The 57671-nt window shown below is 58.5% G+C and carries 49 protein-coding genes and 1 tRNA gene (1 of these 50 running past the window's edge); 22 read left to right on the top strand and 28 right to left on the bottom strand.

Annotated elements, in window-relative coordinates:
- The 13 genes from FAZ21_RS02850 to FAZ21_RS02790 all read left to right on the top strand — a co-directional run.
- Positions 1-1026 carry the 3' portion of an SDR family oxidoreductase gene (locus FAZ21_RS02850; RefSeq protein WP_136771776.1) on the top strand. It extends 9 nt beyond the left edge of the window, so only the last 1026 of its 1035 coding nucleotides appear in the window; the start codon falls outside the window, past its left edge; the stop codon is at positions 1024-1026.
- Positions 1027-1175: 149 nt separating this feature from the next.
- The gene (gene pseB, locus FAZ21_RS02845; protein ID WP_136771775.1) at positions 1176-2174 is read left to right on the top strand and encodes a UDP-N-acetylglucosamine 4,6-dehydratase (inverting); all 999 of its coding nucleotides are present in this window, start codon (positions 1176-1178) and stop codon (positions 2172-2174) included.
- Between the two features lies 1 nt (position 2175).
- Positions 2176-3321, top strand: coding sequence for a UDP-4-amino-4,6-dideoxy-N-acetyl-beta-L-altrosamine transaminase (pseC, locus tag FAZ21_RS02840; RefSeq protein ID WP_136771774.1), 1146 nt, complete (start codon positions 2176-2178; stop codon positions 3319-3321).
- A complete protein-coding gene (gene pseF / locus FAZ21_RS02835) occupies positions 3318-4028 on the top strand; it encodes a pseudaminic acid cytidylyltransferase (protein WP_136771773.1) in 711 nt (236 codons plus the stop codon). The genes pseC and pseF overlap by 4 nt, the downstream gene beginning before the upstream one ends.
- A 1-nt stretch (position 4029) precedes the next feature.
- The gene (locus tag FAZ21_RS02830; RefSeq protein WP_136771772.1) at positions 4030-4983 is read left to right on the top strand and encodes a glycosyltransferase; all 954 of its coding nucleotides are present in this window, start codon (positions 4030-4032) and stop codon (positions 4981-4983) included.
- Positions 4980-5528 (top strand): UDP-4-amino-4,6-dideoxy-N-acetyl-beta-L-altrosamine N-acetyltransferase, encoded by a 549-nt coding sequence (gene pseH / locus FAZ21_RS02825; protein WP_136771771.1) that lies wholly within the window; start codon positions 4980-4982, stop codon positions 5526-5528. Before FAZ21_RS02830 ends, pseH begins: the two co-directional genes overlap by 4 nt.
- Positions 5525-6553 (top strand): pseudaminic acid synthase, encoded by a 1029-nt coding sequence (pseI, locus tag FAZ21_RS02820; protein ID WP_136771770.1) that lies wholly within the window; start codon positions 5525-5527, stop codon positions 6551-6553. Before pseH ends, pseI begins: the two co-directional genes overlap by 4 nt.
- Before the next feature lie 7 nt (positions 6554-6560).
- A complete protein-coding gene (locus FAZ21_RS02815) occupies positions 6561-7856 on the top strand; it encodes a lipopolysaccharide biosynthesis protein (protein WP_136771769.1) in 1296 nt (431 codons plus the stop codon).
- Positions 7853-8851, top strand: coding sequence for a hypothetical protein (locus tag FAZ21_RS02810; RefSeq protein ID WP_136771768.1), 999 nt, complete (start codon positions 7853-7855; stop codon positions 8849-8851). The genes FAZ21_RS02815 and FAZ21_RS02810 overlap by 4 nt, the downstream gene beginning before the upstream one ends.
- Positions 8848-9615, top strand: a complete 768-nt coding sequence (locus tag FAZ21_RS02805) for a glycosyltransferase family A protein (protein WP_136771767.1) — start codon at positions 8848-8850, stop codon at positions 9613-9615. The genes FAZ21_RS02810 and FAZ21_RS02805 overlap by 4 nt, the downstream gene beginning before the upstream one ends.
- Positions 9608-10384 (top strand): glycosyltransferase family 2 protein, encoded by a 777-nt coding sequence (locus FAZ21_RS02800; protein ID WP_136771766.1) that lies wholly within the window; start codon positions 9608-9610, stop codon positions 10382-10384. The genes FAZ21_RS02805 and FAZ21_RS02800 overlap by 8 nt, the downstream gene beginning before the upstream one ends.
- A 39-nt stretch (positions 10385-10423) precedes the next feature.
- Positions 10424-11551 carry an MraY family glycosyltransferase gene (locus tag FAZ21_RS02795; protein ID WP_136771765.1) on the top strand — a complete coding sequence of 376 codons (1128 nt, stop codon included), beginning with the start codon at positions 10424-10426 and terminating at the stop codon, positions 11549-11551.
- Between the two features lie 144 nt (positions 11552-11695).
- Positions 11696-12667: a glycosyltransferase family 2 protein gene (locus FAZ21_RS02790; protein ID WP_136771764.1), complete on the top strand. Its 972-nt coding sequence runs from the start codon at positions 11696-11698 to the stop codon at positions 12665-12667.
- Positions 12668-12798: 131 nt separating this feature from the next.
- Here FAZ21_RS02790 and FAZ21_RS02785 read toward each other — a convergent pair whose 3' ends face one another.
- The 23 genes from FAZ21_RS02785 to FAZ21_RS02675 form a co-directional block, all read right to left on the bottom strand.
- Positions 12799-13341, bottom strand: a complete 543-nt coding sequence (locus FAZ21_RS02785) for a D-glycero-alpha-D-manno-heptose-1,7-bisphosphate 7-phosphatase (RefSeq protein WP_136771763.1) — start codon at positions 13339-13341, stop codon at positions 12799-12801.
- Positions 13338-14027, bottom strand: a complete 690-nt coding sequence (locus FAZ21_RS02780; protein WP_136771762.1) for a nucleotidyltransferase family protein — start codon at positions 14025-14027, stop codon at positions 13338-13340. Before FAZ21_RS02780 ends, FAZ21_RS02785 begins: the two co-directional genes overlap by 4 nt.
- Complete coding sequence (locus FAZ21_RS02775) at positions 14027-14611, bottom strand: D-sedoheptulose 7-phosphate isomerase (protein WP_211243345.1); 585 nt, start codon at positions 14609-14611, stop codon at positions 14027-14029. Before FAZ21_RS02775 ends, FAZ21_RS02780 begins: the two co-directional genes overlap by 1 nt.
- Positions 14612-14651: 40 nt before the next feature.
- Positions 14652-15677 carry a GHMP family kinase ATP-binding protein gene (locus tag FAZ21_RS02770; protein ID WP_136771761.1) on the bottom strand — a complete coding sequence of 342 codons (1026 nt, stop codon included), beginning with the start codon at positions 15675-15677 and terminating at the stop codon, positions 14652-14654.
- Positions 15678-15717: 40 nt separating this feature from the next.
- On the bottom strand, positions 15718-16749 hold the full coding sequence (locus FAZ21_RS02765; protein WP_136771760.1) for a GDP-mannose 4,6-dehydratase: 1032 nt from the start codon (positions 16747-16749) through the stop codon (positions 15718-15720).
- Positions 16750-16807: 58 nt separating this feature from the next.
- Positions 16808-17998 (bottom strand): glycosyltransferase family 4 protein, encoded by a 1191-nt coding sequence (locus tag FAZ21_RS02760; protein WP_136771759.1) that lies wholly within the window; start codon positions 17996-17998, stop codon positions 16808-16810.
- Positions 17973-19136, bottom strand: a complete 1164-nt coding sequence (locus tag FAZ21_RS02755) for an acyltransferase family protein (RefSeq protein ID WP_136771758.1) — start codon at positions 19134-19136, stop codon at positions 17973-17975. Before FAZ21_RS02755 ends, FAZ21_RS02760 begins: the two co-directional genes overlap by 26 nt.
- The gene (locus tag FAZ21_RS02750) at positions 19133-21115 is read right to left on the bottom strand and encodes a glycosyltransferase family protein (protein WP_136771757.1); all 1983 of its coding nucleotides are present in this window, start codon (positions 21113-21115) and stop codon (positions 19133-19135) included. The genes FAZ21_RS02755 and FAZ21_RS02750 overlap by 4 nt, the downstream gene beginning before the upstream one ends.
- 23 nt (positions 21116-21138) lie before the next feature.
- Positions 21139-22074 carry a GDP-L-fucose synthase family protein gene (locus tag FAZ21_RS02745; protein ID WP_136771756.1) on the bottom strand — a complete coding sequence of 312 codons (936 nt, stop codon included), beginning with the start codon at positions 22072-22074 and terminating at the stop codon, positions 21139-21141.
- A 120-nt stretch (positions 22075-22194) separates the two neighbouring features.
- Positions 22195-25389: a methyltransferase domain-containing protein gene (locus tag FAZ21_RS02740; protein WP_136771755.1), complete on the bottom strand. Its 3195-nt coding sequence runs from the start codon at positions 25387-25389 to the stop codon at positions 22195-22197.
- On the bottom strand, positions 25377-26771 hold the full coding sequence (locus FAZ21_RS02735) for an ABC transporter ATP-binding protein (RefSeq protein WP_136771754.1): 1395 nt from the start codon (positions 26769-26771) through the stop codon (positions 25377-25379). Before FAZ21_RS02735 ends, FAZ21_RS02740 begins: the two co-directional genes overlap by 13 nt.
- Positions 26761-27579, bottom strand: coding sequence for an ABC transporter permease (locus tag FAZ21_RS02730; RefSeq protein ID WP_136771753.1), 819 nt, complete (start codon positions 27577-27579; stop codon positions 26761-26763). The genes FAZ21_RS02735 and FAZ21_RS02730 overlap by 11 nt, the downstream gene beginning before the upstream one ends.
- 118 nt (positions 27580-27697) lie before the next feature.
- The gene (rfbC, locus tag FAZ21_RS02725) at positions 27698-28240 is read right to left on the bottom strand and encodes a dTDP-4-dehydrorhamnose 3,5-epimerase (RefSeq protein WP_136771752.1); all 543 of its coding nucleotides are present in this window, start codon (positions 28238-28240) and stop codon (positions 27698-27700) included.
- A 28-nt stretch (positions 28241-28268) separates the two neighbouring features.
- The gene (rfbA, locus tag FAZ21_RS02720) at positions 28269-29156 is read right to left on the bottom strand and encodes a glucose-1-phosphate thymidylyltransferase RfbA (RefSeq protein WP_136771751.1); all 888 of its coding nucleotides are present in this window, start codon (positions 29154-29156) and stop codon (positions 28269-28271) included.
- Complete coding sequence (gene rfbD / locus FAZ21_RS02715) at positions 29153-30067, bottom strand: dTDP-4-dehydrorhamnose reductase (protein WP_136771750.1); 915 nt, start codon at positions 30065-30067, stop codon at positions 29153-29155. Before rfbD ends, rfbA begins: the two co-directional genes overlap by 4 nt.
- Complete coding sequence (gene rfbB / locus FAZ21_RS02710) at positions 30064-31128, bottom strand: dTDP-glucose 4,6-dehydratase (RefSeq protein WP_136771749.1); 1065 nt, start codon at positions 31126-31128, stop codon at positions 30064-30066. The genes rfbD and rfbB overlap by 4 nt, the downstream gene beginning before the upstream one ends.
- On the bottom strand, positions 31129-32253 hold the full coding sequence (locus tag FAZ21_RS02705) for a glycosyltransferase family 4 protein (protein ID WP_136771748.1): 1125 nt from the start codon (positions 32251-32253) through the stop codon (positions 31129-31131).
- Positions 32254-32329: 76 nt separating this feature from the next.
- A complete protein-coding gene (locus tag FAZ21_RS02700) occupies positions 32330-33103 on the bottom strand; it encodes a glycosyltransferase (RefSeq protein WP_136771747.1) in 774 nt (257 codons plus the stop codon).
- Between the two features lie 121 nt (positions 33104-33224).
- Positions 33225-34676 (bottom strand): ribonuclease G, encoded by a 1452-nt coding sequence (gene rng / locus FAZ21_RS02695; RefSeq protein WP_136771746.1) that lies wholly within the window; start codon positions 34674-34676, stop codon positions 33225-33227.
- A 75-nt stretch (positions 34677-34751) separates the two neighbouring features.
- The gene (holA, locus tag FAZ21_RS02690; RefSeq protein WP_136771745.1) at positions 34752-35768 is read right to left on the bottom strand and encodes a DNA polymerase III subunit delta; all 1017 of its coding nucleotides are present in this window, start codon (positions 35766-35768) and stop codon (positions 34752-34754) included.
- Positions 35758-36324, bottom strand: a complete 567-nt coding sequence (locus FAZ21_RS02685; protein WP_136771744.1) for an LPS-assembly lipoprotein LptE — start codon at positions 36322-36324, stop codon at positions 35758-35760. The genes holA and FAZ21_RS02685 overlap by 11 nt, the downstream gene beginning before the upstream one ends.
- A 13-nt stretch (positions 36325-36337) precedes the next feature.
- Positions 36338-38962: a leucine--tRNA ligase gene (leuS, locus tag FAZ21_RS02680; protein WP_136771743.1), complete on the bottom strand. Its 2625-nt coding sequence runs from the start codon at positions 38960-38962 to the stop codon at positions 36338-36340.
- A gap of 184 nt (positions 38963-39146) precedes the next feature.
- Positions 39147-39464 (bottom strand): hypothetical protein, encoded by a 318-nt coding sequence (locus FAZ21_RS02675; protein WP_136771742.1) that lies wholly within the window; start codon positions 39462-39464, stop codon positions 39147-39149.
- Positions 39465-39567: 103 nt separating this feature from the next.
- Between FAZ21_RS02675 and FAZ21_RS02670 the strand changes: the two genes are divergently transcribed.
- Positions 39568-42732: an AAA family ATPase gene (locus tag FAZ21_RS02670; RefSeq protein ID WP_136771741.1), complete on the top strand. Its 3165-nt coding sequence runs from the start codon at positions 39568-39570 to the stop codon at positions 42730-42732.
- 32 nt (positions 42733-42764) lie between these two features.
- On the opposite strand, the gene FAZ21_RS02665 is transcribed toward FAZ21_RS02670, so the two are convergent.
- The 4 genes from FAZ21_RS02665 to FAZ21_RS02650 form a co-directional block, all read right to left on the bottom strand.
- Positions 42765-43502 carry a dienelactone hydrolase family protein gene (locus tag FAZ21_RS02665; protein WP_136771740.1) on the bottom strand — a complete coding sequence of 246 codons (738 nt, stop codon included), beginning with the start codon at positions 43500-43502 and terminating at the stop codon, positions 42765-42767.
- A 22-nt stretch (positions 43503-43524) separates the two neighbouring features.
- Complete coding sequence (locus tag FAZ21_RS02660; RefSeq protein ID WP_136771739.1) at positions 43525-44838, bottom strand: beta/alpha barrel domain-containing protein; 1314 nt, start codon at positions 44836-44838, stop codon at positions 43525-43527.
- A gap of 93 nt (positions 44839-44931) precedes the next feature.
- Positions 44932-45008, bottom strand: a tRNA-Pro gene (locus FAZ21_RS02655).
- A gap of 41 nt (positions 45009-45049) precedes the next feature.
- Positions 45050-46018, bottom strand: a complete 969-nt coding sequence (locus tag FAZ21_RS02650) for a polyprenyl synthetase family protein (RefSeq protein ID WP_136771738.1) — start codon at positions 46016-46018, stop codon at positions 45050-45052.
- A gap of 266 nt (positions 46019-46284) precedes the next feature.
- On the opposite strand from FAZ21_RS02650, the gene rplU reads away from it, so the two are divergent.
- The 6 genes from rplU (at position 46285) to FAZ21_RS02620 (ending at position 53062) form a co-directional block, all read left to right on the top strand.
- Positions 46285-46596, top strand: coding sequence for a 50S ribosomal protein L21 (gene rplU / locus FAZ21_RS02645; RefSeq protein ID WP_026262726.1), 312 nt, complete (start codon positions 46285-46287; stop codon positions 46594-46596).
- 20 nt (positions 46597-46616) lie between these two features.
- Complete coding sequence (gene rpmA, locus FAZ21_RS02640) at positions 46617-46889, top strand: 50S ribosomal protein L27 (RefSeq protein WP_018746533.1); 273 nt, start codon at positions 46617-46619, stop codon at positions 46887-46889.
- A 105-nt stretch (positions 46890-46994) separates the two neighbouring features.
- A complete protein-coding gene (gene obgE / locus FAZ21_RS02635) occupies positions 46995-48146 on the top strand; it encodes a GTPase ObgE (RefSeq protein ID WP_136771737.1) in 1152 nt (383 codons plus the stop codon).
- Positions 48147-48200: 54 nt separating this feature from the next.
- Positions 48201-49469, top strand: a complete 1269-nt coding sequence (locus FAZ21_RS02630) for a hypothetical protein (RefSeq protein ID WP_246038458.1) — start codon at positions 48201-48203, stop codon at positions 49467-49469.
- Positions 49470-49503: 34 nt separating this feature from the next.
- Positions 49504-50193: a hypothetical protein gene (locus tag FAZ21_RS02625; RefSeq protein WP_136771736.1), complete on the top strand. Its 690-nt coding sequence runs from the start codon at positions 49504-49506 to the stop codon at positions 50191-50193.
- A gap of 67 nt (positions 50194-50260) precedes the next feature.
- Positions 50261-53062 carry an AAA family ATPase gene (locus FAZ21_RS02620; RefSeq protein ID WP_136771735.1) on the top strand — a complete coding sequence of 934 codons (2802 nt, stop codon included), beginning with the start codon at positions 50261-50263 and terminating at the stop codon, positions 53060-53062.
- A 131-nt stretch (positions 53063-53193) separates the two neighbouring features.
- Here FAZ21_RS02620 and FAZ21_RS20510 read toward each other — a convergent pair whose 3' ends face one another.
- Positions 53194-55005 (bottom strand): hypothetical protein, encoded by a 1812-nt coding sequence (locus tag FAZ21_RS20510; protein ID WP_136771734.1) that lies wholly within the window; start codon positions 55003-55005, stop codon positions 53194-53196.
- A 536-nt stretch (positions 55006-55541) separates the two neighbouring features.
- Here FAZ21_RS20510 and FAZ21_RS02610 point away from each other — a divergent pair.
- Both FAZ21_RS02610 and FAZ21_RS02605 read left to right on the top strand, forming a co-directional pair.
- Positions 55542-55889 carry an MmcQ/YjbR family DNA-binding protein gene (locus tag FAZ21_RS02610; protein ID WP_136771733.1) on the top strand — a complete coding sequence of 116 codons (348 nt, stop codon included), beginning with the start codon at positions 55542-55544 and terminating at the stop codon, positions 55887-55889.
- A 302-nt stretch (positions 55890-56191) separates the two neighbouring features.
- Positions 56192-57394 (top strand): THUMP domain-containing class I SAM-dependent RNA methyltransferase, encoded by a 1203-nt coding sequence (locus tag FAZ21_RS02605; protein WP_136771732.1) that lies wholly within the window; start codon positions 56192-56194, stop codon positions 57392-57394.
- Positions 57395-57671: the final 277 nt, after the last annotated feature.

The raw sequence follows: 57671 nt of genomic DNA, 5'->3' as shown, positions 1-57671 counted from the left end.
TTTCAGCAATTGCTCGCTACCCTGCCCACTCAGCCCAAGACCTGGCTGGTGACCGGTGTGGCGGGCTTCATCGGCTCCAACCTGCTGGAAGCACTGCTCAAGCTGGACCAGTGCGTGGTGGGGCTGGACAACTTCGCCACCGGGCATCAGCGCAATCTCGATGAGGTGGCCACAACGGTTTCGGCTGAACAATGGGCGCGTTTCCGCTTTATCGAAGGCGACATCCGCGACCCGGTGGCCTGCCGGGCTGCCGTGGCAGGGGCCGACTACGTGTTGCATCAGGCGGCACTCGGTTCGGTGCCGCGCTCGCTCGACAACCCGCTGACGTCGCATGACGTCAATGTCACCGGCTTTCTCAACATGCTGATCGCGGCGCGCGATGCGGGCGTCAAACGCGTTGTCTACGCCGCCAGCAGCTCCACCTACGGCGACCATCCCGGCCTGCCCAAGGTGGAGGATCGTATTGGCCGGCCGTTGTCGCCCTACGCCGTGACCAAGTACGCCAATGAGTTGTACGCGGACGTGTTTGCCGGCAGCTACGGGCTGGAGTCGGTCGGGCTGCGTTATTTCAATGTATTCGGCCCGCGCCAGGATCCGGACGGTGCCTACGCGGCGGTGATTCCGCGCTGGGTCGCCGCCATGCTCGACCGCCAGCCGGTGTTCATCAACGGCGATGGTGAGACCAGCCGCGATTTCACGTTCATCGCCAACGTGATCCAGGCCAACCTGCTGGCCGCGACCACCGACGACGCCGAGGGCAAGCACCGGGTGTACAACGTCGCGGTGGGTGAGCGAACCACACTGAACCAGCTCTACGACGATTTGCGCCAGTCCTTGCTGCCCCAGGCGCCCTGGCTGGCTGAGGCGGCGCCCGGCTACCGCGATTTCCGGGCCGGTGACGTGCGCCATTCGCTGGCGGACGTTTCCAAAGCCGAAACCCAGCTCGGCTATGTGCCGACGCATCGCCTGCGCGACGGCATAGCGGTGGCGATGCCCTGGTATGTCCGGCACGCCGCACGATGCTAAAGGTTGCGTTGAGTCGGTAGGCGCACCGAACGTTACGTTGCATCCGGGCCGGCCGCAGCAGAATACGCGGTTGGCCATTTTTATTTGGTGGCGCCGTGCCGCCCTGGGTTCATGCCGGGGCGAGACGGTGCCTATAGCGAGGACGACTCATGCTCCATGACAGCACCATCCTGGTGACCGGCGGAACCGGCTCATTCGGCAATACCTTCGTGCCGATGACCCTGGCCCGCTATAACCCCCGCAAGATCATCATTTACTCGCGCGATGAGATGAAGCAGTGGGAGATGGCCAAGCTGTTCCAGGGCGACGATCGCGTGCGCTTCTTCATCGGCGATGTGCGCGACAAGGATCGGCTCTATCGCGCGCTGGATGGCGTCGATTATGTGGTGCATGCCGCCGCGACCAAGATCGTGCCGACTGCCGAGTACAACCCGTTCGAGTGCATCAAGACCAATATCGACGGCGCGATGAACCTGATCGATGCCTGTATCGACAAGGGTGTGAAGCGCGTGGTGGCGCTCTCGACCGACAAGGCAAGTAGCCCGGTCAATCTGTACGGCGCGACCAAGTTGGCGTCGGACAAGCTGTTTGTCGCCGGCAACTCCTATGCCGGAGGGCGAGACAGCCGCTTTGCCGTGGTGCGCTACGGCAACGTCATGGGCTCGCGCGGCTCGGTGATCCCGTTCTTCCTGTCCATCGCCGATCAGGGCGTGCTGCCGATCACCGATGCGCGCATGACGCGCTTCATGATCACGCTGGAGCAGGGCGTGGAACTGGTGTGGCATGCGTTCGAGGATATGGAAGGTGGCGAGATCTACGTGAAGAAGATTCCGTCGATGAAGGTCACCGACGTCGCCACTGCCGTATCGCCCCAGGCGCAACAGGATGTGGTAGGCATCCGCCCCGGCGAGAAGCTGCATGAGCAGATGATCGGCGCCGAGGATGCGTTCTACACCTACGAGTACCCCGAGCATTTCAAGATTCTGCCGGCCATCCACAACTGGCACACCGACTACAAGCGCATCAAGGATGGCAAGCGCGTGCCCGAGGGCTTTGTCTACGCCAGCGATAACAACAGCGAATGGATGGAGATCGACACCTTGCGCGCCTGGATCGACGCCAACCGCGCCAAGGTGGGGAAGATCTGAGATGGCGATCCCCTATGGTCGCCAATGGCTGGACGAAGAAGACGAGCGCGCGGTACTCGATACCCTGCGTTCGGATTATCTGACCCAGGGCCCCAAAATCGCGGAATTCGAGCGCGCGCTGTGCGATTACACCGGTGCCCGGTATTGCGTCGTCGCGGCAAGCGGTACCGCCGCGCTGCACCTGGCGGTGGCGGCGCTGGAACTGCCACCCGGCAGTGAAGGGATCACCAGCGCCAATACCTTTACCGCATCGGCCAACAGCATGGCCTACTGCGGTGTCAAACCGGTGTTCGCCGATATCGATCCGGTGAGCTACAACATCGACCCAGCCTCCATTGCCATGCGAATCACCCCGGCCACCCGGTTGCTGACGCCGGTGCATTTCGCCGGGCAGCCGGCGGAGATGGAAGCGATATCCACCTTGGCGCGGGAGCGCGGTCTGAAGGTGATCGAGGATGCCGCGCACGCCATCGGCTCGCGCTATCGCGACGGCGGCCTGGTGGGCAACTGTCGTTATGCCGATGCCACGGTCTTTTCCTTCCATCCAGTGAAGACGTTGACCACCGGCGAAGGCGGCGCGGTGATGACCAACGACGAAGCCTTGTATCGCCGGATGGTGCTGCTGCGTACCCATGGTATTACCAAGGAACCGGCGCTACTCACGCAGAATCCGGGGCCGTGGTACTACGAAATGCACGCGCTGGGCTGGCACTACCGCATGACCGACATGCAGGCGGCGCTGGGTGTGAGCCAGTTGAAGAAGCTGGATCGCTTTGCCGCACGCCGTCGCGAAATCGTCGCGCGCTATAACGCGCTGCTGGCCGACCTGCCGTGGCTGCGCACACCGGTGGAGGCGGATGGCGTGGCGTCGTGCTTCCACCTGTATGTGCCACGCATCGATTTCGCCGCATTGGGCAAGACCCGCGTGCAGGTCATGCGCGAGCTGCTCGATCTCGGTGTCGGCACACAGGTGCACTACATCCCTGTCCACACTCAGCCCTGGTACCGTGAAACGTACGGCTATGGCCCCGGCGATTGCCCGGTGGCGGAGGCTTACTATGAGCAGTGCCTGTCGTTGCCGTTGTACGCGGCGCTGACCGATGAAGAAGTCGCCACTGTGGTGGCGGCCGTACGGAGCCTGGCATGACCCCCGTCCCGTTGCCGGAGCGCCTGGCGCTGATCCCCGCGCGCGGTGGCAGCAAGCGCATCCCGCACAAGAATATCCGCGATTTCTGCGGCAAGCCGATCCTGGCGTATTCCATCGCCGCTGCTTTCGAGTCGGGCCTGTTCACCGAAGTGATGGTGTCCACCGACGACGAACGGATCGCGCAACTGGCACGTGAGCATGGCGCGCTGGTGCCGTTCATGCGCAGCCGCGAAAACGCCAACGACTTCGCCGGATTGATGGATGTGCTGCGAGAGGTGCTGGGCGCCTATCGCGCACAGGGCCGCGAGTTCCGGGAGGTCTGCTGTCTGCTGCCCACTGCGCCATTGGTCACGCCGCTGCGCTTGCGCGAGGCGCACGAGGTGTTCCAGCGCGAGGATTTCGATGCCGTGTTCCCGGCCGTGCGTTTCGGTTATCCGATCGAGCGCGCGTTGCGGTGCGGTGGCGACGGCCGGGTGCACATGCTCCAGCCCGAGCATTACGCCAGCCGCTCTCAGGATCTGCCGCCGGCACTGCACGACGCCGGGCAGTTCTACTGGCTGCACCCCGAGCGCTGCCTGGCGGCGGGGCGCATCTTTACCGAGAACAGCGGTGCCGTCGAAATCCCGGAGTTGGAAGCGCAGGACATCGATACCGAAACCGACTGGGCGCTGGCTGAGCTGAAATACCGCCTGCGGCGCGGCGGTTGACATGACATTGTGGCTGTACAGCGAAGGCGACGCCGCTCGCGGCATGGGGCATCTGTCGCGTTGCCTCGCCTACGCCCAGGTCTGGCGCCAGAGCGGTGGTGACGTGCGCTGGGTGGTCGATGGCGACGCGGCCGCGCGCGGCATGCTGGGCGGCGAATGTGTGGCGTGGCACGCGTGGCAGCAAATGCCGCCGTTGCCGGACTGCGGGGAGGATGTCGCCATCGTCGATTCCTACAGCGCCACCCTCGATACCCTGCGGCAGATATCCGGCCATGCCGGGCGCACGATGTTTCTCGACGATACGGAACGGCTGGCGTATCCCGATGGCCTGGTGGTCCACGCCGCGCCAGGCGTGGGCGTGGATCGGGGCGAAGCGCGCTGGGCGCGTGGGCCAGCGTGGCAGCCATTGCGGCCGGCATTCGCCGAGGTGCCGCGACGGTCCGACGTGGTGTCAGCGATCACTCGCTTGCTGGTGCTGATGGGCGGAACCGATCCACGGGGTCTGACGTCCCGAATGGTGGCACTGGCGCGGCAGGCTTATCCTCGGGCCGACATCCATGTGGTGCTCGGCAGCGCCGAAGTACCGGAACCGGCTGGCTGTACTGTGCACTGCCGGCTGGATGCGATGGCGATGCGGGATCAGATGCTAGCGGCCGATCTGGCGATTTCCGCCGCGGGGCAGACGGTGTGCGAACTGGCGCGCTGCGGCACACCGGCCATCCTGATCGGCGTGGCCGACAATCAGCAAAAGCAACTGCGCGAATGGCCGATACTGGGCACGGCCGTGGCCGCTGGCTGGTGGCACGATGCGCAACTGGACGAGCAGGTGCTGGCCGCACTGGCCGCCGTGACCGCGCCCGAAACACGGTACGCCATGGCGCAGGCTGGGCAGGATGCCGTGGATGGCCAGGGCGTGGCCCGCGCGCTGGCCTGGTTGAAAGGAGAAACCTCATGACGCTGGATCTGCATCAATCCTTTACCTTCGGTACGACCGAACTGCTGCCGTTCTCCGGCCTGGACGAAGCGCAGCAGCAGGAAGTCTGGCGCATGCGCACCCATCCCGATATCGCGCAATGGATGGGCAGCGGCGGCGAGATTCCGCTCGAGGCACACCTTGCCTTCATGGCGCGGCAGCGCGAGCGGACGCACGATTTCAGTTTTCTGGGGCGCGACGCGGGCGGCACGCTGGGCGTGGTGTCGCTGCATCGGTTGGATCTGCGCAACGGCGTAGCCTGGCTGGGCATTTATCGCAATCCGTTCCGCGAGGAACTGGGCCTGGGCCGGCGCCTGCTGCAAGCCATTGCCCAACTGGGTTTCGACCGGCTTGGCCTGCACACGCTGAAGCTGGAAGTGGTGGTGGACAATCTGATTGCCATCGCGGCTTACCGCCGCTTCGGCTTTCGCGAGGAAGGGCGCTGGCGCGAGGCCATCCTGCGCGACGAGCGTCGCCACGATCTACTGCTAATGGGTCTGCTGGCCCGGGAATGGAACAACCGATGAGCCGTTTTGCCTACCCCGATCACACCTTCGTGATCGCCGAACTATCCGCCAACCACGGGCACGATATCGAAAACGCGCTGGCCACCGTGCGCGCGGCCAAAGCATGCGGCGCCGACGCGATCAAGATCCAGACCTATACCGCTGACACCATCACCCTCGATTGTGACAACGAATACTTCCAGATCAAGTCTGGCACGATCTGGGACGGCACTACCCTGTACAAGCTGTACCAGCAGGCCTACACCCCCTGGGAGTGGCATGCCGCAATCCAGGCCGAGGCCGCGCGCGAAGGGCTGGTGTTCTTCTCGTCGCCGTTCGATTTCACCGCGGTCGATTTTCTCGAAGCGCTGGACGTGCCGCTCTACAAGATCGCCTCATTCGAAATCAACGATATTCCGTTGATCGAATACGCTGCCGCCAAGGGCAAGCCGATGATCATCTCCACCGGCATCGCCCGGCTGGCCGACATCGAAGAGGCGGTGGCCGCCTGCCGCCGTGTCGGCAACGACGACATCACACTGCTCAAATGCACGTCGGCCTACCCGGCGCAAGCCAGCGAGGCCAACCTGCTGACCATTCCGCATCTGCGGGATACCTTCAAGGTGAAGGTCGGTCTATCCGACCACACCATGGGCCACGTGGTGCCGATCGCGGCGGTGGCGCTGGGCGCGCGCGTGATCGAAAAGCACTTCATCCTCGACCGGGCCATTGGCGGCCCGGATGCCTCATTCTCGATGACGCCGGATGAGTTCAAGCTGATGGTCGATGGGGTGCGCGTCGCCGAACAGGCGTTGGGCGCGGTCAGCTACGAGCTCACGCCCAAGGTGGCGGCCAGCCGCAAGTTCGCCCGCTCGCTGTTCGTCACCGCGCCGATTCGCGCGGGCGAGGCGTTCACTGCGCAGAATGTGCGCTCGGTACGCCCTTCCGATGGCTTGCACCCGCGTCACTATGGCGAGGTGCTGGGCCGGCACGCGCGTACCGACCTGGCACCGGGTACGCCGCTGGCGTGGGAACTGATCGATTGAAACCGGCGTGGCGTTCGTTGATCTTTCCCCGCGCGGTATCGCGCCGCCAGCCGTGATCGGGCGGTTGTGGCGCAACGGTGCGCTGGGTGGCTTCGTGCTGCGCGGTGCCGGACTGGTCAGCAAGTTCGCGCTGATGGTCTATCTGGCGCGCGTGCTGCCACCCGCTGATCTGGGCTTTTACGGCCTGTTCACCGCCGCCGTGGCGTATTCGGTGTTCGCGGTGGGGCTGGACTACTACACCTATGCCAATCGCGACCTGATCGGCCGCCCCGATAACGAGTGGCCGGCGCGGCTGCGCGATCAGGCGGTATTGCATGGTTGTGGCTACCTGTTGCTGGGCGCTAGCGCGGCGCTGGTCGGACTATGGCGCGGGATTTCACCGGCGCTGGTGCTCCTGTTCTGCGCGATTCTGGTTTGCGAACACCTCGCCATCGAGGTCTATCGCCTGCTGGTGATCCAGCGTCGCAATGTCCGTGCCAATGTCGTGTTCTTCTGCCGCATCGGCCTGCCCGCCTATGGCGCGATCCTGGTGATGGCGCTCGACCCTTCGACGCGGTCGGTCTCCACGGTGCTGGCGTGCTGGCTGGGTGGGTCGGCGCTGGGCGTGCTGGTCGGCGCGGCGCCGTTGGCGCGCCTGCCGTGGCGCGGCGTGTCGCGCGTGCCGCTCGATTTGAATCGTCTGTGGGGCGGGCTGCGCATCGCAGCGGTCTTCCTGGCTGGCACATTGCTGATGCGCGTGCCGCTGATTGCCGATCGCTACCTGCTGGATTTCTTCGCCGATCGCACCACCGTTGGTGTCTATACCTTCTTCTTCGGCATCGCCGCCGCCATTCCACAGTTGCTCGAGGCCTCGGTGGTTGCGCAGCGCTATCCGCGGCTGGTCGAGGCGCACAAGGCCGGACGGCTGGATGAGCTGGCGCGCTTGCGACGCAGCATGCTGCGCGAGATCGGCGCCGTGACGCTGGCGCTGTCCATTGCCTGTCTGATCCTGATCCACCCCTTGCTGATCTACATCGGGCGTGTCGAATACGAAGCCCACTGGCCGGTGCTGGTGTTGCTGGTGCTGGCCAATGGCCTGTCGGTGGTCTCGCTGACGTGGCATTACCATCTGTACGCGGGTGGTCGCGATCGTGCCATCTTTGTCGCCAACGCGATCAGCGTTGGGGCGTTTCTCGTCGCCGCGCTGGCGTTGACGCCTGCCCTGGGCATCCTCGGCATGGGGGCGGCGCTGACGTTGTCGGCGCTGGTGCAAGCATGCTACCGCTGGCTCGCCAGTCGCGGCTTGAGCCGGGAGGCGCCATGAGCGCGGTGCGGATTTTCCTGTCGGGCGTGGCGAGCGCCTCGCATCTGCTGTATGTCGGCGCCTATGTGGAGGCGCGCTTGCAGGCGGGCGACCGGATCGTCATCGTCTGCCTGGGATTCAGCCGCTTTCTTGGCCGACAACACGTGGACCTGGACGAAGTACGGCGCGGCCTGCCAACGCATCCGGCACTCCGGATCGTAGGCCCGGAAGCGGGGTGGGGTGGGCTGCGCGGCGAAACATTGGTCTATCTGGCGGTCGGCGCGCCGGGCATCAAACCATGGCTGCGCCTGAAGCGTGCCAATCCATGGCGGCCGTTGCGCTGCGTGGTGGTGGACGAAGGTCTGGGCAGCTATGGCGACTGGCGCGCGCGGCTGGCCGCGATCCGGCGCGAGGGCGGCAAGGGCTGGCGTGCCGCGTTGCGGGCATGGGTGGTCGCCACCGCACAGCGCATCCTGGCGGATCAGCGCTGGGCGTTGTACCAGCCGCACGGCACGGGCTGGCAAGTCGAGCCCCGCATCGCCGCATGGTTCCGAGCCCGGCAGACGGGCGTGGCGGATGACGCTCGTCGGTTGTATTTCATTTCGCAGCCCTGGGTGGAACTGGGGCAGGTGGAGGTCGCGCAGTATCGTACCTTGCTGGATGAGTTGCGGCATATGGCCAGCGTCGCGGGTTTAGCGCTGCTGGTACGGCCCCATCCGGCCGAGGATCGCGCCAAATATGGCGACCTGCCGTTGGACGTCACCGATGGCCCCATCGAGTTGAGCCGGCTGGCGGCGGGAGCTGTTGCGGTGGTTGGCTTCAACAGCACTGCCCTCGTCAATCTGGCGGCGATCCACGGCCGGCCGGTATTCCGCATCGAATTGCCGGCGCTGGCGGTGGTGGAAGCCGGCTTGGCGCCACGCCAACGCAGTCTGCTGGATGCCTTTCTGCCATTGCCACGCCCGGCCGGGGAACTGGCGAGCTGGTTGGCGACGTTGCCGGGAGCCACCCCATGAATGTCGAACTGCTGATCGCGACCATGCGCTCCCAGGCGGCGCACAACCTCGAACTGTTCGCTACGCCCGAGGTGTCGTACCTGGTGATCGACCAACTGCCCGGCGCTGGTCAGGCGTATCCGGATTGCGCCCGCGTGGTGGGCATGCAGGAAACCGGCTTGTCGCGCAGCCGCAACCGCGCCCTGGCTTTGGCCCGGGGCGATATCGCCGTGCTGGCCGATGATGACATCCACCATGCGCCGCAACTGGCCGCCGCCTTGCGCGACGCCTATACCGCCACCGGTGCCGACTTCATCACTTTCAACAATGGCTCGCATCGCCCGACTGCCAGTGGACGATTGAAGGCCCATACGCGGCGCAGCGTGTTGCAGGTATCGTCCTGCCTGATCTCGCTGCGGCCGGACGCTTTTCGCGATGCAGGACTGTGCTTCGATGAGCGCTTTGGCCTGGGCGCGCCTTTTGGGTCGGGCGAGGAGAACATTCTGCTGTTCGACGCTATCGGATGTGGCTTGAAGGGCTGGCATCTCGACTTGCCGCTGGTGTTTCACGAGGCGGTCAGCACGGGTTACCGCTTTACCCCGGCGCTGGCCGAGTCCAAAGGCGCATTGCAATGGCGTCTGTTCGGCGCAGCCGGCTACCTGACCATGCTGGCGTTCGCCTGGAAGAAGCGGCCCCTGTACCGTGAACAGATGAGCTTTTTGCAATTCGTGGCCGCCGAACTGCGCGGCGCGCACCGTTATCGACAGGAATGTTCGCATGGGTGATCTGGTCAGCATCGTCATGCCGGCCTATAACGCCGGCCCCTATATCGATCAGGCAATCGAATCGGTCCGGGCGCAGACCTGGGGCGATTGGGAATTACTGGTGGTGGATGACGGCTCCACCGATGACACGGTCGAGCGCGTGCAACATCATGCCGAAGCCGATGCGCGGGTGCGCCTGCTGCGCAGCGGCGGCCAGACCGGCCCGGCCAGGGCACGCAATCTGGCCATCGCCGCGAGCAAAGGGCGTTACATCGCCTTTCTCGACAGCGACGATGCCTGGCTTCCAGCCAAACTGGCACGGCAGGTCACTGCGATGCGCGAGCGCGGCGTGCTGTTGTGCTACACCAGCTACTACAAGATGGATCGGGACGGGACGCGTGGCGATATGGCGGTCCTCGCCCGACCTTGGGTGGATTACGGGCTGTTGCTGAAATCGAACTTTATTGGTTGCCTGACCGCGATCTACGACGCTGAAGCGCTCGGTCGGGTGCCGATGCCCGATATTCGCAAGCGGCAGGACCTGGCGTTGTGGCTGCTGCTGACCCAACGCATTGCCACGGAGTTCGGCCCTTGTCGCGACAAGGTGCTGGGTTTGCCAGAGCCATTGGCGCTTTATCGGGAGCACGCCGGCACGGTTTCGGCCGATAAGAAAAATGCGGCGGCGTGGCAGTGGAAGCTCTATCGCGAAGTGGTCGGCCTGAGTCCCGTGGCGGCCGCATATTACTTTGTGCATTATGCAATACGTGGGCTTGCCAAGTATTTGAAGTAAAACGGAAAGGGGGCGCCTTTCTGTAAACAGGGTTAACGCATGCAGGTTCTATTCATCAGCTTCCTGATTTCCTTGTTGGCCACGCTGGCCATCATTCGCACGCGCGGTTGGCACGGTAGTCTCTCCGCCGATCACGATCTCGGCGGCGTACAGAAATTCCACGCGCGCGCCGTGCCGCGTATCGGCGGCGTCGGCGTGTTTCTCGGTGTGCTGGGCGTGGCCACTTGGTATTCCGTGAAAGGCATCGTGGAGGAGCGCGCGTTCTGGCTGCTGGTCCTGGTCAGCCTGCCGGCGTTCCTGGGTGGCTTGGTCGAGGATCTGACCAAAGCGGTGTCCCCCATGGCGCGGCTGATACTGACCATGGTCGCCGCGATGGCTGGCTTCTGGCTGCTGGATGCCGGCATCGGCCGCCTGGATGTACCGCTGCTCGACCCGATGGTCCAGTTCTGGCCGGTGGCCCTGCTGTTCACCGCCGTGGCGGTCGCTGGTGTGGCCAACGCGGTGAACATCATCGATGGCTACAACGGTCTGGCGGCGATGGTGGCGATCATGATCTTTGCAGCATTCGGCTATGTGGGCTGGATGTTGCAAGACCCTCTGATCTGGCGCACGGCATTTGCCATGATCGGGGCCATACTTGGTTTCTTTGTCTGGAATTTCCCTCGAGGCAGCATCTTTCTCGGTGATGGTGGGGCATACCTGATCGGCTTTATGGTGGGTGAGCTGGCGGTGTTGCTGGTCGCGCGTCATGAGCAGGTCAGCCCTTGGTTCCCGTTGCTGGTGGTGATCTATCCGGTATTCGAAACGCTGTTCTCGATCTGGCGAAAGAAGTTCGTCCGCGGGATGTCGCCAGGCATGCCGGATGGCGTGCACCTGCATATGCTGGTTTACAAGCGCCTGGTGCGTTGGGCGGTTGGCAGCACTGACGTGCGCCACCGTACTACGCGCAATGCACTGACATCGCCGTATTTGTGGTTATTGTGTTCGACTAGCGTGGTGCCGGCGGTGATGTTCTGGAAGAACCCGGTTGTACTGCAATGTTTTATTGCAGGTTTCATGCTGCTCTACCTCTATCTGTACCGGCAGTTGGTGCGGTTCAGGTCGCCTGCTTGGCTGGTAATACGGCGCCAGCGAGGAAGAAAGCGGGCCATAAAGAAAAATCAGTAACGCTCCAGCGGCAACGAAAAATCTGCACTATTCATTTCGGACCCCCTTTTTAATGTCACTGGTGAGTGACGAATTCAGATTGATGCTCACCAGCAGGCAGGCAATAAGGGGAGAGGGACGGTTGATGCGAGCTAAAGCAATTCTGTGACTACGATCTTTTCCAAAGAGGTTTTACCCGTCACCGTTATCATCGTTAACTGGAATGCGGGGGAACTGCTCGAACGTTGTATTGAAAAACTAAACTGTCAGACAAAGCTGCCGCAACGCATTGTTGTGGTCGACAATGCCAGCAGTGACGCTAGTTTGGCTTTTTTGAAAGAACAGCTGAATATCGAACTGATCCGGCTTGATTCGAATACTGGTTTCGCCCATGCCAACAACATTGCGTTGAGCACAGTAATAACGGAATACGTGGCGTTGTTGAATCCGGATGCCTTTCCTGAGCCAGCATGGCTGGAAGCATTGATTGATTGTGCCCGCCGTCATCCGGAAGCCGCTTCGGTCGGCTCACTCCAGCTTATGGATTGCATGCCGCTTCGTGCCGATGGGACGGGCGATTGTTACCATATAAGTGGCATGATGTGGCGACGCAATTTCAATCAACCTATTGAACCAGCCAAGGAGCAGGAAGGCCAGATTTTTGCGCCATGTGCCGCCGCTGCGCTCTATCGAATGGATGCGCTGCGCTGTACCGGATTTTTTGAAGAGCGTTTTTTTTGTTATTGTGAAGACGTTGACCTTGGATTCAGGCTGCGTTTGGCGGGGTTTAATGCCTACTATGCCCCCAAGGCAATTGTCACGCATATTGGCTCAGCCACTTCTGGCGGACGCCATAGCGATTTCGCTGTTTACCATGGTCATCGCAATCTGGTGTGGGTATATGCGCGCAATATGCCAATGGCGCTACTTGTTGTGTTTTTGCCGTTGCATATTCTTGCAAATTTGATCGCGATTCTCGCTGCAATGCGCCGGGGACAAAGCCGAACCATCCTTCGTGCGAAAATCGACGCCATGGTACGATTGCCAGAATTCTGGAAGGATAGGGTCAGGCTCTCTTCCCTGCGTAAAGCGCCCTTGCTGAAAATATTAGGGGCACTCTCCAAAAAGTTGCGTTGAGTGTTCACGAAAGCTGAAGTCGCAGCTTTGCGAGTGCTTGATAGGGAATAGGGAAACAGCTCTGAACTGCTTCCCTTCAATGAGTGGCATATAGAGTATCTAAGATGGCCTATTCGCAAGATAGGACTGGGTCATTGACTTTTTGCAATGAGATAAGCTAAAGCATCATCCAGCTTCCTGATTGCGGTACCTGGCCCCTCGCTGCTTTCCCGCCCGATATGCAGCAACGTACCCACTCCGGCTGCCTGCCCAGCCAGCATATCGGACGTATTGTCCCCCACGAAGATGGAAGCGGCCAAATCAAGATCAAGTTCGCGCTGAGCTTGAAAAAGCATCCCCGGTCCGGGTTTGCGGAATTCGCTATCGCGACGATAATGACCAATGCCATGCTCTGGATGGTCCGGGCAGTAGTAAATGGCGTCGATTTCGCCGCCTTGCTGAACAATCTGCTGGCGAACCCAATTCATCAGCTTATGAAAGTCGGCTTCGGTATAATAGCCCCGCCCAATGCCTGCCTGATTGGTTACGATTACAATCAGATAACCATTTTTCTTGGCCGCGGCAATGAGTTCGAATATCCCGTTAACGAAATCAAAATCCTCAGGTTTATGCACATACCCATGGTCGATATTGATGACGCCATCTCGGTCCAGAAAAAGCGCGCGTTGTTTCACACGTAGTCCGCTAACAAGGTTTGGGCCAAAGAAAAATCCTCTGGTATGCCGATATCAATAAACAAACCCGCTGTCTGGAATACGTTGACTGGCTCTTGGGTTACGGCGCTGACCAGGTAATCGGTTTCCAGGGAAAAAGGTGTATTAACTGGCCAGCTATCAAGTTGCCCCTTGGGAAACACATAGCAGCCTGCGTTGATTAAACCCGGGCCAGCCATGCCTTTCTCTGAAAATCCCTTGACCGTGCCATCCATCACCAACAGCCTGCCATACCGCGTGGTATCCAGGACCTCCCGGCCGACAATGATAGGTCGCTGGTCCTTCTGCCAGACCTGCTCAACCAAATCGGCCTCGAGATCGACGAAGGTATCGCCATTGAAAACAAAGACATGATCACTCTCGCAGTGCGTCATGGCCAGGCGGATCGCCCCCCCGGTGCCCAAGGGCGAATCCTCTTGCACGTACACGAGCTCCATGCCACCAAATTGTGAGCCGAAATAGCCGGAAATCTTCTCACCCATGAAACCCAATGAGAGAATGACCCGATCGAATCCCTTGCGCGCCAGGGAGGCCAATAATATTTCCAGGAAAGGCTTCCCTGCGATAGGCGCCATTGGCTTTGGAACATCTGATACAACCTGGCGCAAACGAGTGCCAAAGCCCCCGGCAAGTACGATTGCTTCCATTATTCAGGTGCCTTGAACAAGGCTTGCTCAACCAGTCCGCAAAGAATATGCCCGAGGACAAGATGGCCTTCCTGTATTTTGGGCGTGTCTGCGCTTGGGACTTCTAGTAAATGATCACAAAGTTGTTGAATCCTGCCCCCACGATTTCCGGTCAGGCCAATACACACCATTCCACGCGAACGGGCCTCCTCAAAAGCCAGCAGAATATTGGGGGAGCGTCCGGATGTTGTATATCCGATAAATACATCCCCCTTGTTGCCCAAAGCCTGTACCTGGCGAGCAAAGAGCTTCTCATAGCCATAATCGTTGCCAATCGCGGTTATGATGGAGGTATCCGTAGTCAGCGCAATAGCTGGCAGCCCTGGGCGGTCAAAGGCGAATCGACTGACAAATTCACCGGCCATATGTTGTGCGTCAGCGGCGCTTCCACCGTTGCCGGCAAACAGGATTCTGCCTCCATTACGCAAGCTATTGATACATGCTTCAGTAGCCCTTTCAACAGTGGCCAATAGCGCTTCATCGGCCAGCATTGCCGACATGACCTTTTGAGCTTCGCTGATTTTATCGGTAATGTAATTTCGCATTCTGTCGCTTCCTAACCAGTGATTATATTTAACTGAAACGTCAAATCCGCCAAGCCTGAGTTCCATTCTTCGTGAAATGGCAATTGCTTACTTGCCCTTGATATTTGCTGAGCGTGCGGACGACATCCATTCGCTTTTCTGTCGGCACAAAAAACAGCATAAAGCCTCCACCACCAGCGCCGGACACCTTCCCCGCCAGCGCTCCCGCCTCGATGGCGGCCTCATAGATTTCATCTATATGTGGATTCGAAACCGTCTTGGCGGAACGCTTCTTGTTTTCCCAGCCCAAGCGCATCGATTCCACCAACCCGGCGAAATCTCCACGCAGTAGGCACTCTTTCATTACGAGCGCTTCCCGCTTGATGCCATGCATTGCTTCCAGAGCATCAGTTGCGCCCGCTTGCACATTTTTGCTTTGATCCGCAATGATTCGGGCCGATTCCCGAGAAACCCCTGTAAAAAACAAAACCAGAGATGCCTCGAGTTCGCAAACGATCCAGTTCTTTATACGCAGAGGGTTAATCACCGCCCGTTCATCCGCGTAAAATTCCATGAAATTGAACCCGCCGAAAGTCGCAGAGTATTGATCCTGGCGCCCGCCCTGCAATTGACAATCCACCCGTTCGATCTTGAATGCCATATGGGCAATCGTATAATCATCCAACGGGAGATTGAGCAATTCAACGAATGCGCGAATCATGGCGACAACCAGGGTTGATGAAGACCCGAGGCCAGATCCGGCAGGTGCATCGCAAAAGGTGCTCAACTCCAACGAAATAGGAACCCCGCTGTTGTAATGTTGCACCATGTGGTTGTACACGGCCTTGTGCAAATCGAGCTTGCCATTGAGCGCCAAGGATGCCGACATGGCCAGTTCTTCCTCGGTTTGTTGGTCTGTTGCCGCAAACCGCACTACAGGCTGATCCAATGTCTTGATCACAGCATAGGCATAACGATCAATTGCTGCATTTAACACATATCCCCCATGGATATCGCAATAGGGGGAGACATCGGTACCCCCACCTGCCAGACCTAGGCGAAGGGGGGCTCGGGCTCTGATAATCATTGGGTAGCTCCAGTAGTGGCCAAAAGCTGGGAGGGTGAAATTATCGATTCAAAGGAATTTTTCCCTTCCCAATTTCATCCCGCCAATGATTCAGCAGGTCGGTGAACATCTGACGAGCGGAAATTTCCGGCTTCCAGTCGATTGCCGCGCGAATCTTGGTATTGTCGAACATCTGGTAGTCCGCATCGATGGGGCGCAATCTATCTTCGTCTGTTGCTACCTTGATGTCATCCCGAGTGCTTAGACTCAGAAGCAGATCGATGACTTCAGGCAGCTTGAATACCTCTTCGCCGGCGATATTAAAGCATTCGCCGCACGGGATATTCCCCTTTTCGCTTGCTTCCAAAAGCAGGAAATAAGCCCTGACTGCGTCCCGGGCATCTTGAAAGGTTCGCGTGCTGGACAAGTTCCCGACCTTGATCACAGGGTCTTGGAGGCCAGCCTCGATCAGCGCAATTTGTTTGGCAACCGTACTTTCAAAGAAAACATCGCTCCGCCGAGGGCCGGAATGTGTGCCCATTCTCGTTACAAACGTTCGAATTCCATAGGCTTCGCCGTAAAAGCGCCCGAGGTAATCGGTCCCGATCTTGCTGATGCTATAGGGGCTTGCGCCATGAAAGGCTGTCTCTTCAGATAGCGGCACACCTGGCTTGGCCTTCCCATATACCTCGCTAGAAGAGCAGACGTGTACAACAGGGTTGTAACCATCTACTTCACGCATTTGTCGGATGGCTTCGAGCAGACTGGCTGTGCCGATAATATTGGTTTGCAGCGTCTCAATAGGTATGTTGAACGATGTCTTTGGGTAGGATTGCGCCGCCAGATGGGAAATGTAATCAGGCCTTAGATCACGCAGCATTCTCGAAAGCGCTGCGCCATCATTCAAATCAGCATAATAAAGGCTGATTCGATCCTTTCGATTGATTCTGCTTGTCAGGTGGTAAAGATTATCCATTGGCTCTTGCCAGCGCATCATTCCCACTACATCAAAATCAGTGTGCTGTAGCACGTAGTCGGCCAATTGCGAGCCGACTTGTCCGGTGATACCAGTGATCAATATTTTTTTGGCCATTATTGGTCCTTTGGCTGAAATTCAAAGAAGAGAGGATAATTACAAAAAAGTGTCGAGTTCATAGGAGATACGCATCAGCGATCCTATCGGCCATCGAATGCCAGGAGTATTCCGTAAAACAAACCTGCTGAGCGCGTCTGCCTAAGGCTGTTCTCTGCTGGTCGTCCTTGAGTAGTGAAATACATGCATCAGCAAATGACGTTGCGTCATTTGCCACCAGGATGCTTTCTCCATGGATATAACTCAAGCTTTCACACGCAATGGAAGATGCTACGCATGGTATACCATGCATGGCGTACTGGTGTATTTTTCCACGAATTCCTGCGCCACTCAGTGCGGGTGCAATTCCAATCGCAGCTCCACTCAGGGCCTCCTGCACGGTTTCAACCGTGCCGACGATATCAATGCCGCTCAACGTGCAGGTTGACCTCAAGTTGGGATCCAGGTCTCGGCCGACAACTCTCAAGCGGTAACTGCCCACGGCTGACCGCACCAAGGGATGCACATTCTGGCAATACCATAAAAGCGCTTCTTCGTTCGTCTTTGACCCGAAATAGGCAAAAAAGACCACAACAGGTTGCGTGGCAGAAGCTATCGCGTTGATTTTTGGAAATTCTCGCCGAGAAACAGCCGTCGGAATGCAAAATACTTGTTCCTTCGACTTGAAGTGACAAATGGCAGCGCGATCGGAGTCCGAGACTGTTACCACACGATCCGCGGCTTTTACATGAATGAGTTCCTGGGCGGCATGCCAAACCGATGCACAAAGCGTACGGACATTTCCCAGCAAATAAAGCAGGTTGCTAGTCAACAAGATGCCGCATGCACGCAATTGCGATTCCATAGGGCTAAAGTTGACGGTGGCCAAAGGCCAGTGTTGCTTGCTGGCATTTATCAGCTTCCCGCACTGATGATACTGAAGATCAACCAGATCGAAGTCCGCCTGCCTAAAAGGAATTTCATCGGCAAATCCTTTGTGCATCTGGCTAAGAGGGATTCTGAAAATTTCATCAAAAATTCGCTCGCAGCCCATCTCCTGTAGATCTTGATCAGCTTGTTCGAAGGTTACAAGTACCAGATATAGTTCGGGGCGCAGTTTTCGAATTTCGGCATATAAGTCGAGTAGGCGCAAGCCGCCGGCGTGCCCTCGGGAAGGAGCGTAGTAGCTAACAACCAGCACGCTTTTGACGTGCTGGCTTTCCTTAAGAGCTGGGCTAATCAATTTAGGCAGGGTCTTTTTGAGCTGCAACGGTGCCTACCACCGAACGTAGCGTTCCTGCTTTTGCCCAGGGAAAATATGAGCGGCCTGCGATTCTATTCACGGCTTTTCTGCCAAAGGCTATGCCAGGTCGTTCCGCAATGATGTGCAGAATCCCCGCAAAGAAGATGGATGCGATAACGGCGCTTGCCAGCAAAAGATACGGGTTGGATACCGTGCTTCGCAAAACCGCCATGGTTGCGAGCCCTATGGCTGCATGAACCAGATACAGCGGATAGACCATTTCAGAGAGCAATTTAATGAAGCCAGGCGTACGCTTAACTAACTTCGGCCCAATAACCCAGAATAAGATGAAAATGGAGACAGCTAGCAAGTGTGTGCCAACTGTTTCATAAGTTGATGGGTCCACCTTTGTGCTCTTGAAAATCTGGAATCCAAGCACAGAGATAAAAATGGAAGGAAAAATAGTCTGGATTTTCTCCGCAAGACCTGAGGCTCGTTCAGCAAGGAAAATGGTCGAACCTATACTGATCATCAATAAGAAGCGGGCCTGCCAAGCCATAATCCAAAGGTAATGATTTTCAGGATACTTCACACCCGCCAGAATGATGGCAAGCAAACAGCCCTGGACAAATACCAAACGAGTAAGTGAAAACCGGCCAATCATTGCAGCAATGATATAAAAAGTGCACTCTATAGCCAATGTCCATAACACTGTGGAAACACTACCGATAGGTATATAGAAAAATAGTAAAGATAAGCTTGAAAGATATTGACTTGCAGGAAAAATCAAGCCTTGTGCAAAATACAGGAACAAACCGAGAAGGGCGAGTGAAGCCGCGAGGGTCGGAAAAATTCGGAAAAAGCGATTCACGAGAAATTCAACCCGTCCATATCGCTCGCACATCATCGGCATTAAGTAGCCGGTAATAAGAAAGAATAAGCTGACGCCAAGTATCGCCGATTGAGTTGAGAAATGTTCTATAAGGAATATCTCGAATACATAGGCGCGCCATTGAGAGGCGTCGATCAATGGTAAGGACACGCCAGGGGCAATGATATTGGGGATAGAGGTGGCCCCACCCCCCACAAGTACGTAATGCCCATACATTACCAAACCAACGCAAATTACGCGTAATATGTCAAGATAAGCAAGTCTCTTGGTCATGATGTTCTCTTAAACATGAGTATATCGCGAGCCTTTTTGAACTTACGATAGACAGGGCGAAGTCGGCCGATTACCTGATTCACCGCATGGACAGCCGGATCCAGCGGGGGGGCGGAGGGAAGGCCATGTCCGGATACTTTGTCAATGATTTCGCAAGCAAGGGGGTCTTCATGGTGAACATCATATAATGCGTTGAGTTCATGCGTGTAGTTGGTCACCAATTCATAATGCTGTGCCCAGAATCCCTTTTCGGTTGCTTTCCGATACGCTTCGTAATGTCGATGAAAGTGCCCCTGCTGCACACGCAGCAGGACGTGGCGTGATCGATATACAGGGAGTTGATGACTATTTGCCGCCAAAATAACGCTTATTGGTAGAAGAACATCGAAGCGGCCGATTTTCTCTTCCGTCAGCAAACCATACGCGTTGCGGTGAAACATGAGCGTACCGGTTTGGTGTTCTGCCAGGCTGTTTTGGGTCCATCGGTATAAAGCAGTCGAGGCGTTGTTACGCAAAATCCCGACAGTGCCCAGTGGTGCCTTGTGTGCCAGATCACCTACATAAAAGCCACCGACATGGACTCCACCAGAATTGTTCGCCCCATCGTTCATGAACCAATCAAGAGCCTTCGAAAGGCTATCGTAGTGGGGAAAATCAAATTGCGTCATGAATACCGCAAATTCGCCGCTAGCGTGGGAGGTGAGTAAAGCGACCTTTTCCCCCATCCGCAGGCCCGCCCACTTCTGCGCGGTTATATCTGACGTTTGCCAAGGTTTCCAATGCACATCCGGCGGCAGCGGCTGAGCCGGTGCAGCGGCGCCTTCCTCACTGCAACAGTTAATGAAAACCTCTGCATTGTTGCGCTGCGCGGCGTATGCGGCGGCTTCCACCACATGACGCATATTGGTAAATGGCTGGTCCTGCTCTGAATCATGAAGGAATAGGAATACGTCGAGCCGCTTTCGCGTACCATCAGCCCGACGTTTTGCATCCCGTTTGACTGCCGCAAGGGCGCTAGAAAAACACGGTTCGAAGCAATAGCGTTGCTTCATCAGTGCCTGAGCCTTAACTACTTTCTCGCGCGCTTCTTCAGGGTTTTGATTGATTTGCTGCAATGCGTGGAGAATGGACTCAGCGCGCTCGGCTTCCGTGGCTCCATGGAAATAATAAACAAGATCGCCAAACAAGGCCTGGACATGGGGGTTCTTATCGGAGATCACCGGCACGCCGGCCGCAATGCCTTCGAAGACGCGGCTTGAAGACGTGCGGGATTTCATATGTGCTGGAGAGGAAATAGCCAGCACGGCGCCGTAGTCCTGCATTATTCGGGCCATGCTTACGCCATCAAAAGGAATTTCACCCCGATATGATTTAAAGCCTTCCCACGGGCTGATACCTTCCAGTTTGTTCGGGCCATAGAAGTCGCCGGCGTCCTGCTCCTGCAGAATATCGAGTAAGCCCTGCGCGCGGCCGGCGCGATCAGTGCCACGCTCCCAGTTAACACCGCAATAGAAGACTTTTCTTGCCTTATCCGTACCCATTGAGTCCGGTGATTTTGGGGGCAGCATTGCCTCACTGGAGCATGATGGAAACATTTCCAAGGAGGATTCGCGCCATTCGCTACCGACGATATTGCGAATATGAGCCTTCAGGGTATCCGATCCGTTGTACAGATAGTCATCGTAGGCACGAAGGTGATGCAGCAAAACTGTCCTGTAGTCGCCACGCAGGTGCATGAATTCCAGTGGGTTGGCTACCCACAGAAAGGTGGGAATATTCAGGAATTTTGGCGTGTCGTAATGAAAAGAGATTGCAAAATCAAAATCGTTTGCCAACGAGGCTTGATTCAGGCACTCCCCGGTGTCGACATTGAAGCCGAAGTAATCTGTGACCACGATCTTATAGCCGGTCTGCTTGATTTTTTCAATCAGCTCATATTCGCCGTTTTTAACATCGGGCCATTGCGAAATCAGCAACACACGAGGTTGACTTCCACTTTCAATCATTGCTGTGCCCTAGCTGCCTGTGCGGAATACCACGCCCATGTTTCCTCCAGCCCCTGGCGGATGGAGTATTGACAATTGAAGCCAATGGAGTTGATTTTTGATAAGTCGTAAGCTCTATAATCCTGGCCATTCGGCTTTTCGGCATCCCATACGACCTGATCAGTCATATTGGAAATTTCGGCGATCATCTCGACAATGTCTCTAATCCGATAAACGGTGCCGCTGCCAATATTGGTTGGCCCATTTATATTTTTCATGATTTCCAGGCCAACTCGCGCCGTATCCTTCACATACATGAAATCGCGCTGGGCGCTGCCATCCCCCCAAACGACGACTTTCCCACCCGCGCGCTTTGCATCGTAGAATTTTTTAATCAGCGATGGCACAACATGCCCAAATTCCACGTCGAATTTGTCGCGGGGGCCAAATAAATTGCACGAGACTACATAGGCCCACTCGAGGCCATAACTTTCTTCATATGCACGCAACATTGCCAGCATTGCACGTTTGGCGTGCGCATATGAATTTTCGGCAGCATGAGGCTCACCGAAGAAAATCATGTTTTCCTGCAATGGCAGGCCAGGGGAAGGGTACGGGTAGACGGCCCCTGTCCCCATGACGGTAATCTTTTTTACACCAACCCTATTGGCCGCATCGACTACATTGGTATTGATCATAACGTTGTCATAAAACGACAGCGCCTTGTTCTTCATGTTCCCCATGATTCCGTAAACGCGTGCTGCGGCATGGAATACATAATCGGGGCGCTGCGCTTCAAAGTACTTTCTTGTTGCCACCGAATCGACCAAATCACAGTCTTCTCGGCCAAGCTCAATAATATTCGTATAGCCTTCATTTCTCATGTGCTCAACCAGAGCAGAGCCCACCAGCCCCTTTGCGCCAGTGACAAGTATTTTGTCTTCAAAATTCATATCAACCTCGAAATAGACCTATTTTTAGGAAAATAGAAATAAAAATTTATGGCTTGTATTTGCAGTATGTTATTTGACTGTAAATTGTGATTGGTTCCAAGTCCTTGTTTCTTGGGGCGGTTAACCGTTGGGCTTTAGTGTTTCGCGAAGAGTTGCCAGTTCTTCATTGCTCGCAGCCAGATCGCGACTTACTTGCTCGAGCATTTCTGTGCGTTCTTTCAATAGTGTACGGGTATTAACCAACTCTTCGGTGCGAGAAGCCAGGTCTTGACTAACCTGTTCGAGCGCTTCGGTACGCTCTTTCGATGTTGTGCGGGCATTAACCAGCTCTTCGGTGCGAGACATCAGGTCGTGGCTAACCTGTGCGAGCGCTTCGGTACGCTCTTTCGATGTTGCGCGGGTATTAACCAGCTCTTCGGTACGAGAAATCAGGTCGTGGCTAACCTGTTCGAGCGCTTCGGTACGCTCTTTCAGTGTCGCGCGGAGCTTAACCAACTCTTCGGTACGAGAAATCAGGTCGTCGCTAACCTGTTCGAGCGCCTCGGTACGCTCTTTCGATGTTGTGCGGGTATTAACCAACTCTTCGGTACGAGAAATCAGGTCGCCGCTAACCTGTTCGAGGGCTTCGGTACGCTCTTTCAGTGTTGCGCGGAGCTTAACCAACTCTTCGGTACGAGAAATCAGGTCGTCGCTAACCTGTGCGAGCGCTTCGGTACGTTCTTTCGGTGTTACACGGGCGTTGACCAACTCTTCGGTACGAGAAATCAGGTCGCCGCTAACCTGTTCGAGGGCATCGGTACGCTCTTTCAATGCTGCGCGGGCGTTGACCAACTCTTCGGTACGAGAAATCAGGTCGTCGCTAACCTGTTCGAGGGCATCGGTACGCTCTTTCAATGCTGCGCGGGTGTTGACCAACTCTTCGGTACGAGAAATCAGGTCGTGGCTAACCTGTTCGAGCGCTTCAGTACGCTCTTTCAATGTTGCCCGGGTGTTGACCAACTCTTCGGTACGAGAAATCAGGTCGTGGCTAACCCGTTCGAGCGCTTCCGTACGCTCTTTCAATATTGCACGGGTGTTGACCAAGTCCTCTGTTCGGGAAATGAGGTCCTGGCTTGCTTGTTCCAAGGCGTTAGTGCGTTCCACTACCGTGGCACGTGAACACTCCAGTTCATGCGTTCGATTCTCAAGCACTTTTCGTACCGAAATCAAATCAACGGTAACCCCGGCATATTCCGTCTGGAGCGAATTATTCAACACAAAATGATCAATCACTGTTCCGCGTTGTAGCAGGTGCAGCCCATTGGCACATCGCGCAATGTTATCCCAGGCAACCGCATACTCGCGAACACCATCCCCATGATTGAATAAATTGGGGAACTCGGTATTGATGGTTATATCTTCTAATCTTGCTTCCAACAGTTTTGAGCCAAGATTGATACCGTGCGTCCATGCTTCGCGAGCGGCGGCAATATTCCCCAGGCCGTATGCAAGTTTCCCTGCAAGAAAAGCGCCTTCCGTCGTCTTTGTAGCTAAATGCACACCAAAGTCACCAACTTCTATTTCCGAGCACTCTCTGTAAGTAAGCTGTGCTTTCTCCAACTGCCCTGATGCTTCGAATATCTTTGCTTTTACAAATAGCAGCGATACTTTCCAGCGCAACGCCATCGGAGAATTGATTTGCCTTTTTGCGAAAGCCCCTATTTCCGCTAAAAGCGTACTTGCTTCATTGTTGAATGTTGTCGTTTTTTGCAAAAAAATATACGCAGATACGCATAGTGCGGCGGCGTAATCATTAGTGTCGGCCGGATAAGCCTTCATGACGTCTCGGGCCAGATCGCCAAGCGCTATGAGATCCTTTATCCGATATTCAACATTAACCATGGAATGCATCAACCATGGATTGGAGAAATACTTTTTATATTGAAGCGATGGGTGCTTTGACTCCAAAACATTCGAAAAAACACGCTCATCGTAGGGTATTGTGTTATCCAATGGCGATTTCATGGCGGTCATCAGCCACCACTCGCAGTCCAAAGGCGATTCATCTGTCCATGGTACAGGCTGCAGCACTCTGCCTCGAGCTTCCCAAGTGTTGTTCTTTGCCTTTACTTTGCAACGGCTCGCTGTTTGTGCGAGTGCATTCTCCAGAATGAACTGATTGCCCAATTGGTTTTTCAGCTTCTGCCAATCATAGACATGAAGATGGTATGGATTGGGATCCTCTCCGGTTTCATCGCTCCAATCATTCGGAACGCTGACGATGATTCTCCCTCCGGGAGTCAGCACCCTGTAGAATTCCTTAAGTAGGCCAACGGGATCCTCCACGTGTTCCAGCGTTTCAAAGGAAACGACGACATCAAACGAGCCATCTTCAAATGAGGAAAGCGCCTCTGGCAACATTCCGCAAAGATACTCGGCTCGCGTGGTGTCTGAGCCGTATAGTGCTTTCGCATATTCAATAGAGTTGGCGCTGCCATCAATGCCGGTTACTTTCGCGGCAGCGGTCAAATGTCGAAGTACGTGCCCACCATACCCCAAACCGCATGCAGCATCAAGCACGCGATCTCCTGGTTTGAGGTAATTCGCTGCCCAGTGATATCGAATAACATGTGCGTCGGAACGTTCCCCTACTTCACGAAGCATATCCATGTGAAGGTCGCGTTCTGCTTCAAGTGCGATCAGGGGATGTTTAGCAACTACAGCATTTGGGATTTTTTCCAGAAAAATATAGATTTGCCAGCTATCCCTGTTGAGGGACTCATAGTCATTGAGGCGATAATAACCAGGATGCTTGTGAAAACCCGCCTCTAGGCACCGACGCTCCCACCAGGCGCGTCCTTCAATCGTTAGGTGCCAATGCCCATCCCGATCTTGAGTGGTAGCAATTTGTAGTAGGACATTCTTTTGACATATCCGATGAATTTCCGATAACGCCGAGGGAATGTCTTGGGGAGCGATATGTTCTAAGCAATCTGTCGAAACAACGGTGAAGTAAGCATTGTCCTCAAAAGGCAAATCCAATACTGAGCCATGATGAAAGCGCCCCGGAATTCGGCTGTTCGAGCGGGCGACAACCTCTTCCGATACGTCAATCCCATGCGCATCAAATCCTTGTCTCAACAATGCTTCAACGAGCCGTCCTTCACCTGATCCAATGTCTAGAATGTTTCCCATTCCACAGAGCGCAACAATACGATCTGAAACCGTGGAAAGGTCGGCACTGGATTCGCCAACCCTTTCGGGGCTGCTCCAATAGCGGTCATACATTTCGGAGTAATTTGGGCTGTTTTCATTTAGCAAAATCAGTTGCTCCACTGTGCATGCACTCTCAAATCGCAAATTCCGCCAAAGAAATACTCATCTTTACGAAGCAGGACCTGGAAAAAAGCTGCCTCATCGATCCAGTGTAAGATTCTCTGATTTGAATAGTCGGGAGTTTCCTCATGACTAACGGCGGCTTGTACCTCGTATAGATTCATTCCTAATGGGCAATCGCATTCAAATTGAACATAGAATTCTTCATTTTTGGAGATGTTCTTGCGCCAGAAGGATTTGTCCGAATTTCCGGAAAATTGCATAGACATATCTTGGTTCAGGGTGCCCCAGGAATAGATCTTTACCCCTTCCTTGTTTCGAATTCTAATTGCCACATTCAAATTGCTTGCTGGTTCCGAGGTTTTGCAGTGTACTCTAATTTTAAGTGTATCTCCCGGGGAGAAAATGGCGCAGTCTTGATCATTGCAATCCAGGACGCGGACCCCAGTGATTCTGACATGACCTTCTCCAAATTCCAGCTGACTCGATCGGGCGTTGGATACCCGACTATCTACTGCAGATATGTCCGTGTTTGGTTCAATTTCATTTTCATCGACTGACGCAGTCTCATGGACAACTTTGGCGGGCTCCGGGATCAAGGAGCTAAAATAGGCCATTTCCTCTTCGTGTAACAACCTACGGTATTCCAGTACCACATCGGAAGACGTTCCCCAAGCTTGGCTTTTTCCATGGTTCAAGAGTAGCGCGCGATTTGTCAGGGTGCGAACACTTTCCTGGTCATGAGACACGAAGAGGAGGGTGGTTCCGTCGGAGACAAGTTTCTCGATCCGCTGAAAGCAGCGCTTTTGAAACAGCCAATCGCCAACAGCCAGCGCTTCATCGACCACAAGAATGTCTGGTTCGACTTGCACTTGGACAGCAAAGGCGAGACGCACGATCATTCCGCTGGAATATGTCTTTATTGGCTGGTCCAAGTGAGCGCCAATATCAGCAAATCCAGCGATGGCATCGAATTTTTCATCGATTTGTGCCGTTGTCAATCCTAGAAGGCTTCCATTTAGATATACATTCTCACGCCCTGTAAATTCGGGATTGAAGCCAGACCCCAGCTCCAGCAATGCTGCTATGCGCCCTTTGGTTTCAACGGAGCCGGAAGTGGGTGTCAGTGTGCCTGTAATAATTTGCAGTAATGTACTTTTGCCACTTCCATTTCGCCCAATGATCCCGACTGCTTCACCTTTCGCAACTTCGAAATTGATATTCTCGAGTGCCCAGAACTCTTTATAGTACTGTTTCGTGGGCTGACCGATTGCTCCCTGAATTCTCGGGTAGATGAATTGCTTCAGTCGATCACGAGGTTGTTCGAATATGTGATAGCACTTACTGAGATTTACTGCCTTAATTGCCAGTTCAGAGGACATCCGCAAAGCCCTTTCTTGTCGCTTGAAACCATGCAAAGCCGAGCCAGGCGATGCCCATGCTTGCGATCCAGTAAGCTAAGGTCATCGTTAAGTCCGGCGCTTTTCCCCAAAAGAGTGCATCTCGTGTTTGCTCGACGATCAAGGTAAGGGGGTTGAAATAGATAAGATGGCGATAGGCTTCTGGTATGGCAGAAACAGGATAAAAAACAGGGCTGAGAAAACTAAGTACCGTTGTAATGACACCGATGACTTGCGACACATCTCGTAAAAACACACCTAGAGACGAGAGGGCCCAACCGATGCCCATGATGAGAAGACAAAAAGGAAAAACAATTAAAGGCAGATAGAAGACCGTGACATGAGGAATTCCAAAAAGCAGAACGTATGCAATTAGCCAAACGCATAGACTGATTGCAGTATGGTAGAGCGCCGATAACAGGCCAACAAAGGGTAATATCTCCAGAGGAAATATGACCTTGCTTACATAATTAGGGTTGGAGAGAACAAGAGAAGGAGCGCGATTAACGCATTCTGCGAAGAGGTTATAAATGATGAGCCCAGCAAACAGGACCAGCGCGAATTCAGTTTTCGACCCGCTCCCGCTGCCCCAACGAGCTTTAAATATCACGCTAAAAACAAAGGTGTATACCACCAACATGAATAGCGGATTAAAAAATGACCAGAACAACCCTAGAAATGATCCTCGGTAGCGGCCTAGCACCTCACGCCGCACACATGCATTGATTAGCCCCCTGCTCCGCCATAGATTGCGGATCATTTCTACGGGGCTGATGGAAAAGTGACGCATTAAAAGCTCTCTTGATTCTGAATGTAATGTTTTTTTATATCTGGTGAACTATCTTTCGTAACCTGATGTATGACAAGGTTGAAATTTGACCAGATTGATTCCCAAATCACTTTGGGTATCATTCTGGTAGTTCAGCTTGGGCGAGAGGCGGCGCCCCCGCATCTTTTATGGACAATTTCAATTCGGAAAACTCAGGCCATTCGATTCCGGCGGATGACCATAATATGGTCCGCTCCAGTTGAGGGTCCCAATATTCCGTCGTTTTGTAAATGAATTCAGCGGCTTCGCTGAGAACGAGAAATCCGTGGGCAAACCCTTCAGGAATCCAGAGTTGTCGATGATTGTTGGCAGAGAGCATGGTACTTACAGAGTGCCCAAAGGTTGGTGATGATTTTCTGATGTCTACGGCTACATCAAATACTTCACCAATCACACAGCGTACCAATTTCCCTTGCGAACGAGGTGATAATTGATAATGCAGTCCACGCAATACTCCATGCAGTGAGTAAGAGTGGTTGTCTTGAACGAAGCTTACATTTCGACCAATCGCTTTTTCAAAGCGAGCTTGATTAAAGCTCTCATAGAAAAATCCGCGTGCATCATCAAAAACCTGTGGCTCGATGATCTTGACGTCTGGAATCGCGGTGTCAATTATCTTCATTTGGCTTTCTCTAGCTTTTTTTATGCTCTCAACAGAGTGGCGTGCGTTCCAACAGCTGAATCAAATATTTCCCATAGTTCGTTTTCTTCAGCGGTTGGGCCAATTTTTCCAACTGCATCGAATCTATCCATTTCAGACGGTAGGAAACTTCCTCGGGGCTAGCTACCTTCAACCCTTGACGTTGCTCTATGGTTTGAATGAACAGACTGGCTTCAAGCATTGATTCATGGGTGCCCGTGTCCAGCCACGCATACCCCCGGCCCATGGTCTTGACATCCAACATTCCCCGTCTCAGATATTCGCTATTGACATCCGTGATTTCCAGTTCGCCACGGGGTGATGGTTTGACTTTTTTAGCGATCTCCCGCACTTCGTTGTCGTAGAAGTAAAGACCAGTTACCGCATAGGCGGATTTCGGCTTTTGCGGCTTTTCCTCGATCGACAGGGCGTTACCGGCAGGGTCGAATTCTACCACTCCATATCGTTCTGGATCTTGAACATGGTATGCAAAAACGCTTGCGCCGCTTTGTTTTGCCGCGGCAGTTTGGAGTAGATCAGCAAAATCATGGCCATAAAATATGTTATCGCCAAGTATTAGAACCACATTGGCGTCGCCGATGAAATCATTTCCTATAAGAAAGGCTTGCGCGATACCATCCGGGCTTGGCTGTATCGCATATTGAATCGAGATGCCCCATTGCTCGCCTCCGCCCAGTAATTGCTGGAAACGAGGCGTATCCTGTGGTGTCGAGATGATCAGGATTTCCCGTATGCCGGCCAGCATCAACGTAGTGAGCGGATAATAGATCATCGGCTTGTCATAGATGGGCAACAGCTGCTTGCTTACCGCAATGGTGGCCGGATAAAGTCGGGTGCCGGAGCCTCCGGCAAGGATGATGCCTTTGCGATTTTTCATTGCTGTGCTCCCGCGCGCAGCTGGGTTAGTACCTGCTTAACGCCTTGTTGCCATGGAGGCAGCGTCAAGTTGAATGAGGTCCGTAATTTGGTTGTTGCTAATCGCGAATTAGCCGGACGTTGGGTCGATGTAGGATAGTTATGCGCCGGAATTGGTGTGATCGCGTCAGCTGTCACGCGAAAGGCCCAGCCCATCTGTGTCGCCAACCGGTTGATGGTTTGCGCATACTCATGCCAACTGGTTTCTCCTTCGGCAACTGCATGGTAAGTACCGAAGGCGAAGGATGCGCGATTCGCGGTACGCCAGTACATCGCTACCAGTTGTGCAGTCAGGTCGGCGAGCAAGGCCGCGCTGGTCGGGCTGCCGATCTGATCCGCGACAATCGATAGGGCTTCCCGCTCCTTCATCAGGCGCAGCATGGTCTTGAGGAAGTTGTCGCCATGAACGCCGTAGACCCAGGCGGTACGAAGAATCAGGTGACGGCAATTGCTGGCCTGGATTGCGTTTTCTCCAGCCAGCTTTGTTTTCCCATATATGGACTGAGGATAGGGTGTGTCGTCCTCGCTATACCACCCGCTCTTGCGGCCATCGAACACATAATCCGTCGAATAGTGGACCAAGAGCGCGTCATTGGCTGCGGTCCATTGGGCTAGCGCGGCGGGTGTGGTGGCATTGAGCTGTGTAGCTAGCTCAACCTCGGTTTCTGCTTTGTCGACCGCGGTATAGGCCGCTGGATTGACGATGACATTGGGCTGGATGCGTTCCAATAAGCTGAAAATTGCATTCGTATTGGTCAAATCGCATTCGTCACGACCCACGGCGACGACATGCCCTAGTACAGCCAAGCTACGCTCCAGTTCGAAGCCGACCTGCCCGCGTTTGCCAGTTATCAAAATCACCGGAAGCGTCATGATTGCTCCCCGTACTGTATTTGTACCCAGTCCAGGTAGGCCCCGGAGGTGACGTTTTGCACCCACCTGGCGTTAGCCAGATACCACATCACAGTCTTGCGAAGACCGGTTTCGAATGTGTCCGCAGGCTTCCAGCCTAACTCCCGCTCCAGCTTGCGCGCATCAATAGCGTAGCGCCGATCATGGCCTGGGCGGTCCGTGACGAAGGTAATCTGCTCTGCATACGGTCTGCCATCAGCGCGGGGCTTCAGTTCGTCAAGCAATGCACAAATAGCGCGAACAACATCAAGATTGGCCTTTTCATTCCAGCCCCCGACGTTATAAGTCTCGCCAGTTGTGCCTGCCTCAAGTATTCGGCGGAGCGCACTGCAATGATCCTTTACAAATAGCCAGTCCCTGATCTGCTGACCATCTCCGTAAATGGGGAGTGGTTTTTCAGCGAGCGCATTGAGGATCACCAGTGGGATCAGCTTTTCCGGGAAATGGTAGGGGCCATAGTTGTTGGAGCAGTTTGTTGTCAGAACAGGTAAGCCATAGGTATGGTGCCACGCACGGACCAGGTGATCGCTTGCCGCCTTGGAGGCGGAATAAGGGCTATTTGGTCTATAGGCGGTCGTTTCCGAGAAAGGATGATCCGTCGGCTCCAGGGTGCCATATACCTCATCGGTGGAAACATGCAGGAAGCGGAATGCTTCCCGCTCACGGGCGGGTAGTCCGTTCCAGTAATCCCGAACTGCTTCGAGCAGGTTGAAGGTGCCAACAATATTGGTCTGGATGAATTCGCTTGGCCCGTGAATGGAACGGTCCACATGCGACTCAGCCGCGAAATTGACTACCGCTCTGGGCTTAAACTCAACCAGTAAACGGCCGATCAGCTCGCGATCGCCAATGTCACCTCGTATAAACCGATGGCGTGGATCATCCTTGAGCGATATTAAGGTATCAAGGTTGCCTGCATATGTAAGCTTGTCAAGGTTGATAATCGCTTCATTGCTTTGATTCAACCAATCCAGTACAAAATTTCCGCCAATAAAGCCGGCCCCGCCGGTTACTAGAATCATTTATTGCTCGTCCTTATCAGTACGGCAATGCTTGCGATAGATCAGCCATTTCGGTGTTCTGAATTTCGTAATGCTACGATACAGCCACAGGTAGCCCAAGATAAACAAGACGGCTGTTGTTTGTAACGCAAGTTGATTGTTCCACCAGATACTTGCCGGGATAACCGAGAGCGAGGAAATCAACCATAAATAGGGTGATGTCATGGAATTGCGCATTTTGCGATCGCCGCTTTTTCCACTACCGACGGCCCAGCGCATCATGCGCTTATAGACAAGCTGGTGTAGGTGTGCAGCATCAGGCAAGCCAGGAGATTCTTGCCGGTGTAAACGCCGGTTGATCGTGAAAATTGTTTCCACGATGGGATAGAGCATTAGTACGACGGCATACCAAGCGGACACTCCCGGATTCCGCATCACCAGGCCGACGGCAAGGCTGGAGATGCCGAAACCAATGACATATGCCCCTCCGTCCCCAAGGAAAATCAGGCCGCGCGGCCAGTTCCAGAACATGAAGCCGGCACATGCGCCCAGTAGTGTTACCGCCAGGATACTGATCTGTCGATCGCCTACTTTCAGTCCGATGTAGGCGAGAGAGGCAAGAATAATCATGCCGACCGCGCAGGTTAGCCCGTTGTAACCATCGATCAGGTTCATGGCGTTGATCACGCCGACGATGGCAATCAACGTTAGCGCTATTGAGACGGGAGTGAATGCCAGCCAGGTGGACAAAAAGGGCAGATCTACCCGCACGATCCGCCAGTCCAACAAGTAGATCAGCAACAGCACGCCGCCTGCCATGGCGGCCAGGCGCGTTTTAATGAGGCCGATCTTCAGAATATCCTCCAGCAAGCCACCCATGAAAACCGGGAGGCATGCGAGAAAGATAAGGGCTGAAACCCTGGCCAGCGCTTCGCCTTCCATCAACAGCACCAGCGGCTGAACGACAAGGAATGCAGCGACGAGGGCTAACCCGCCAACCCTGGGAACAGGGCCGTCATGAAATTTTTGCGTCTCGGAGAGTTTGTTATCGCCGGTGAAATGACTGTGTTTGTGAGCGAAGCGCACTAGCAACAGACATATGGCAAAACTGACTACGAGCGCGACGAACAGGTAGAGCAATGACACGTGCAACGCTCAAGTAATGGTTTGACTACGCATTCTGTCACAATCTCGTGGCACGAGTTGTAAGAATAAATCTCATCTAGCTTTTTCTTGGGCGACAAAGAAAGTAACGCAAGGCTGAACTCACGTGCCACCACAATGGCCATCCCCATGAGTAGGAAGAGCGTGTATGTCCATGCAGTATTTTGGCGCGTGGTTCGATCGCCACTTCGTATCCCTTTTTCTGAAGCCGCCGACATAAGTCGTAATCTTCCAAGTATAGGAAATAACGTTCGTCAAAGCCGTCGATGGCCTGTAGCGCTGCGGTCTTCAGCAACATGAAGCACCCTGAAATGATGGGTACAACGGTGGGCCGATCAAATGACAGCTTGCGTAGTTCGTACTGATCCATTCGCTTGGTCAGCCAGGCTCTGGGGAGGAAACGACGGCCAAACAGGATCAGCGGGGTGGGCTTGCCTTTGGCAAGGTATTGTCGGGCTCCGTCGAGCCCGAATACATCCGGCATCACTGCGCAGACGCGACTATTTGTATCAAGATAGCTGATCAGTCTGGGCAATGGGTTCTCTTCCCAGGCCACGTCCGGGTTGCACAACAAATGCAGATCCGCTTGAGGGTAGTCTCCCAGGCGTGCAAGCAAGCGGTTGTGCCCACTACCAAAGCCAAGATTGCGTCCCTCTGTTTGATATATCCATCCACGGCGAACCACTTCAGCATGCAAAGCGGTGCTGACGCCATTGTCGAACACCAGCACCTGTACCACTTCAGGCGTGTCATGTAGTTGGTTAAACAGCGGAACCAGTTCGCTGATCGGTGTTTTGTAGACCACGATGCCGACGGTGACGCGTCGATTCATACTCGGGCTTCCATCAAAAACAGATCAGGCACGGAAGGTGCACTGGACGCACGCTGCCCGCCTTGACCAATGGCAAACCCGGTTGCTGGGCACACGTTATGCGATCGAACCGCAGGTACATTTAAACCAGCACCACATCGAACTGTTCCTGCGAGTAGGCCGTTTCCACCTGCAGGTAGATCGGCTTGCCAATGAAGTCCGCCAGCATCGCCAGGCTGGCGGATTCTTCGTCGAGGAACATGTCGATCACGTTTTGCGATGCCAGGATGCGGTATTCGCGCGCATTGAACTGACGTGCCTCGCGCATGATTTCCCGCAGGATGTCGTAGCACACCGTTTCCGCAGTCTTGATTTCGCCGCGTCCCTGGCAGGTGGGGCAGGTCTGGCAGAGCACGTGGGCCAGGCTTTCCCGGGTGCGTTTGCGAGTGATTTCGATCAGGCCCAGGCTGGTGAAGCTGCTGACCGTTACCTTGGTGCGATCGCGTGCCAGTGCTTTCTTCAGTTCATCCAGCACCGCGGTTTTGTGTTCTTCGTTATCCATGTCGATGAAATCGACGATGATGATGCCGCCCAGGTTGCGCAGGCGAAGCTGCCGGGCGATGACCTGGGTCGCTTCCAGGTTGGTCTTGAAAATGGTGTCGTCGAAGTTGCGCGTGCCGACGAAGCCCCCGGTATTTACGTCGATGGTCGTCATGGCTTCGGTCTGATCGATGATCAGGTAGCCGCCGAATTTCAGGTTCACCCGCCGTGCCAGCGCGCGTTCGATTTCGGCTTCCACGCCATACAGCTCGAATAGCGGTCGCTCGCCACCATAATGCTGGATGCGCGGCAACACATCTGAGACGAACGAGGCGGCGAACTCGCCCATTTTCTGAAAATTCTCGCGCGAATCGACCATGACTTCATCGGTATCGGCATTCACCATGTCGCGGAGCACGCGCAGTTGCAGCGACAGATCCTGGAACAGCAGTGATTTGGCTGGCTGCGTTTGCGATTTCTGACGGATATCAGCCCAGATCAGGTCCAGGTAGTCGATGTCCGCGCGCAATTCGTCGTCGGTGGCGTGATCGGCCGAGGTGCGGATGATGTAGCCGTGGTGCTCGCTCGGCAGCATCTTTTCCAGCCGGCTGCGCAGGTGTTCGCGTTCCTCGCCGTTTTCGATGCGTTGGGAGATGCCGATGTGATGTTCCTGCGGCAGGAATACGAGAAAGCGCCCGGCGATGCTGATCTGGGTGGAAAGCCGGGCGCCTTTGGTGCCGATCGGGTCCTTGATCACCTGCACCACCACCGATTGCCCTTCGTGAACCAGGCGCTCGATGCGCTGCGGGTCGTTGGGATGCTGGCGTTGTTCGATCACGTCGGCGATATGCAGGAAGGCCGCGCGCTCCAGGCCGATCTCGATGAAGGCGCTCTGCATGCCGGGCAGCACGCGCTTCACTGTGCCCAGGTAGATATTGCCCACCAACCCGCGCTGGCTGGCCCTTTCGATATGGATGTCCTGGACGACGCCTTCTTCGATGGTTGCTACCCGCGTTTCCTGCGGGGTGATGTTCACCAGGATCTGTTCTTTCATCGTGTGTCGTGTAGCCAGTGAGTGTGGGTTGCGCGACGGCGGCGATGCGGATCGTCGAAGAAGGCCGGCGCGGGATCAGGGAGGCGAAGCCAGCGGCTTGCCCATCAGTGACAGGCCCAGGCGCAGCAGCTCATCCCACACTTCGCCCTGGCCAATGCCTTTGTTCAGTTGGTCGATGCGCGCGGCCTGTTTTTGTGCTGCACGCAGGATGGCGCCATTGATGCGCGACAGGGCCGGTTCGATCAGACGCTGCTTTTCGCCCCAGACACGGTTTTCCTTCAGTAACTGTGCCATGGGGACGCCACGGGCGCGGCCCTGTCCGATGCGCAGCAAGGCACGGATTTCCTCGGCCAACGCCCATAACACCAAGTGTGGCGCTTCGCCTTCCGCGCGCAACCCCTCCAGCATGCGTGCGAAGCGGGTGGTATCGCCGGCAAGCAACGTTGCGCCCAGTTGGAATACATCGAAGCGCGCCACATTGGCGACGGCGGCGGTGACTTCTTCCAGGCCAAGCTGGCCGGGCGGATGCAACAGGCCCAGCTTCAGGACTTCCTGGTGTGCTGCAAACAGGTTGCCTTCCACGCGATCGGCGAGGAACCCCAGCGCCTCCTGCGTCATTTGCTGGTTCTGGCTTGCCAGGCGCGCGGTGATCCAGGCAGGCAGGGCGTTGCGCTCGACCGGGCGTGCCTCGATGGTTTCACCCGCCTGGCTCAGCGCCTGGAACCATTTGCCGTTCTGAGCGGTGCGATCAAGCTTGGGCAGTTGCACCAGGGTGAGCGTATCGGGTGGCAGGTTGCTGCAATAGGCTTCGATGGCCTTTGCACCTTCCACGCCCGGCTTGCCGTTGGGAATGCGCAGTTCCACCAGCTTCTGGCTGGCGAACAGGGAGAACGAGTTGCCGATCATGCCCAATTGCGACCAGGAGAATCCGGCTTCGACGGTCAGCACTTCGCGCTCGGCGTAGCCGGCCGCGCGTGCCGCGTCCCGCACCGCCTGGGCCGCTTCCAGTGCCAGGAAGGCTTCGTCGCCATGGATGATATACAGCGGGCCGAGGCCACGCGCGAGCTGGCGCGGCAGGTCCTCAGTACGCATCCAGGCGCGGCCCTTGCGATTCCGGGGTCTTGGTCGGCGTCTGTTCCACTGGCGTGGCGGCGCTCTTTTTCGCCTGTGCGCCAGTACGGCGCAGAATTTGGCGTGCCGCGTCCTGCCGCAGATCGTTGATCAGCATCTGCGCCTCGGCTTCCTTGCCCAGCTCGTTGTTTTCGTCGTAGGTGTAGTCGCGGAACAGGCGGATCGCGCTGCTCGGGATCAGCGCCTGGTTACCGGGCTTGTTCACCCGGTAACTCACCGTGTAGTAGATCCGGTATTCGCTGACCTTGCCGTTGCTGTTCAGGCTGAGAATCTTGCGCTCGCTGTTTTCCGAATCCACCGCGATCATCGCGGCGTCGCTGCTGGCCGCATCCAGCAATTGCACGGTCGGAATCTGCCGCAGTTCGATTTTCAGTTGCTCCGCGACCGGGCCACTGCCACTCACGAAGGCCTTGGGGTAGGGAAAGATCCCGCCGCCCGGCCCCATGCCGCGCAGGTGAAAGCCGCAGGCGGCAAGCAGCGCGCACAGCGCCAGCGTGGTAAGGAAGCGCAGGGTCATTGGCGGGATTCCGTTAGGCGACGATGTTGACCAGGCGGCCGGGCACGACGATCACTTTCTTTGGCGCGCCGGTAACGAACTTGCGTACGTTTTCGTCGGCCAGCGCGGCGGCTTCGATCGCCTCGCGACTGGCGTCCTTTGCTACCTTGATCTGTGCGCGCAGCTTGCCGTTCACCTGCACTACCAGTTCGATTTCGTCCTGCTCCAGCGCGGTGGCGTCAACCTGCGGCCATCGCTGGTCGAGCAACTCGCTGCCGGGACGCAGTTCGTTCCACAGCGCATCGGCCGCATGCGGCACGATGGGCGACAGCAGCAGCACAGCGGCTTCCAGCACTTCCTGTGCTACGGCGCGGCCCGCGTTGCCGCCCAGGTCAGTCTTGCCATAGGCGTTCAGCAACTCCATCACCGCTGCAATGGCGGTATTGAACTGCTTGCGGCGGCCATAGTCGTCGCTGATTTTGGCGATGGCGCTGTGCAGCGAGAAGCGTAGCGCCTTCAGCGGCGCGCTCAGTTCGCCACCCTGGTAGCGCTCGGTCACACCGGCGGCTACGTGTTCGTGAACGGTGCGCCACAGCTTGTTGAGGAAGCGGAATGCACCCTGTACGCCCGCGTCGGACCATTCCAGCCCCTGCTCCGGCGGTGCTGCGAACATCATGAACAGGCGCGCGGTGTCGGCACCGTATTGCTCGATCAACGATTGTGGGTCGACGCCGTTGTTTTTGGACTTCGACATCTTTTCGGTGCCGCCAACCACCACCGGCTGGCCATCGCGCTTGAGCAGCGCTGCCACGGTACGGCCCTTTTCATCGCGCTGGATCTCGACATCCGCTGGATTGATCCAGTCCTTCTTACCGTCGGGCAGGTCGCGATAGAAGGTTTCGGCGACGACCATCCCTTGCGTCAGCAGGTTCTTGAACGGTTCGTCGCCGCTGAGCAGGCCTTCGTCGCGCATCAATTTGTGGAAGAAACGCGCATACAACAGGTGCAGGATGGCGTGTTCGATGCCGCCGATGTACTGATCCACTCCTCCCTGGCCCAGCCAGTAGTCCGCCGCCGGCTTGTCGACCATGCCGCCTTCGAATTGCGGTGAGGCATAGCGCGCGTAGTACCAGCTCGATTCCACGAACGTGTCCATGGTGTCGGTCTCGCGCTTGGCCGCGCCGCCGCATTTCGGGCAGGTGGTCTCATGGAACTCGGGCATCCGCGCCAGCGGGTTGCCACGGCCATCCGGCACCACATTTTCGGGCAATTTCACCGGCAACTGGTCGGCCGGGACCGGCACATCGCCACAGCTTTGGCAGTGCACGATGGGAATCGGGCAGCCCCAGTAGCGCTGGCGGGAAATACCCCAGTCGCGCAAACGGTATTGCGTGCGACGCGCACCGTGGTCGCCGTTGGCCAGATCGGCAACGATTGCGTCGAAGGCGGCGGTAAACCCCAGACCATCGTACTTGCCGCTGTTCACGGTGGTGATGCTATCGTCTTTGGCGGCATACCACTCCTGCCAGGTGGTGCTGTCGAAAGCCGGTTCGGCGCCGTTGCCGCGATAGACCTGCCTGATCGGCAGCGCGTATTTGTTGGCAAACTCGAAATCGCGTTCATCGTGCGCCGGCACCGCCATCACGGCCCCTTCGCCGTAACCCCACAATACATAGTTGGCGACCCATACCGGCAGTTTGTCGCCGGTGAGCGGGTGAACGACGAACTCGCCGGTGGGCATGCCTTTCTTTTCCATCGTGGCGACATCGGCCTCGGCAACCGAACCGGCCTTGCATTCGGCGATGAAGGCGGCAAGTGCCGGGTTGTCGGCAGCGGCGCGGGTGGCCAGCGGGTGTTCTGCGGCGACGGCAACATAGGTGGCGCCCATCAGGGTGTCGGGGCGCGTGGTGTACACCTTGAGCTGGCCGGCTTCGCCGGCGGTGTCGATGTCGTAGTCGAAGACCACGTCCGCGCCGAAGCTCTTGCCGATCCAGTTGCGCTGCATGGTGCGCACCTGATCCGGCCAGCCGTCGAGCTGGTCCAGGTCGGCCAGCAATTCGTCGGCGTATTGCGTGATGCCGAAGTAGTACATCGGTATCTCGCGCTTTTCGACCAGCGCGCCGGAGCGCCAGCCGCGCCCGTCGATCACCTGTTCGTTGGCCAGCACGGTCTGGTCCACCGGGTCCCAGTTCACGATGCCCGATTTCTTGTAGATCACGCCCTTTTCGAACAGCCGGGTGAACAGCCATTGTTCCCAACGATAGTAGTCGGGCTTGCAGGTGGTGACTTCGCGTTCCCAATCGATGGCCAGGCCCAGGCGCTTCAACTGGGTCTTCATATAATCGATGTTGGCGTAGGTCCACTCGGCCGGCGCGTGGCCGGAATTGAGCGCGGCGTTTTCCGCCGGCATGCCGAACGCATCCCAGCCCATGGGCTGCAGCACGTTGTAGCCGTTCATGCGCATGAAGCGCGACAGCACGTCGCCGATCGTATAGTTGCGCACATGCCCCATGTGCAGCTTGCCGCTGGGGTAGGGGAACATCGACAGGCAGTAGTACTTGGGTTTGGCGGTATCCTCGACGGCCCGGAAGGCCTGGGTCCGTTCCCACTTGGATTGAGCGGCGACTTCGAGGTCGCGCGGTTGGTATTGATCGTGCATGGAAGAACCCGGGAACCGTTCGCAAAACACAGGATTATATGTCAAGGAACGCGCCGCGTGCCGGGGCGCTGGGCGGGATGCGACCTGGCCTGGGCGCGGGCGGCCGTCGCGACCGACCCGGCGCAATCGCATGAAGGGCGACGAGGTGGTTTTTCCGTGAGGGTGGCAGAAGGCTGGCTGCGGGCTAAAGATCCGGCAGCCGGTGGATCTCATCGTAGAGCAGACCGACCAGAAAGCCGGGCGAGGTCACGTCGGGCACTTCGCGCAGATCGACCGACAGCGTGTAGGTGGCGGGGTTGTAGAACAGATGGCCAGACATTTCCGGCGTCGAGATATGAAAGCCAGTCGCCGTCGGGGTCACGTCGAAGCCGGACTGCGCAAGGCGCTGTTGCAAGCCACGTAGCTTGCGCCCGGACACGCCAAGGATCTGGAAGGTGGGCAAACCCATGCCGTTGCGCTCCGGAGCGTGGCCGCCAGGGGCACGCAGGTATTCAGGTGACATGGACGCATGTTAAATAAGCAGGCTTGATTGCCTGCGTATCATTTAAGGATCAGTTCGGTGGGTCGCTGACAAGGCGGCCGGCCGTGGAGCGATGTCACTAGCCATGAATTCCGCCGCCCCGTTCGCCGGCTCCAATCGCTCGGTGACGCTGCCCAACGGGCGCATTGCCGCGTTGCGACGCGCCCGCTTGCTGACGCAGGCCCAACTGGTCGAAGCCTGCGTGCAGCAGCGGTTGTATGTCTCCATCGCCACATTGAAGCGGGCGGAAGGCGGCCGCAGCGTCAGCCTGCGTACCGCCAGCGATCTGGCGCGCTTTTTCGAGATGAGCCTGCACGAACTGCTGGTGCCGATGGTCCCGGTGGCCTCGCCACCGCCAGGCTGGTCGGAAATGCGTACGGTGCCGTTGCTGTGGGTGGTGCCGCCAGCGCAGGAATGGGTTGAAACCCTGGAGAACCTCATCGGCAATCTGCGTGGCCAGCGTGTGATGGGGGATGAGGGTGATCTGTTGTGCTACGCCTTCGGCCTGGACGATGAATCCGGCGATGCGCCGTTCTATGCGGCCCACGCGGCGTTGCGGTTGCGCGAGTTCGAATGGCCGGGGCGGTGTCCCGGCGCCTGGATCGATTTCGACGAAGTTCTCCTGGAGTCGGCGGCCGCGCCCTGGCACGACGCGACATCGCCCGCACAGAAACCGGAAGCGGGCTTGGTGCGGGTATCCGCGTCGATCCGCTCGGCCCTGGGCAGTGCCTTCGTCCTCAGCGCGGAACCTGGCGATCTATGGCGGATCGAAGGGCGCGCGCAAGCGCAGTTGCCTGACACGCCGGCACTGGCTGGACGCCAGCTCGAGTTGCAGCGCTTGCTCACTGGGCTGGATGAATGCCGGCGTGGCGGCGTGGCGTCGATGGCTCTGCTGCGAGGCGGGATCGGCATCGGCAAATCGCGGCTGGCGGGCGAATGCGTTCGCCGTGCTGGCGCGGAAGGCTTCGAGCATCACGTTGTCTATGCCAGGCAGCATCTGGCTGAACACGACACATCGCTGCTGGGGCGTCTGGTGGTGCAACTGGCCGGCGATGGTCGCGTCCCGGTACATGCGGCGTTGCCAGGGCTGGGGCTGGAACATGGCGCGATGTTGCGGCGACTGTTGGGACAGCCGCTGACCCCGATGTTGCAGGGCATCCTGGCCGCCACCGATCCGCTGCGCGCAGAACGATTGCAGGCCGACCTGTTGCGCGAGCTGTTGCGCCGACGCGCGGCATTGATGCCGCAACTGCTGGTGATCGATGACGCGCACGAAGCCGACGATGTGTTCTGGCGGGCGCTGATCGACGCGTTGGCCCAATTGCCGGCCTATCCCATTCTGGTCCTGGCCACCCTGCGCATGGGCAGTCTGCTGGAGCGCGAGCTGGCATCGCGCATTGCCGCAGCCTGCGTGCCCTGTTTCACGCTCGACCTGTCGCCGCTGACGCAGGCCGATGCACGTCAGTTGGCGGTGGCGGCGGGTCATGGTGGTGGCGCGCGCATGGAAGCCTGCCTGCTGCGAGCTGGGGGCAACCCCTTGTTTCTGGCATGTCTGCTGGCGGGGGCCGACGACCCGGCGGCGCTACCCGATTCGTTACGTGCCGCCGTGCATGCGGAGGTGGGACGGCTGATGCCGGCTGAGCGTTACGCACTCGGTGTGGCCGCCGTCGCGGGCGATGGTTGCACCGCCGCCATGCTGGAAGAGGTATCGGGCGTGGCATTGCAGCCCGAGCGGGTCGGTCTGTCGCTGCTGATCGTACGGCTGGGCGAGGACTGGCGCTTCACGAGTTCGCTGGTGCGCGAGGTGGTGTACCAGCAATTGCAGCCCACAATGCGACGGATGCTGCATTTGCGGCTGGCCGAATGGCATCGCGAACGGGATGCCGCCGCCTATGCGCGGCACCTGGCGCTGGGCGGCGCTCCCCAGGCCATTGATGAACTGCTGACCACTGCCGCGCGCGAGATGGCGCAATGGCGCGATGCGGCCGCCATGTCCTTGCTCGACATGGTCCAGGCGCTACCGCAAACGCCCGGGCACTCAGTGCGGATGCATCAGTTGATTGGCGAACTGCACTTGAAGCGGGGCAAGCCCGCGCTGGCGGCAGTCCATTTCCGTCGTGCGACCGAAGCCGCCGCCGCCGAAGGTGCCTTCGATGCCAGGCTGTCGGGGGTGGAGGCGCTCTTGCAACTGGACCGGATCGATGAAGCGCTCAATGTCCTGCAAACACTGGAGCCGGAGGTTTACGCCGCGCCAGCGGCAATCCGGGCACGGCTACATTACCTGCGCGGCCGGGCGTGTTTTCCGCTCAACCGCGTGGCCGATGGTGCGGCGGCTCAGCGGATCGCCCTGGAGCAGGCGCGTGCCGCGGCCGATCCCGCCTTGCAGGCAAGGGCTCATTCCGGCCTGGGCGACGCGGCTTATGCCATGGGTGCATTTGCCGAGGCGCGCGACCATTTCCGCGCCTGCCTGGCGCTATGCGGCGATCATGGCCTGCTGGCGGTACAGGCCGGCAACCGGGCCGCGTTGGGGTCGGTGCTGCTGTATCTCGGCGATGTGACCGCCAGCCTGGAAGAAACGCTGTACTCGCTGGATATCGCCCGCCGGATCGGCCATGCCCGGGCGGAAGCCTTCGCTTGTCTGGTGGCGGGCTGGGTGTTGCTGGAAATGGATGAGGCCGACTCCGCCACCGAGTACCTGGAGCAAGGCGCGCAGGTGGCCGAAGCGGTCGGCTTGCTGCGTTTCCAGGTGCTGTGCGGCGAGGGTAAGGCTCGCGCGGCGCGAGCCCTGGGCCGAGTGGATCAGGCCCGGCAACTGGCCGCATCGGCCTGGCAGTTGACCGAGCAATGTGCCTTGCATGCCTACGCCGGCCCGTGGGTGCTCGGAACCCTGGCGGGTTGTTCCACTGCGGCGGAGCGGGTGCCGTTGCTCGATGCCGCACGACAGGAGCTGCCGCAGGCGATGTATCACAACGCACTGCAATGGCATGCCGGGTTGATCCGGCTGGCACTGGAGGAGGGCGATTGGGCCGGCGCGGCGCGCTGGGCCGAAGCGCTGGCGCAGGTGCCGCGTACCCAGGGATTGCCATGGGCGGAGCCCTATCTGGCGCTGGCGCGGCTTGCCGCCCTGCAACCCGCCGAAATCGCTGGTTGCTGCCGCGCCGCCGCCGCGCAAGCCGAAGCTGGCGGTTACCTCGATCTGGCGCGCCGGCTGCGTGCGGCGGCTGTGCGTGCCGATGCTGGACTGGCCTGATCGAGAATCGCCGGCAGGCTTGCCCCCAGCGATCAACGTAGCGTGCGGCTGAACAGATCGAACGCCAGTTGGTAGCCCAGCAAGGCCAGTTGCGGATCGTAGCGCTCGCCTTCATCGCGCATGAACGCATGCTGGCCATTGACCTCATGCCAGGTGAAATTGCGGCCGGCCGCGACCAGCGCCTGGTACACCTTGGCCCGGCCCTCCGCCGGGATGTGCGGATCCTGCTTGCCCCAGATCATCAGCAGTTCGCCCTGGATGTCGCCCAGCCGTTCCATGCTGTGTTGACCCGGACCATTCGGAATCACCTGGGTATGCAGATCGGTGGCATAGAAGCATGCCGTAGCGCGTACCTCCGGCTGCAACGCGGCACGGAACGCCAGATGACCGCCAATGCAGAAGCCCATCGCACCCAGCGCGCCGCTGTACCAGGGCTGCTGGGCCAGCCAGTCGATCATGGCGCGGTTATCGCTGTCGTAGTGCTCGGCGGTCTTGGCGGTCTTGTCAGCGTTGCCCTTGTCGCGGCCGGCGTCGTCATAGGCCAGGACGGTGCCGATCGGATTGAGTTCGTGGAATACCTCCGGCACCAGCACCGCGTAGCCATGCCCGGCCAATAGGCGTGCCGCGCGTTCGATGGGGCCGGTCTGCTGGAAGATTTCGGAATAGAACAGCACGGCGGGGCGGCGGGCATCGCCGACCGGGCGATGCACATAGGTGCGCATGGTGCCGGTTGGCGTTGCGAGATCGATGTGCTGGCTTTGAACGATCATGGCTGGTTCCTTCGAGGGTGGGTCATTGAGGGGCGAGCGCGCGGCGGTAGAGCGCGATCAGGTTGGGCGGATCGTCATAAGCAATGCGCTGGCCGGCGATCATGTCCTGGCGCATCAGCACGCGCATCCGGTCCAGCACGCCCTGGCTGACCGGCTCGATGATGCCGCATTCGGCCAGCCGGCCGGCGATGACGGGCGTGTCGCTGGCGACCGGTGCCACGCGCCAGCCGGCCGGCGCGCCGATGCGCTGCGGCGGCAGATCCATCCAGGTGGCGCCGGTCTGTTCGAAAAAGGTGAGCATCGTGCGATAGGCATTGGCGCCGATCACCGGGAAGTCGTTCGGTTCGGCTTCCAGGGTGTTGATCCGCGTCATCGCCTGCACGACCGGGTACAGGCGCTCCAGCCGATAGCGCCGGGCCACATTCTGATTGCCGATCCGTGCCAGGTTGGCCAGCAACTCGGAGCTGGGGGCGTGACCGATGGTGGCGGCTTCGCGCGCGAAGCCGGCCCAGACGCCATCGGCGCCATTGAGCAGTGCCTCGATCAGATTGGCGTTTTCCATCCCGCAACCGACATGCATGTGCACCAGCAGGCGCTGATCGGGGCGCAATTGGGCGCGGACCACGGCGGTCATGGTGCCGACCTGGAACGGAAAACTGGTGCCCCGGCCGTCCTCGAACGCGGCGGCGGCCACTGGCTGCTGCGCCAGCACCGCGGCAATGGTCGCCACCCATTCCCAGTCCTCGTAAAAGGCGTCGGGCATGTCCTGGTAATTGATATAGATACGCGGCGGGCCGCTCCGGTCTCCGCGCAGGTTGGCGTACAGCCACTGGATGCTGGCAACCAGGCGGTCGATGAACGACTGGCGCGCCTGCGGCGTGGGCGCCACGAAGGCGCGTGAGACATCGATGTCGAGAATGGTGTTCGGAATGCCGTAATCCACCAGCTTGGTCATGCTGAGGTCGGGCTGGAAATCACCGTTCGGTTGGAAGGTGCCGATGGTGGCGAAGGCGAAACAGCCGGTCAGGTCCGCGCCCGAGGCCTTGAGCTGCTGGGCAAAGACATCGTCAACTTGCGGTACTTCGGGCAACGAGACATCGAAGGTGCCGAGCAGAATGTCGGTAAAGCCCATCTCCCGCGCCAGTTGCAGCAACTGGTACTTGTTTTCCACCGTGTGCCCCATCGGGATGCCCACCGCCGGCTCGCGCAGCGACAGATCGAGCAGCACCGGGTCGACGCCTTGCAGGAAGGTGGTCTTGTTCTCCATTTCGGCAATGCGCGCGGTACAGGTGGCGCGGGATTGGGCGGAAAGGGGCGGGATCGGGTAGGGCGTCATCGGCAGTCCTTGAGCGAGGGGAAATCCGCTACAGGATAGACGCGCCGGACAAGAAAAAACCGCAAAGCGATGCTTTGCGGTTTTTTGTATTCCTGGTCGGGGTGAGAGGATTCGAACCTCCGGCCTCTACGTCCCGAACGTAGCGCTCTACCAGGCTAAGCTACACCCCGACTGCGAAGAGGCGCAATTATTACAGCGGCCCCCAAGGCTGTCAACTGCTGCGATTGACGGCCAGGTCGGCCAGTTCCAGCAGCGCGGCAACGGCGGGGTTGGGGGTCAGTTCGGCCAGCATGGCGCGGGCTTGTCCGGCCTCCTGGCGCGCGATGTCCAGCGCGTAATCCAGCGCGCCGCAGTCGCGAACGGCAGATAACACGGCCGGAAAATGCTCGCGCTGGGCATGGGTCAGCGCTTCACGCACTACGTCGCCCTGCGCGGCGGTGCCATGTTGCATGGTGTAGATCAGCGGCAGAGTCGGTTTGCCTTCGGCGAGGTCGTCGCCCAGATTCTTGCCGATCTCGTCCTGGTTGCCGGTGTAATCGAGGACGTCATCGACGATCTGGAATGCCGTTCCGAGATGCATGCCATAACGAGCCATGCGGTCTTCCACCTCCGGCGCGGCATCGACCAGGATGGCACCCAGGCGCGAGGCGGCCTCGAACAGCTTGGCGGTCTTGTACTGGATCACGCGCAGGTAACCGGCTTCGTCGATATCGACGTTGCCGATATTCATCAACTGGAGGACTTCACCTTCGGCGATGATGTTGGTGGCGTCGGCCAGCACTTCCATCACGCGCAGTGAGCCGCAGCTCACCATCAACTGGAACGCACGGGTGTAGAGAAAATCGCCGACCAGCACGCTGGCGGCGTTGCCGAATAGCGCGTTGGCGGTGGCGCGGCCCCGGCGCAGGCCGGATTCGTCGACCACATCGTCGTGCAGCAGGGTGGAGGTATGGATGAACTCGATCACCGCGGCCAGCCGGCGATGATGGTCACCCTGGTAGCCCAGGGCCTGGGCGGCCAGCAGCACGATCATCGGGCGCAAACGCTTGCCACCGGATGTGACAATGTATTCGGCCACCTGGCGCACCAGGATCACGTCCGAATAGAGGCGGTCCCGGATCAGCGCATCGACTGCCGCCATTTCCGAGCCGACGACCGACTTGACGAATTCCGTCGCCACGCATTGCTCCTGCTGTTGGGCCTTCCGATCAAGCCGGCGATGTTAGCACGAGAAATGCACCGCCCGCGCGGTGGCGAGCGGGTGAGAGGCGCGGGTATTCGCCTGCCGGAAACGAGCGTTCGAAGAGGGAAGCTGGCGCGCGCGGCCGTGGCCATTTCGGCTAAGTGTTTGACGCAAAAGCGGGTTGCGCGTATATTCGCGCGTTCCCCTTTTTGTACCGAGGGGTAGCGCGCATGGGGCGCGCATCCGACTTATTGGAGCTCGTTATGTATGCAGTCGTAAAAACCGGTGGCAAGCAGTACAAAGTTGCCGTCGGCGAAAAACTCAAAGTAGAACAGATTGCTGCAGACATCGACAGCCAGATCGTACTGAATGAAGTATTGATGGTGGCGAACGGTGATGCAGTGACAATTGGCAGCCCGCTGGTGGCTGGCGCGGCGGTGAAGGCCACGGTGGTTTCGCAAGGCCGTCACGACAAGGTCCGCATCTTCAAGATGCGTCGTCGCAAGCACTACCAGAAGCGTCAGGGCCATCGTCAGAACTACACCGAAATCCGCATCGACGCGATCGACGCGTAATCAGCTAGGAGCTTACAACCATGGCACACAAAAAAGCTGGCGGTAGTTCCCGTAACGGCCGCGACTCCCAGGCCAAGCGACTTGGCATCAAGGTTTACGGCGGCGAGCTGATTCCGGCTGGTTCGATCATCGTGCGTCAGCGCGGTACCGAATTTCACCCGGGCGAAAACGTCGGCATGGGCAAGGACCACACCTTGTTCGCCCTCGTTGACGGCTATGTGAAGTACGCGATCAAGGGCGCCGCACGTCGCCGCACCGTGATCGTGCAGCCGTACACCGGCGAAGAAGCCTGATCGGTTTCTTCTGCACCTGAAAGAAGCCCTATCCTCCGATAGGGCTTTTTTCTTTGGAGAGACAGCGAACGCCTGCCTCCCGCATCCATTCAGTACGAGCGCCAGATGAAATTCATTGACGAAGCAAGAATCGAAGTGATCGCCGGCAAGGGCGGCAAAGGCTCGGCCAGCATGCGCCGCGAGAAATTCGTGCCGCGCGGCGGTCCGGATGGCGGTGACGGTGGTAAAGGTGGCACCGTCTGGGCCGTGGCCGACCAGAACATCAACACGCTGGTCGATTATCGCTTCGTCAAGAAATACAAGGCACGCGACGGTGAATCCGGTCGCGGTGCCGATTGCTACGGTGCCGCGGGCGACGATATCGACCTGCGCTTCCCGGTCGGTACCTTGATCACCGACGCGGAAACCGGTGAAACCGTGGCCGACCTGACGCAGGACGGTCAGCGTATCGCGCTGGCCAAGGGGGGTAAGGGAGGCTGGGGCAACATTCACTTCAAATCGTCGGTCAACCGTGCACCGCGCCAGACCACGCCGGGCGAGGAAGGCGAGCGTCGCGAGCTACGGCTGGAACTGAAAGTGCTGGCGGACGTTGGCCTGCTGGGTATGCCCAATGCCGGCAAGTCCACTTTCATTGCCGCGGTTTCCGCTGCGCGCCCCAAGGTGGCGGATTACCCCTTCACCACGCTGCACCCCAATCTGGGCGTGGTACGGATCGATGAAAACCGTAGCTTTGTCGTTGCCGACATCCCCGGCCTGATCGAAGGTGCCGCCGAAGGCGCGGGCCTGGGTCATCGTTTCCTCAAGCATTTGCAGCGCACTGGCCTGCTGCTGCACATCGTCGACATGGCGCCGTTCGATGTCGAAGTCGATCCCGTGGCCGAGGCCAACGCCATTGTCGAGGAGCTGCGCAAATACGACGATGCCTTGCACCGCAAGCCGCGCTGGCTGGTGCTCAACAAGCTGGACATGGTACCGGTCGATGAGCGCGAGCAGCGCGTCGCCGATTTTCTCGCCGCACTGGGGATCACCCAGTTGCAGCCCGATCCACTGGCACCATTCGACGCCGGCTTCCTGCGCGTATTCACCATGTCGGGCCTGACTGGCGAAGGTTGCCGCGAACTGACCTACGCCATCATGGATTACCTGGAAGCCGCGCGCGCTGAAGTGCGCGAGGCCGAGGCACAGCAACCGCCGGCACCGGTGCTCGAGGAAGAAGAAGCCGATGCGCTGGATCACTTCGACGGCGACGAGAACTGAGCCCGCCGCAACGGATGCGCTGCACCCTCTTTGCCACGTGACCGCGGCGGGTTATTGTCCTTCCCCATGCAGATCGAGCCTTTACTGACCGATTTTTTCCAGGCCGGCTACGACGCACGCGACCTGGGTCCGCTGGATGCGCTGTTGCGCGCGAAGCCTTATCTCGACGCGCTGATCACGCTGTTTCGCGGTGGCGAGGATGAAGTGCTGATGCGCCTGCTGGTGCTGCGCGAAATCGGCGCCCGTGCCGACGCGCCGCGCTGGAGCCCACAGGATCTCCAGGCACACTTCGTCTATCTCAACCCCATCAAGCTCGAAACCGTGCTGCAACGTCTGCGGCAGAATGGGCTGCTGGTATGGGACAGCGATGCCGCGCTGTACTCGTTGTCCGAACCGGGCCGCGTCGCGCTGGCCGCCGTTGCCACGCTGACCCAGTTTGCTGACGACGATGCCGAACTCGGCTATCTGACCGCGCAGGTTGCGGCCGGGCAGGCAGTGGGCAATATCTCGCGCGAAACCTTGCAGCATCTGCTGGCGCGGTTGAACGAACTGCATGCCGATTTTGAAACCGCGCTGGAATCGCAATCGGAGTTCCAGATCCGCGCGGCGCGGCAGAAGCTGCAAAGCGTGTGGAAGTGGGTGGAAAAGGGCACGCAGGTGATCCAGCAGGTGCTTGCCACCGAAGACGGCGATCGCCAGGTGCAACAGGTGGCGCAATCGATCGCCCTGGCGCAAGGCCGCATGTTGCGCATGACCGGTGTGTTCCAGCGGCGCCTGGCCGAACTGGCGGCGCAACGTGTCCACCTCGGGCAATCCGGCCTGACCTCGACCAACGTCGCCGACTGGCTGCGCGGGCAAAGCCAGGAGGCGCTGGCGTCCCTGGGACGCGATTTGCTCAGTTTCAGCCCACAGCCCGACTTCGTTGTTTCCGACATCCTGCTCGACGTGACCGAGTTCGAGTTGCTGGAGCGCGAGCGTGCCGGCGATGCCGTCACCGCATTGCCCACGTCGGAGCTGGCGGCGTCGATGTCGGCGGTCGAGGCGGAGCGACTGGTTTTGGCCGAAGAACTCTACGAGTTTCTCAAGGATGTAAGGGCCGACGCGTCGCTCGCCGATGCCGTGCTGGCGGAGACCTACCCGGAAACGGCGTATCGCCTGTCGCTGCTGTCCTTGCTGGGTGATGCCGAGGCAGCGCTGGAGCAGAGCGTCGTCGCGCAATTGGTCAAGCTGCCACTGGTACTGGAAGCCGGCGCCGAGGTGGATGAACTGGATCACCCCGAGGTCGCCACCCTGACCCGAGGCCGGCTGCGGCCGCTCCCATGAATCGCGCTTCGCGCACCTGTCCCCACGAGATCCGATGGACCAAGCACTGAATATATTGGTGGCGCGTCTGCTGGCGCATCGCTTCATTTCGCGCCGCGATCCGCTGGCACGCCGTGCGCTGATCGACGAAGCATTCCGCGAAAGCCTGGAACACCGGTTGCACGAATGTGGCATGCAATTGCTGGAAAATCCCTACGCCGAATACATTGCCATCGGTCTGAAGCCGGAGATGGAAGATTGGGTGTTCGGCGAAGGCGAAAACTGGCTGTCGAACAATATGGGTCTGCCGCGCGATGCCATCGCACTGCTGGTGGTGTTGTGGGCGCTGATCATCCTGCCCAAGCGCGAACGACAGATTGCCCGCGCCGCCAGTGCCGGCGACACGCAATCGGACATGTTTGGCGAGCAGAAGCCGATTGCCCATGGCGAGGAAATCGCCCTCGGCGTGCCGGAAGATGCGATCTACGCCGATTTCGGCAAGAAGCTGGGCGGCAAGGCGCGCTTCTCGATGAACCTGGGGCAACTGGCCAAACTGGGCTTCGTCATCCGCCGCAACAAGATGATCCACGAAGGCCCGCTGCTCGACCTGATGATCGACTACGCCAAGCTCGCGCCGCGCATCATCGAAGGCGCATTGGGCGAAGTGCTGAAGCTGTCGGGCACGCGGATCGCGGTCGAGGCCGACGAAGACGCGCTCGATACCGACGCCGAACTGGAAGTGTGACCCCCTCGAAGATTGACGGCGACCTGCGCGACCGACCGGCACGCAGCGCGCCAGCCAAGGAAGCCTGATGTTCCAGATCCGCGAACTCGAAATGATCCACTGGGATTTCTGGCGCGCCATCCGCGTGCCACTGGATGCCCAGATCGTCACCATCGTCGGCCCCAATGGCTCGGGCAAGACCACACTGCTCGATGCTCTGCGCACGCTGCTGGCCCTGAAATGCTCTGGCCGGCGCGACTACAAACGCTATGTGCGTAACAACCGCGAAAACTACGCGTGGTTGCGCGGCGTGGTGAACAACCCCCGCCGCAGCGGCGGCGGGCTGTTTCCCTATCTGTTTTTCCCCGCCACCAGTGAAGTGGTGACGTTGTTCTGCCGGATTCGCAAGCAAGGGGGCGACTGGGTGCGGCAGTACGCCATCGGCGAAGGCGATATCACGCTGAATGTCGAAACCGAAAGTCAGTTGCAGTGGCTGGGCGTGAACGAGTACAAGCGCCGGCTGGAGCAGGCCGGGCTGACACCCGCCATTGCCGAAGTGCTGGCACTGGAGCAGGGCGACACCGACAAGATGTGCGAGTACAGCCCTAAGGCGCTGCTCGACCTGGTGTTCCAGGTATTCGGCGACAAGCAGGTGCTGGATCACTATGCCGAAGCCAAGGTTCGGCTGAAGGAGGCCGAAGGCGAGCTGTCCAAGATGGAGCAGCAGATGGCGCAGCTGGGCCTGGACGTGGAGCGACTGAAGCTGCGTGCCAACAACTATCTGGAGTGGCGGTCGTTGCAGGGCGATATCGACCGCCTGGAGAGTACCGCGATTCCGGCACTGCGCTACATGGAGCAATGGGAAGCGCTGCGCGGGTACATCGGCCAGTTCAAGGGCGCGCGCCGCGGGTTGCGGCAGCGCCAGGACGAACTGGATGTGGCTGATGCGGATTTCCGTGCCGTCGATGAGCGCCAGGTTGCGGCGCTGGCGCAGGAACAGGCGGCCCGTGCCGATTACGACGCCGCCTTTGCCACCTTCCAGGTGGCGCGTGACGCGGCACGCGACAGCGAAAAGACGATGAAGGAAGCCGAACGCCTGCGGCAACTGGCCGAGCTGGAGCACGGTGCCGATGCTGTTGCGCTGAACGACCGCCTGGGCACGCGAAAGGAAGAGGCCGCCCAGTTGCGGCAGGCGCTGAAGGATATGAAGGATGAGCGGCAGCAATTGGCGGAAAGCCAGTTTGCCTTGCAGCAGGGCCGGCAGCCACATCCCGAGTTCGTACGCGCCATGCGCGCGGCACTGGATGAGGCCGGCATCGGGCACCAGTTGCTGACCGAGATCGTCGAAGTGCGCGACAACAGTTGGCAGGATGCGGTCGAAGCGCTGCTGGCCCCCTATCGCCACATCATCCTGCTCAACCGCGCCAGTGATCGGCAGCGTGCATGGGAAATCGGCCAGCAACTGCGCTACCGGCACTTTGTGGTGCCGGAGCGCGAGGCGGTGGCTGGCGTGCTGCGCAACAGCATTCTGGAAATCGTCGATTTCAAGGCGGATGCGCCGGGCTGGCTGATCGGGCTGCTCAATCGTACCCAGCGCGCCAAATCGGTGGCCGAAGGCAACAAGCTCGACGGCGACTGGATCACCCGCGAGGGTTACCACAAGGAACGACGCGGCGCGCGCGACATCTCGGCCAAGGTCAGCGATTACGCCTTTGGCGAAGCGGCGCGCCATACCCGGCTGGCCGAAGTCAGCCGCCGCCTGCGCGACCTCAACGAACGCATCCTGGCCGACGAAAGCCATTTGATCGAACTGGAGCGCGAAGCTTCGACCTTGCAGCAGTCGTTGATGGGCATGCAGGCCGTGGTACAACTGGCCGCGCGCCAGGACGAGTTCGCCGCGGTGGCCGCGCGCTGGCCGGAGGAGGAAAGCCGCGCCCAACAGGCCGGTGCCGCGCTGGCGGCCGCGCAGGCTGCCTGGGAAGAAACACGCAATGCGCGCGAGGAAGGCCGTGTGCAATTCGAGCGCAGCAAGGATCAACGTATCCGGCTGGAGGCCCAGGTGAATGGGCTGCTGGAACAACTTACCCGACAACGCGACGAACAAAGCCGCCAGGTTCGTGCGCTGCGGCAGAGCAAGGCGGCGCTGGGCGAAGACCTGAAAACACCGAGCGCCTTGAAAGCGATGCGTGAGGAATACGGCAGCGTGCGCGAAGTACAGCACCTGATCGAACGCGAGCGTACCCGGTTGGCGCAAAGCGAATGGGAAACCGATCCCACCATCGTCGCGCGGCGCGACAAGCTGGCCGAAGACTACGCCGCGCTGGGACGCGATACCCAACTACATCGCAGCGAAGTGGAGCGCACCGGACAACTGACCGATGAGGCGCGCGCCGCCTACATCAACAAACTCAAGGCGACGGTGCGGGCCTATGGCCGGAACGTGAAACGCCTGGGCGAACTGGCAGGCATCGAGGTCGAACTGGAGTTACCGCAACTGGACAACGACGACCTGACTCTGGCGCAGGCGGGGTTGTCGGCGCGCTTCAATTTCGACCAGAAAGGCATGATGGGATTGAATGACGGCGAGGCATCCGGCGGTCAGCAGGTGATGAAATCGCTGATCCTGCTGATCGGCCTGATGATGGATGACGCCAACCCCAGTGGTTTCGTCTTTATCGATGAGCCGTTTGCCCACCTGGATATCTTCAACATCGACCGCGTCGGTGGGTTCCTCAAGGCCACGCAGGCGCAGTACCTGATCACTACGCCGCTGACGCACAACACCAACGTCTATGGTCCGAGCGAACTGACGCTTACCACGCGCAAGAAGCAGGCCGGCGAAACCTGGGCGCCGGTGATCGCGCAGACGAGACGGCGTATTCACGCCTGATGCCTGGCCTTATCCCGCTGATGGTGTCGGGATGGGCGGATGAAAATCGGAAGCAAGGCCCTCCAAAAAAGCCCCCATCGCTGGGGGCTTTTCATTGCGGATCGCCAAGGCGGCGATGCCGATGGGCTGGATCAGTTGCAGCTGCCCACGTCCTTCCAGACACCCCATTCGCCTGATTGGGTGGGATTGTCACCCTTGGTCCACCACTTGTTCTGATAGTTACGGCCGTCGAGACTCACGCTGTTGTTGGGGGTCGCGTAGGTGGCGGTGCTATTCCACGCGGGTGCGCAGCCGGTCAGCGACTTGGGTGCTACCGTAGGTTCCGGGGTAGGCACGACCGGCGCTGGCGTTGGCGTTACCGGCGCGGGAGTCGGGGTTACCGGTTCCGGCGTCGGGGTCACCGGCGCGGGTGTCGGAGTCGGCACCGTGGTCGGTGTCGGCGTGACGGTGGGGACCGGCGTCACCGGCAGGGTGCCGCCGCACTCGGTGGTTGCTGTCCAGGGACCGTATTCATCCGCGCCCGGCTCGTTGTTCTGGGTCCAATAGCCGGATTTCCAGTTTTGCCCGTTGTGCGACACCACCATCCCCGGGGTATCGTAAATGAGCTTGGCGCTCCACTCACCCTGGCAGGTTTCGCCCGGCTTGATACCGCTGCCAGTGGTTTCCGTATCCGGATCGTTGACGCCCTGGGCAAAGGTCTTGACCGGTACCGTGGTCAGCACGACCTCGACGATACGACCAAAATCCTCGCGATAGCTGATCGTCCCATTCTTGGCGGCCGCATTGAACACATTCTGCGCATTCGGGCGGATCTTCGACATGGCCTCGGTGGAGTAATAGCCGTAGTTCTCCAGCAACTCCAGATAGGCCGAGATGTCTGACCAGCTGAACCGCTCCTCATACTTGGTCGGAGCATTGCCCAATTGCTTGGCGACATTGGGAATCTGGCGGACATATCGTGTGCCGAAGTCGTTTTGCTTGGTGAAGCAGGTCCAGTCGTTGACGAGGTCGGTGACGTTCATGCAACGGTCGAAGGTGGCGTTATCCTTCATCGGCTGATCTTTGGCCGCGTAGGGGCCGCGGTTGTACATAAAGCTCAGCATGATGGACAGCGCATCCGGATCCTTCGCACCCTGGATGAACTGATGGATGCGGTTGCCGGATTGGGCAAGGCCCTCGGCGGTCTGGCTCCAGGAGAGCGAGCCGGTGTTGATACCGGTCGCCGAGGCGTTGTAGTACGCCGAAGCAGCCGCCGAGCCCAGGATGTTGCGTGCGGGGCCATTGTTCGAGCTCAGCACGGCTTCCGGGTTCATCGGCGCGAAAATGGCCGGGAAGCCACCAAAGCCCGCACCCTGGAGTTCGGCGAAGCCGCTACCCGGATACTCGATTTGCAGAACGCCGTCGTCATCGCCCACGCCCATGCCGTTCTTGGGCAGGTCATTGCCGAGTGACGATTCCTGAAGGCCCTTCGACAGGTAGTAGTTGGGCCCCATGTTGCGCATGAAGTAGTCACCGAAGTATTCGCCGGTGCCGAAGGGCTTGGACAGGTCGAAGGTGCCGCCGGGCTTGTTCAGGCCATACTGCATGAGGACCATGCTGTTGAACGCAGCGTGGGCGAATGCCATGGCCCAGAGCTTGTGCTCGACAATGCTGGATGTGGATGGCTTGCCCAGGATGCCAAGGTTTGCGACGGCAGCGTAATCGCGCTTGAAATCGATGTTGCGTTGGTCGCAGCTACTTTCGTTCAGGATGAACTTTTCGCCGTCGGCCTTGATGTCGCAGTGATAATTGACGGTGATCTTGTCACCCAGATCAATGCGATATCCGCTTGCCGGCAACAATTGCTGGAATTCGTTGACGGTCAATTGTTTTGCCGCCATGGCCGAGCCGGCCAGTCCGGACAACAATAAACTGGCGGTGATAACTTTGAGTTTAATGCTCATACTGCCTCCTGAATTGTTGTTTGATGCTCCAGAGGCTGCGCCGACTCAAGTTTTTATATGGACGAATTTGGCGCTCCGGGCATTTGAAACGAATCCACTTCTCGGAGCAATGGCCATGCTGCGTTGCTCGGTACCACAAGCCCGGTGAGGGCTATGGGTGGAAAGAACAAGGCATCAATATTGCTTACAGGGTATGGCGCGAAAAATTCCCTTATTTGACGGACTATGAGCGGGCCGATAAATAGTGGGAATAGCTTGCGTTGTCATGGAACGACTGACCGCTTGTTTTGCCATTCGTCTGCGCCGTATGACCGGCCGCAGTGCGCATTAATGAATACAGCCAATTCAGTGGCTGAATGCGGTGCAGCGGTAACCCGACTTCGGGTGGCTGCATGGCGCGGGCATCATGCTTCCATGGCTCATGCAACGGCCGAATGGTTGGGATCACTCATTGACCGTCCGTCTGGGTGCGATCCCCATGTGACCATGCGGGCTGAACATGGATAATCGCGCCATCTTCAGGAGGAAGCATATCGATGACCCCCGCCCGCTTTCGTGAGCAATGCGCTGCCCAGGCTGGCGCTACGGTAGACATCAAGTGGGGTAGCAACGAAGTCTATTCGGTGGGCGACAAGATGTTTGCCATCTATGGCCTGGAACACGGAAGGATCGCGCTCAAGGTTGCGCCGGAACGGTTTCTTGAACTGACCGATCGACCAGGGGTGCATCCCGCGCCGTACCTGGCGCGTTACTACTGGGTCGCCCTCGACAGTGCCGACATCCTGCCCAGCGCACAGTTGCTGGAACTGATGCATGATTCCTATCGCTTGGTCCGGGCCAGATTGCCTGCCAAGACTCGCGCGGCGTTACCGCAAGACAAATAACCATGGCTGAAATGAAAAAGACCCTCACCCTGCCCGGCAAGCCCCTTGCAGAACCCGGAAGCACGTCCGACGACGCTCGCAAACGTCCTACCCGCCCCGGTGCGCGTGGCCATTTCAAACCCACTGCGCCACAAGGGGGAGCGAGCGAACAAATGGAAGCGCCGCGCGGAGCGCGTGGAGGGGCCGCATCCAGTGAGTCGCGCACTGAAAGTCGGGGTGGTGGCCCGCGCAACGAGTATCGCGGCGAGCCGGCGCGCGCTCCCAAGGTTCCCAGGGGGGACGATGGCCACGGCGTGCAGGGGATGTCGGCGGCAAAGCCCGCCCCACCGCGCCCGGCGGCCCAACCCAAGGCCATTTCCGCTACTGGCATCCAGCAGTTCTTCGCGCCGAGCCCGCGCGGGTTGGAAGCCCTGCTTGCCAACGAACTCAGAGCCATTGGCGCCCAGGATATTCGTCCTACCGAGGGCGGCGTCGCCTTCAGCGGTGGCTGGGAACTGGTCTATGCCGCCAATCTGCACTCGCGGATCGCCAGCCGCATCCTGTGGCGCATCGACGAACGCGCCTATCGTAGCGAGTCGGACCTGTTCCGCATGGCTGGCCGCATCGACTGGCCGGCGTTGTTCCCGGTGAGCCGCACCATCAAGGTCGGCGTGACCGCGCAACGCAGTCCGCTGCGCAGCATCGAGTTCGCTGCACTCAAGATCAAGGATGCCATCTGCGACGTGTTCCGCGCGGCTACGGGGGAGCGGCCAAGCGTGGATACGCTGGCGCCGGATGTGCGGATCCAGTTGTTCCTCACCGACCGTACCGCCACGCTCTATATCGATACCTCGGGCGAGGCACTGTTCAAACGGGGATATCGTCAGCAAAACGTCGATGCACCGTTGCGGGAGAATCTTGCTGCCGGCCTGCTGCAACTGGCGGGCTGGCATGGCGATTGCGCATTGTTCGATCCCATGTGTGGCAGCGGGACGTTTCTTATCGAAGCGGCATCATTGGCCATGCGGCGCGCGCCGGGGCGTGACCGCCGTTTTGCATTCGAGCGGCTGGCATTGTTCGACGAGCAGGCATGGCAGGCCGTGCGACAGGAAGCGCGCGCGTACGAACTGCCGGCGCTGCCTCATCCCATTGTCGGCAGCGATCGCGATGCCGTGGCGGTGGCCGCCACGCGAGAGAACCTGGTCGCCGCCGGGCTGGCGGAACATGTCGAGCTCAGAACCGGTGATGTATTGGATGCCCAGGCGCCTGCTGCATCCGGCGTATTGATCGCCAACCCGCCTTATGGGGTACGCCTGGAAGATCAGGAGGCGCTGGCCGAGTTCTATCCGCGGCTGGGCGACGCGCTCAAACGCAACTTCGCCGGCTGGCGCGCCTATCTGTTCACTGCGGACCTGCGTGTACCCAAGCTGATCCGGCTTTCCGCCACCCGCCGCCTGCCGCTCTACAACGGTGCGCTCGATTGCCGTTTGTATGAATTCAAGCTGGTGGAAGGCTCGAATCGCTGAGCCTGAACAACAAACAGGCCGCCCGGATGGGCGGCCTGTTTGTTGGGATGTCCGGTTTCAGTGCCGATGCCAACGTAATGTCTGCTTGCCGATCAGCGAGTTAAGCATCGGATGACAAAAATGTTGAAGCGGGGTGTTGACGGTATGAGGGGCCGTCCGTATAGTTCGGTTTCTCCGCAGCAGACACAGCGCAGAACGAGGCGAAACGAAGAGTTTAGCAGGTTTCAAAAGCGCAGTGTCCGAAGCAACCGATCTTTAACAAATTACAGCCGATGCG

Origin of the sequence: Chitiniphilus eburneus (genome assembly GCF_005048205.1) — a bacterium.
In the GTDB taxonomy this organism is placed as follows: Bacteria; Pseudomonadota; Gammaproteobacteria; order Burkholderiales; family Chitinibacteraceae; genus Chitiniphilus; species Chitiniphilus eburneus.
This window is presented reverse-complemented; position numbering and strand designations above follow the sequence as displayed.

Excerpts from the sequence above, each read along its gene's own strand:
- pseB (WP_136771775.1), top strand. The coding sequence starts at position 1,176 with ATGCTCCATGACAGCACCATCCTGGTGACCGGCGGAACCGGCTCATTC.
- pseC (WP_136771774.1), top strand. The coding sequence starts at position 2,176 with ATGGCGATCCCCTATGGTCGCCAATGGCTGGACGAAGAAGACGAGCGC.
- pseF (WP_136771773.1), top strand. The coding sequence starts at position 3,318 with ATGACCCCCGTCCCGTTGCCGGAGCGCCTGGCGCTGATCCCCGCGCGC.
- FAZ21_RS02830 (WP_136771772.1), top strand. The coding sequence starts at position 4,030 with ATGACATTGTGGCTGTACAGCGAAGGCGACGCCGCTCGCGGCATGGGG.
- pseH (WP_136771771.1), top strand. The coding sequence starts at position 4,980 with ATGACGCTGGATCTGCATCAATCCTTTACCTTCGGTACGACCGAACTG.
- pseI (WP_136771770.1), top strand. The coding sequence starts at position 5,525 with ATGAGCCGTTTTGCCTACCCCGATCACACCTTCGTGATCGCCGAACTA.
- FAZ21_RS02810 (WP_136771768.1), top strand. The coding sequence starts at position 7,853 with ATGAGCGCGGTGCGGATTTTCCTGTCGGGCGTGGCGAGCGCCTCGCAT.
- FAZ21_RS02805 (WP_136771767.1), top strand. The coding sequence starts at position 8,848 with ATGAATGTCGAACTGCTGATCGCGACCATGCGCTCCCAGGCGGCGCAC.
- FAZ21_RS02800 (WP_136771766.1), top strand. The coding sequence starts at position 9,608 with ATGGGTGATCTGGTCAGCATCGTCATGCCGGCCTATAACGCCGGCCCC.
- FAZ21_RS02795 (WP_136771765.1), top strand. The coding sequence starts at position 10,424 with ATGCAGGTTCTATTCATCAGCTTCCTGATTTCCTTGTTGGCCACGCTG.
- FAZ21_RS02780 (WP_136771762.1), bottom strand. The coding sequence starts at position 14,027 with ATGGAAGCAATCGTACTTGCCGGGGGCTTTGGCACTCGTTTGCGCCAG.
- FAZ21_RS02775 (WP_211243345.1), bottom strand. The coding sequence starts at position 14,611 with ATGCGAAATTACATTACCGATAAAATCAGCGAAGCTCAAAAGGTCATG.
- FAZ21_RS02770 (WP_136771761.1), bottom strand. The coding sequence starts at position 15,677 with ATGATTATCAGAGCCCGAGCCCCCCTTCGCCTAGGTCTGGCAGGTGGG.
- FAZ21_RS02765 (WP_136771760.1), bottom strand. The coding sequence starts at position 16,749 with ATGGCCAAAAAAATATTGATCACTGGTATCACCGGACAAGTCGGCTCG.
- FAZ21_RS02755 (WP_136771758.1), bottom strand. The coding sequence starts at position 19,136 with ATGACCAAGAGACTTGCTTATCTTGACATATTACGCGTAATTTGCGTT.
- FAZ21_RS02745 (WP_136771756.1), bottom strand. The coding sequence starts at position 22,074 with ATGAATTTTGAAGACAAAATACTTGTCACTGGCGCAAAGGGGCTGGTG.
- FAZ21_RS02735 (WP_136771754.1), bottom strand. The coding sequence starts at position 26,771 with ATGTCCTCTGAACTGGCAATTAAGGCAGTAAATCTCAGTAAGTGCTAT.
- FAZ21_RS02730 (WP_136771753.1), bottom strand. The coding sequence starts at position 27,579 with ATGCGTCACTTTTCCATCAGCCCCGTAGAAATGATCCGCAATCTATGG.
- rfbC (WP_136771752.1), bottom strand. The coding sequence starts at position 28,240 with ATGAAGATAATTGACACCGCGATTCCAGACGTCAAGATCATCGAGCCA.
- rfbA (WP_136771751.1), bottom strand. The coding sequence starts at position 29,156 with ATGAAAAATCGCAAAGGCATCATCCTTGCCGGAGGCTCCGGCACCCGA.
- rfbD (WP_136771750.1), bottom strand. The coding sequence starts at position 30,067 with ATGACGCTTCCGGTGATTTTGATAACTGGCAAACGCGGGCAGGTCGGC.
- rfbB (WP_136771749.1), bottom strand. The coding sequence starts at position 31,128 with ATGATTCTAGTAACCGGCGGGGCCGGCTTTATTGGCGGAAATTTTGTA.
- FAZ21_RS02700 (WP_136771747.1), bottom strand. The coding sequence starts at position 33,103 with ATGAATCGACGCGTCACCGTCGGCATCGTGGTCTACAAAACACCGATC.
- rng (WP_136771746.1), bottom strand. The coding sequence starts at position 34,676 with ATGAAAGAACAGATCCTGGTGAACATCACCCCGCAGGAAACGCGGGTA.
- holA (WP_136771745.1), bottom strand. The coding sequence starts at position 35,768 with ATGCGTACTGAGGACCTGCCGCGCCAGCTCGCGCGTGGCCTCGGCCCG.
- FAZ21_RS02685 (WP_136771744.1), bottom strand. The coding sequence starts at position 36,324 with ATGACCCTGCGCTTCCTTACCACGCTGGCGCTGTGCGCGCTGCTTGCC.
- leuS (WP_136771743.1), bottom strand. The coding sequence starts at position 38,962 with ATGCACGATCAATACCAACCGCGCGACCTCGAAGTCGCCGCTCAATCC.
- FAZ21_RS02675 (WP_136771742.1), bottom strand. The coding sequence starts at position 39,464 with ATGTCACCTGAATACCTGCGTGCCCCTGGCGGCCACGCTCCGGAGCGC.
- FAZ21_RS02670 (WP_136771741.1), top strand. The coding sequence starts at position 39,568 with ATGAATTCCGCCGCCCCGTTCGCCGGCTCCAATCGCTCGGTGACGCTG.
- FAZ21_RS02665 (WP_136771740.1), bottom strand. The coding sequence starts at position 43,502 with ATGATCGTTCAAAGCCAGCACATCGATCTCGCAACGCCAACCGGCACC.
- FAZ21_RS02660 (WP_136771739.1), bottom strand. The coding sequence starts at position 44,838 with ATGACGCCCTACCCGATCCCGCCCCTTTCCGCCCAATCCCGCGCCACC.
- rplU (WP_026262726.1), top strand. The coding sequence starts at position 46,285 with ATGTATGCAGTCGTAAAAACCGGTGGCAAGCAGTACAAAGTTGCCGTC.
- rpmA (WP_018746533.1), top strand. The coding sequence starts at position 46,617 with ATGGCACACAAAAAAGCTGGCGGTAGTTCCCGTAACGGCCGCGACTCC.
- obgE (WP_136771737.1), top strand. The coding sequence starts at position 46,995 with ATGAAATTCATTGACGAAGCAAGAATCGAAGTGATCGCCGGCAAGGGC.
- FAZ21_RS02625 (WP_136771736.1), top strand. The coding sequence starts at position 49,504 with ATGGACCAAGCACTGAATATATTGGTGGCGCGTCTGCTGGCGCATCGC.
- FAZ21_RS02620 (WP_136771735.1), top strand. The coding sequence starts at position 50,261 with ATGTTCCAGATCCGCGAACTCGAAATGATCCACTGGGATTTCTGGCGC.
- FAZ21_RS20510 (WP_136771734.1), bottom strand. The coding sequence starts at position 55,005 with ATGAGCATTAAACTCAAAGTTATCACCGCCAGTTTATTGTTGTCCGGA.
- FAZ21_RS02610 (WP_136771733.1), top strand. The coding sequence starts at position 55,542 with ATGACCCCCGCCCGCTTTCGTGAGCAATGCGCTGCCCAGGCTGGCGCT.
- FAZ21_RS02605 (WP_136771732.1), top strand. The coding sequence starts at position 56,192 with ATGTCGGCGGCAAAGCCCGCCCCACCGCGCCCGGCGGCCCAACCCAAG.